We start from the raw sequence: 54,833 nt of genomic DNA, 5'->3' as shown, positions 1-54,833 counted from the left end.
AGGAGTGCCGTGACGACGTCTCGGTGGCGTACGCGACGGAGGTCACGCCGATCACCCGGACGCCGAGGGCACGGGCTTTGAGCGCCATCTCGACGGGGAGGGCGTTGCGGCCGGACAGGGAGATGATCACGAGGGCGTCGCCCGCGCGCATCGGTGAGCAGTCCAGGACGGCGGTGGCGAGGCCGTCGACCCGCTCCAGGGCGGAGCCGAGCGTGGCGGGCATGACGTCGACGCCGACGACGCCCGGCACGACCAGCAGGTTCATCAGCGCGAGCCCGCCCGCGCGGTAGACGACGTCCTGCGCGGCGAGCGAGGAGTGCCCGGCGCCGAAGGCGAAGAGTCGGCCCCCGGAGGCGACGGTGTCGGCGAGGAGCGTGCCGGCGGCGGCGACGGCCTCGGCCTCCTCCGCGCGGACACGCTGCAGCAGACCGATCGCGGCGTCGAGGTACTGGTCGGCCGGCGTGCTGTCGCCCATGTGAGCTCCTTCGCTCCGCTGTCACGCTCTCGCAGTGTGTCGCGGATCACGGTGCGGTCTGGACCAGTGGGATGTCAATACGGGCGTGGAGGCGGCGTTCGTGCCGCGCGCCCCACGGTCACGTATCAGCATGTAACCCCCGGTTTCGCCGCCGCGGCACGGTTGTCGGTGGTATCCGGCAGAATTGAGGCCAGGGCCAGCGCACGCGCCGGAGAGCGGTCGAGCCTCCGGCAGAGCTAATCAAGGGGCACGTATGTCCGGACTGATCGACACCACGGAGATGTATCTCCGCACCATCCTCGAGCTGGAAGAGGAAGGTGTGGTCCCCATGCGTGCCCGCATCGCCGAGCGGCTGGACCAGAGCGGGCCGACGGTGAGCCAGACGGTGGCGCGCATGGAGCGCGACGGTCTGGTGTCCGTGGCCAGCGACAGGCACCTGGAGCTCACGGACGAGGGCCGCAGGCTGGCGACGCGGGTGATGCGCAAGCACCGCCTCGCGGAGTGTCTGCTCGTCGACGTGATCGGCCTGGAGTGGGAGCAGGTGCACGCCGAGGCCTGCCGCTGGGAGCACGTGATGAGTGAGGCGGTGGAGCGCCGGGTGCTGGAGCTGCTGCGCCACCCCACCGAGTCGCCGTACGGCAACCCGATCCCGGGCCTGGAGGAGCTGGGCGAGAAGGACGGCGCCGATCCGTTCCTGGACGAGGGCATGGTCTCGCTGGCCGACCTCGACCCGGGCCTGGAGGGCAAGACCGTCGTCGTACGCCGTATCGGTGAGCCGATCCAGACGGACGCGCAGCTGATGTACACGCTGCGCCGGGCGGGTGTGCAGCCCGGTTCGGTGGTGAGCGTGACGGAGTCGGCGGGCGGTGTCCTGGTGGGCAGCGGCGGCGAGGCGGCCGAACTGGAGTCGGACGTGGCCTCCCACGTCTTCGTGGCCAAGCGCTGAGCCGGCGGCCTGCGGGGTGCGCGACGCGCCGAGCTCTCCGCTCGCCGGGTCGCACTGCTCGATTTCTCAACTCCTGGACGGCGGCGGGTAGTTGCGCGTCGTCGTCGGCCTCGGCGGGGACGGGCAGCCGCGTCTTGCCGATCTCGTCGAATCCTGGACTCGGTGTGCCGAATCGCAGCGCCGGGCCGTCGGGCGTGCCAGGCTGTCGCCTGAGCGGAGGGTCTGAGGGGCGGGGTGGGGATGTGGCGGAGTCGTGTGGAGGGCCCCGGCGCCGTGTGGCGCCGGGGCCTGTCCTCCCCTGTTCTGACCCGGAGCCCCGAGCTCCCAGGGTCATCCCCCTCGGACCGTTTTTCCCCGAGCGGTCCGCCTCCCGCTGAAGATCTCCCCTGGGGCGCCGGGATCATTCCTCGAGTGGCGTCACTCAAACGAGGGGTGTTGCCCGCAGAAAGCCCATTCTCGAATGCCCATTCGATAGTCTGCAGGGGCAGAACCGGTCCCGTGGGGCACACGGTACGACCAGTAGGACAAGTTGAGCCAGTAGAGCCGGCAGGGGTAGTAGAGCCGTAGGGCGAACAGCACGGCTAGCACAGGTACGAGCGGGTCCGAGCGGAGCTTGGGGGGTGCCGGCACCAATGGCGCGACGCATCGACGTGACGGGGGCGGGCGGCGTACGACTCGCGGCCTGGGAGTACGGAGACCCGCCCAAATCCGGCCCTGACCCGGCGACGCCCGGCCCTGGCATCCTGGCCGGCGGTTCCGACCCGTCGCCCGGCGTGCTGTTACTGCACGGCCTGATGGGCCGCGCCTCGCACTGGGCCTCCACGGCCCGCTGGCTGTCCGGACGCCACCGCGCCGTAGCGCTGGACCAGCGCGGCCACGGCCAGAGCGAGAAGCCCCCACAGGCCGCGTACACCCGTGAGGCGTACGTCGACGACGCCGAGGCCGCCCTCGAACAGCTCGGCCTCGCCCCCGCCGTCCTGATCGGCCACGCCATGGGCGCGCTCACCGCCTGGCAGCTCGCCGCCAAACGCCCCGACCTGGTCAGCGGCGTGATCATCTGCGACATGCGGGCCTCCGCCCTCGGCGCCGCCTCGCAGCGCGAGTGGGCCGGCTGGTTCGCGTCCTGGCCCGTCCCCTTCGCCACCCTGGCGGACGTGCGCAAGTGGTTCGGCGAGGACGACCCCTGGGTGGAGCGGCCGAATCCGGCCCGTGGCACCTTCTACGCCGAGGTGATGCACGAGTCGCCGGACGGCTGGCGGCCCGTCTTCGACATCGAGCAGATGCTGAAGTCCCGCGAGACCTGGGTGTACGACGCCCACTGGGACGAGCTGGCGCAGGTGCGCTGCCCCGCCCTGGTCGTCCGTGGCCTGGACGGCGAGCTCGGCCGGGCAGAGGCCCAGGAGATGGTGCGTGTCCTGCCGCGCGGGCAGTACGCCGAGGTGGCCGACGCCGGCCATCTCATCCACTACGACCAGCCGGAGGCGTGGCGGGCGGCGATCGAGCCGTTCCTGGAGTCGGCGTTCGGTGCGTGACGGGCGCCGAGGCCCCCGGCGATGCCGGGGTCACTTCCCCGTGACCGTCAGGAACCCCACCGCCCCGGTCGTCACCAGCAGCACCCGAAGCAGGCACCAGCGCCGGGCGGTGTGCGGGGCCGCGCGGATCTGCCAGACGTGGGCCATGGCGAGCAGCCGGCGCACGTACGGATCGGTGCGGGCGACGTCGGCGCGGGCGCGGGCCAGGTGGCGGCCGAGCAGCTCGCGTCGGTGCGGGTCGGGTTCGGCGGTGATCGCGCGCTGGATGTTCGCGGCGACGGTGCGGTGCCGCGGCAGGTCGTCCACGCCGGTGGCGGCGGAGCCGAAGAAGTCCGAGGGCGCGGCGTCGATCAGCTCTCGCAGGCCGCGCACGGCCGGGTCGGCGAGCGTGGCCGTCGTGGTCACCGGCGGCTCCAGCATGCCGGACCTGCCCGCCCCGCACGAGCCCGAGCAGCGCCCCGCCCAGGTTGACCAGCCGCAACCGGGTGCATCGGATCGTGGACCGGGGTGTGGTCGAGCGCGGCGCGGGCGTGCCCCACGGCCTCCTCCAGTAAGCCCGCACGGCAGGCGGGCAACAGGAGTCGACGTCGGCCGACGGCTCAGCCCTTGCTGACCGCCGCGAGGATCTCCGGCAGCCGCTGGGCGGTGCGCGGCGCGGCCAGCCGGAGGCCGAGGCAGGTGAGCATCGCCCCGTACGCCGTCCCGACGGGCAGCAGCAGCCAGGTCCACGCGTCGCCGTCCGCGCTGGCGTTGATCAGGATGGTCAGCACGATGACAGGCGCGCACAGCAGGGCCGCGGCCACCATCCCGCCGAAGATCGAGATCCAGGCCAGCCCGACCTGGCCGGGGGCCACGTTCTTGTAGCCCTCCTGCGGGATGGAGTACGGGAAGCGCGCCGAGGTCCACGCCCCGGTCGCCAGCATCGCGCCGAGCAGCGCGAACGACAGGCCCAGCACCTCGGGCAGCTTGGCCCAGTCACCGAGCAGCGCCGTGGTCAGGACGGTGACGAGAAGGGCGTACGGCAGGGTGATCAGCAGCAGGGCGTAGGCACGCGCGCGCAGTTCGACTGCGGCGTCGCGGGTGGACGAGATGGTCATGGCGACCATCCAGAACGCGGACGTGTCCTGCCCGAACTGGTTGTACATCTGGATGCCGAGCATGCCCGCGGCGAAGCACGCGAAGTAGATCGACCCGGTGCCCTGCAAGGCGTTGAACACGGGCACGATCAGCCCGATGGCCAGCGAGGTCACCCAGGCCGCCTTGGTCTTCGGGTCGCGCCACACGTAGCGCAGGCTGCGCTCCATGACCGTCCCGGTCCGCCCGCCCGGCAGCAGCCGCGCCGGCCCGCCCGAGGACCGGTCGCGTACGGCGGTGTCGGCCATGGCCTGGATCGTCGACCCGTCCGGCGAGGTCATCAGCCGGTCCAGATGCCGTGCCCACACCGCGATGAGCGCCACCAGGGCCAGCGCGGTCAGGGCGAGTTGGGCGGCGGCGACGCCGTACGAGCCGTGGCCGGCCGCGTCCACGGCGCCGAGCGCCGAGGCGGGCGGTATCCAGCGCAGCACGTCGGCGGCCGGTTCGAGCTGCCCCAGACCGGCCGAACCGATCCGCTGCGCACCGAAGTTGACGACCTGCGCGCCGACCGCGATCACGAGCCCGCTCAGCACGGCCAGATCGCGCCCCCTGCGGCTGGTCAGCAGCCGGATGTTGGCGGCGGCGACGGCCCCCGCGAGGGCCACGCAGACCAGCAGCGCCAGCACGGCGGCGACGACTCCTACGACGTACGCCGCCGTGCCGCGCGCCACCGCGATCACGGAGCCGACCAGCATGCACACGGTGAACAGGGGCCCGATGCCGACCAGGGAGGCCGCGAGCAGCGCCCGCACCAGCGGCCGGGCCCGCAGCGGCAGCATGACCAGGCGGGTGGGGTCGAGGGTCTCGTCGCCGCCGGGGAAGAACAGCGGCATCACCGCCCAGCCCAGCGCCAGTACGGCGACCAGCAGCACGATCACGGCGTCGGCGTGGTCGTTGCCGCGCAGCAGGACCAGGCCGAGCAGTTGCAGCGCGGCGAAGAGCAGTGCGAGGACCGCGGAGGCGATGTAGGCGGCGCGCCGACCGGCGGACTGCCGCAGGCCGTTGCGCAGCAGGGACAGCTTCAGCTGTACGAGGGTTGCCGTGGTGCCGGTCATCGGGCGCCGCCGCCGAGCCAGTCCAGGTCGGAGCCGGCGTCGCGGTCGTGGGCGCCGACGAGTTCGAGGAAGGCCTGCTGAAGCGTGGGGGCGTCACCGCGGACCTCGGCGAGCGGGCCGTGGGCGCGGATCCGGCCGGCGGCCATCACGGCCACCCAGTCGCACAGCGACTCGACCAGCTCCATCACGTGGGAGGAGAAGACGACGGTGGCGCCGGAGGCGGTGTACCGCTCCAGTACGCGCCGGATGGTCTGGGCGGACACCGGGTCGACGCCCTCGAACGGCTCGTCGAGGAACAGCACTTCGGGGTTGTGCAGCAGCGCGGCGGCGAGTCCGATCTTCTTGCGCATGCCGGTCGAGTAGTCGACGACCAGCTTGTGCTGTGCGCCGGCCAGGTCGAGGACGTCCAGCAGTTGGGTGGCCCGCTTGTCGACCTCGGCGCCGGGCAGACCGCGCAGCCTGCCCGTGTACGCCAGCAGCTCCCGGCCCGACAGCCGCTCGAACAGCCGCAGTCCCTCGGGGAGCACCCCGATGCGGGCCTTGACCTCCACCGGGTCCCGCCACACGTCGTGCCCGACCACCTCGACGGAGCCATGATCGGGGCGCAGCAGCCCGGTGACCATCGACAGCGTGGTGGTCTTTCCGGCCCCGTTGGGCCCGACCAGCCCGATGAACCGCCCGGCGGGCAGCTCCAGATCGATCCCGGAGACGGCGACGTGCTCCCCGAAACGCTTCCAGAGCCCTCGTACGCGTACGGCGGCTGTCCCCGCCTCTGCTCCCTGGTTCATGGGAGCACCCTAAGGGGAGCCCTGTCCCGTGGGACCTGGTCAGCGGTCCCGTCCGCAGGCGTACGCGAGCGGGGAGATCAACTCCTCGGCGTCCGGCAGCCAGCGGTTGGCGGGGGTGGGGCGGCAAACCCACTGGACGGCGCCGCGAGAGCCGAAGCGGGTGGGGGGCGCGGCGACATAGCCGCCCTCGCCCAGTGCGGCCAGGTCGAGCGACCCGATCGACCAGCCCAGCTTCCGGACCAGATCGGAAACCTTCACGGACGCGCCCGGCAGCACGAAGAACTGCATCCGCCGGTCCGGGGTCAGCGTCACCGGTCCCAGCGTCAGCTCCATCCGCTCCATGCGGGCCAGAGCCAGGAACCCGGCGGTCTCCGGCACGGAGATCGCGTCGAAGGTCCGGCCCGTCGGCAGCAGGATCGACGCGTTCGGCTGCTTCTGCCACATCCGGCGCGCCACCGTCGCGCTGCCGGTCGCCTGCGTCTCCCAGTCCGGCCGTGCCGGATGCGCCCCCGGCGCACCGCACGCGGCGTCGCCGCAGGAGCAACGCTGCACCCCGCCGACGGCTTCCAGCCAGGTGCCGGGGAACACGTCCCAGTGGCGCTCCTCGGCGTAGCGAACGGCGGTCTCCAGCAGCGATTCGCCGCGCTGCTTCGGAATCTGTGCGGCTTCGGTGGCCGGGATCGTCTTTTCCACGCTCAACACAACTCCCAGCCCCACCGCGGGTTACGGCCGGACCGCGCGCGGGGGAGGAGCATCGATTCGGCATCCGGGGCGCATGGGTGCATGTCCGGGGGCGCGCAGGAGGAACCGCGGCGGGAGCTGGGTAGCCAGGTGTGGGGTCGGCAACCGCCGGTACCCCGGCAATCCTCGCATGCCTCGCATTTTCGGTATGTCCGCGGGGCATTGATCTTCACGGCCGGAATTCCTCGCTCCCGCAGGGCGGGGGGCTCGGGTCCTGGAAGACACGACAACTCGGTGTGCGGGCAGGCACCGCAGCCTCAGGGGGTACGCCATGGCCGCAAGGCCTCTCGTCGCACGGCAGCCGAACGAACGGCTGCAAGCGCTCATCCAGGAAGCGGGTTGCTCGAACGCCGGGCTGGCCCGGCGGGTCAACATGTGCGGCGCCGAGCACGGTCTCGACCTGCGCTACGACAAGACGTCCGTGGCCCGCTGGCTGCGGGGACAGCAGCCGCGTGGCCGCGCGCCGGCGATCATCGCTGAGGCGCTCGGCCGCAAGCTCGGCCGTACGGTCACGATCGACGAGATCGGCATGGCCAACGGCAAGAACCTCGCCTCGGGCGTCGGCCTCCAGTTCTCGCCGACGGTACTGGGAGCCATCGAGCAGGTCTGCGAGCTGTGGCGCAGTGACGTGGGGCGCCGGGACTTCCTGTCCGGTTCGTCCGTCGCGGCCTCCGCACTGGTCGAGCCGAGCCGCGACTGGCTGATCTCCGCGCCCGACGCGCAGGTGGCGCGCTCGGCGGGCCCGCGCGTGGGCCAGTCGGACGTGGCGGCCGTGCGCGCGATGACGCAGGCCCTGGTCGACCTGGACCACCAGTACGGCAGCGGGCATGTGCGCCCGGTCGTCGTGCACTACCTCAACAGCGTCGTCTCGGGGCTGCTCGCCGGCTCGTACCGGGAGTCCGTCGGGCGGGAACTCTTCGCGTCCGTGGCGCGGTTGACCGAGCTCGCCGGGTACATGGCGGTCGACACCGGGCAGCCGGGCCTCGCCCAGCGCTACTACATCCAGGCGCTGCGGCTCGCGCAGGCCGCCGGTGACCGTGGTTACGGCGGCTATGTGCTCGCCGCGTCCATGAGCCACCTGGCCGCGCAGCTCGGAAACCCGCGGGAGATCGCCCAGTTGGCGCGGGCGGCACAGGAGGGGGCGCGGGGGCGCGTGACCCCGCGCGCGGAGGCGATGTTCCTCGCCGCCGAGGCGCGCGGGCACGCTCTGCTGGGCGACGCGCGCGCCGCCCAGGCGGCCGCCGGGCGAGCCGTGACCGCCATGGAGCAGGTGGACGGCGCCTCCGGCGACGACCCGGCGTGGATCGCGCACTTCGACGAGGCCTATCTCGCCGACGAACTGGCCCACTGCCATCGCGATCTCGGCCAGGCCGAGGCGGCGGCGCGGTGCGCGCAGGAGTCCCTCGACGGCCACCCCGAGTCCCGGGCGCGCAGGCGGGCGATCGGCTATGTGCTGCTCGCCACGGCACAGGTGCAGCAGCGCGAGATCGAGCAGGCCTGCCATACGGGGCTGAAAGCGGTCGAACTGCTGGAGACCCTCCGCTCGAACCGGGGCGCCGAGTACCTGGAGGACTTCCAGCAGCGGCTTGAGCCGTTCCAGGAGGAGTCCGTGGTAAGGGAGTTCGGGGCGCGGCTGGACCTCCAGGCTGCCGCGTGAAGTATGCCTCGCGCGGGCGTGAACGCGCGGAGAACGAGGGCGCCGGGAGCCGGAGGTGACATAAGCAGCGTGCCGCGGGCCGGTTTTGTTACGGCGGTCACAGGGCATGAGGTCAGGTCCTGTGCTGCGTGGCGACCGGCTCGGGGGACCCGGTAGCGTGAGCCGACGATTCCGATGGTCCCCCATTTGTAGGAGCCCCGGTGACGCAGAGTGGACAGGGCGAGCAGCCCTCGGCGCGGCCCGCGCGCGAAGGCATCGTGCTGCCCTCCGACGGTGGCGAACCGCTGCTGCCGGGTATGACGGGCGGAGCCGCCGACCAGCCCGCGGGGCCGCGGCACGGCGCCCCGCAGGGCGGCTCCGCCCCGGCCTCGGCGCCGCCCGGCGGCCAGGCCTGGGGGCAGCCGTGGGGCCCCGAACAGCACCTGGCCCCGGCCCCGCAGCCGGGCCAGGACTGGCAGACCCCGCCCGCCGACCCGTGGCAGGCGCAGCAGCCCGCCCCGTGGGCGGCGCAGGACCAGCCGGGCGCGCTCCCCCAGGAGGCGACGCCCGGCCAGCCGTACGGCAACGACCCGCAGGCGTCCTACGGGGCGTACGGAACGCCGGGCCAGGGCCCCGCCCTGCCCACGCCGGGCGCGGCGCCGCTGCCGCCCGCCGGTCACGGCGCACCGATGCCGCCGGCCGACGACGGGGCGACCCAGTACATACCGCCGGTCGCGGCCGCGCCCGGCGACGAGGGGGCCACGCAGTACATCCCGCCGGTCGGTGGCGGTCACTACCCCGCCCCGGGCGGCCCCGGGAACGAGGGTGCCACCCAGTACATCCCGCCCGTCACCGGTGCGCCCGGTGACGGAAGCGCCCACCGGTACGCGCCGCCCATGGCCTCCGGCGACGAGGGCGCCACGCAGTACATACCGCCGGTCGGGCCCGGGGCCCTGCCGCCCGAGATGCCGTCCGGTGGACCGGCGGACCGGCCCGCCGAGACGACGACCTACCTCGGGCGGGCCCAGGAGGACGGCGGAGGGGCCGGACCGATGCCGTCCGGATCCGACGCCGACGCGACGCAGTACATCCCGCCCGTGCCCGCGCAGGGGGCGTACGGGGACCGGCAGCCGCCCGCCGAGTTCGACAACCTCTTCCGCGGCGGACCCGGCGGCGACGGCGGCCAGGCCGGCGCCACCCAGCACATGCCCCGCTACCAGGGGCCGCCGCAGAGCACCGGACACGCCTCCCCGCAGCCGTCCTACGACGCTCCCGGCCCGGCGCAGGGGCGGCGGGCCTCCCGGGGCTCCCGGGACGGCGGTGGCCGCACCGGCTCGAAGGTGCCGCTCATCGCGGCCTGCGGCGTCGCCATCGCCGTGGTCGGCATCGGGGCCGGCGCGTTGCTCGCGGGGGGTGGCGACGGTGAGCAGGACAAGGACCCTCAACCCGTCTCCGCCTCGGCCCCGGCGAGCAGCGAGGCCTCCGGCTCACCGTCCGCCGACCCGGCGAAGGAGCAGGCCGTCGCCCTGGACAAGCTGCTCGCCGACAGCGGTGACAGCCGGGCCACGGTGATCAGTGCCGTCGGTCAGGTGAAGTCGTGCGGCAACCTCGCCCAGGCCGCCCAGGACCTGCGCGGCGCCGCCGAGCAGCGCAACAGCCTGGTCACCCAGCTGTCGGGGATCTCCGTCGACAAGCTGCCCGAGCACGCCGCGCTGACCGACGCGCTCAACAAGGCGTGGAAGGCGTCCGCCTCCGCGGACAACCACTACGCGGCCTGGGCCGACCAGGTCGCCGGGCAGAAGGGCAAGCTCTGCAAGAAGGGGCAGGCCCACAGCACCGGCCAGACCGCCGCCGGCAACCGGGAGAGCGGCATCGCCACCACGCAGAAGGCCGAGGCGGCCAAGTTGTGGAACGCGATCGCCAGGACCTACGGCCTGACCGAGCGCCAGCCGACCCAGTTGTGAGGTGACCCGGGCGCCGGGCGCCGGGAGGTCATTCCTGGTTCTCGGTGCCCTGGAGGGTCTTCGTCACGTCGATGGCGCCCTGGCGGTCCGCCACCAGCTGGCCCTCCTTGACCACCTGGGGGGTCACGTCGGTGTTGACCAGGCGCGGCAGGCCGACGGAGGCCAGCACGTCCTGGAACTGCCAGCGCAGGGTCGGCGTGAGCCCGCCCGTGGTGACCTTGAATCCGTCGTCCAGGGTGCGCCGTACCGTGTCCGCGGAGACCTCGCCGTCACCGAGCGCCTTCACGACGGCCTCCAGGACGGTGTACGCGATCCAGGTGGTCTGCACGCCCGCGTCCGCGGGGTCGATCCGGGTGTCGGTGAAGGCCTGCTCGCGGATGACCTTCTTCATCCCGTCCCAGCGCTTGTCGGTCTCCACCGGGTACCAGCCGGTGATGTACGCCCCCTCGTAGGGGCTCGACGCGCCACCGGTGGCGTCGATGACGGTCTGGTCGACGCTGCCGAGCACGGTGCCCGTGCGCACGTCGGGGTACTCCTCGCGGTCGCGCCGGAAGGAGTCCATGAAGGTGTTGGTGCGGTCGCCGAGGGCCGGCACCACACAGCCCCGCTTCCCCGGGTCCTCGGTGGCCCGGGTCAGGGCCTGCTCGGACTGCGCGGAGAACTCGGTGGCGTCCTCGGCCGCCCGAAGGTCGGTCACGTCCGTGTGACCGCCCGCCTCGAGGCCCGAGTTGAGCAGGTTGGGAAGTTCGTCACCCGCGATGGTGTCGGGCCGGACCAGCGTGACCGGGCCGCAGTCGCTCGCGAGTTGCCTGCCGAGGCCGGCCAGCAGCGCGGGCTGGCCACCGTTGACCGGGTAGGAGAGCGGGCTGGTGAACTCGGCGTTCGTGATGCCATAGCCACCTATGTACGGTATGCCCGCTCCCTCCAGGATCGGGAAGAACGTGTCGGCGAACTGGCTGTAGGAGCCGACGACCGCGGCGACCTTCTGCTTGACCGCGCGGCGCGCGCACTTCGCGGCGTGCACGCTGTCGTTGCGGTCGTTGCAGATCACGACCTTGAGCTTGCGGCCGTTGATGCCGCCGTCGGCGTTGACGTGGCGGGCGTAGGCGAGCGCCAGGGCCGGCATGCCGGGCTTGTTCGTGGTGTTCGTGTCCTGCGGTGCCCAGGTCATGACGGTGATCGGGTCGTCCCCGGTGCCCCCCGGCAAACCGGGGACGACCCCGCACCCGACGGCGAGCGAGGCACACGCCACCAGGGCGCCCGCCGCGCGCAGGGCTTTGACGGGCCTGGTGAGGGCGGGGAGGAACGTGCTGCGGGTGCGTCGCCTGCCGGTCATGGACCCGCACGATTCCGTCACATCGATAACCTCTGAGTGACCCTTGCTCAACAGGAGGTGACGTCCAGGTGAATTACGGGGTCCGGTGAACGGCGCGTGGCGAGGAACGTACGATCGATGACCGTGCAAGGTGTGCAAGGAGTACAAGGTTCGGTGAACCCTTCCCGTCGCGGGCATCGCTCATCCACGATGGGTGGCATGCCACTGAACGACATGCCGTGGTGGCGCTGGCGCAGCAATGTGCGCTCCGCGCTGCACATGCTTTCCGATCCGGTGTTCCAGCGGGACGTCTGGCTTGCGGGCGCCGAGGGGTACGGGGACGTCACCGACGCCGTGTACCGGCTGGTCGAGGACACCTGGCTCGATCACTGGTCCGCCGAGAAGTACGTCGGGACCATATTCCGGGACTCGCAGGAGGCCGCGCTGATCGACACCGCGGTGCTGCGGGTGCTGCGGATCATGCACCAGGTGGGGCCGGACGCGCCGGTGTCCTCCTACATGGAACATCCGGCCTGGCCGGAGGCGGTGCGGGCGGCTCGGGACGCGCATGTGCGGATGGCGGTGAGCGACGGGGAGGATCCTGACGGGGCGCCTCGGACGCTTGAGGTGCTGCGGATCCTGACGCGGTCGGCCTAGGGTTTCTGGCTGCTCAGGTCCGTGTGGGACCCTGTGGTGCATGAACGAGCAGCCCAACCGAGCCGCGGCCGAGACGGCCGCGCCGGCCGACCAGTACGTCCTCACTCTGTCGTGCCCGGACAAAAAGGGCATCGTGCATGCCGTGTCGAGCTACCTGTTCATGACCGGCTGCAACATCGAGGACAGTCAGCAGTTCGGTGACCATGACACGGGGCTGTTCTTCATGCGGGTCCACTTCTCGGCGGATGCGCCGGTGACGGTGGAGAAGCTGCGGGCCAGCTTCGCGGCGATCGGTGACTCGTTCCGCATGGAGTGGCAGATCAACCGGGCCGACGAGAAGATGCGCATTCTGCTGATGGTCAGCAAGTTCGGGCACTGCCTGAACGATCTGCTGTTCCGGGCGCGGATCGGTGCGCTGCCTGTGGAGATCGCCGGGGTGGTGTCCAACCACACCGAATTCGCGGAGCTGGTGGGTACTTACGGGATTCCGTACCACCACATTCCGGTGACGAAGGACACCAAGTCGCACGGGGAGGCGCGGCTGCTGGAGATCGTGCGGGAAGAGGGCGTGGAGTTGGTCGTTCTGGCCCGCTACATGCAGGTGCTCTCCGACGATCTGTGCAAGCAGCTGAGTGGGCGGATCATCAACATCCACCACTCGTTCCTGCCCAGCTTCAAGGGCGCCAAGCCGTACCACCAGGCGCATGCGCGGGGTGTGAAGCTGATCGGTGCGACGGCGCACTACGTCACGGCGGATCTGGACGAGGGGCCGATCATCGAGCAGGAGGTCGAGCGGGTGCGTCACGATGTCACCCCGGATCAGCTGGTCGGGATCGGGCGGGATGTGGAGTGCCAGGCGCTGGCGCGGGCCGTGAAGTGGCACGCGGAGCGGCGGATTCTGCTGAACGGGCGTCGGACGGTCGTGTTCGCGTAGGCCGTGGCGCGCCGCCATGCCTGCCATGCCTGCGGCGCCTGTGCGGGTCCGGTGGGGGTGCGGGTAGCGCCTTCTGTCCGGGGGGTGGGTCGGGGCCGTGCCGGGGGGTGTCCGTCCTCGGAACGGCGCGGAATCGGTCACTCACCGACGCACCCGTGTTGACGCGCCAACCGCTGCGGGCGGACACCCCCCGACACGACCCCTTCGCGCCGCGCGCGACTGCGGCTCCGTGGGCCGGCCCCTACTCACTGCGGGCGGGTGCGGCGCCGTGCGACCGGCTCCGGAGACGGCCCCTTCGCGCCGTTCACGGGTGTGGTTGTGTGGGCACGGCCCCTTCTCGCTGTGGGCGGGTGCGGCGCCGTGTGCGCTCGGCTTCGGTGAGTGCCCGACCTGCCGGCACTGTCCCTTCTCGCCGTGGGCCACTGTGCTACTGGTGGGTGGGGGCTACATGCGGCTCAGGGAGGCTGCTGCGAGGAGGACGTCTCTGATGGCCTCGCGGTCGCCCAGTTGGCCCGCTGCTGCCTCCTCGGGGGAGACGTGGCCCGCGGCCAAGCGGCAGAATTCGACGCCGTCCAGGGCGACATGGGCCACCTCGTGCTCGGCGGAGCCCACCTCCGCGGGGGAGTCCAGGGGGATCAGCCACTCGCCGCCCCCGGAGCCCTCGATCTCCAGGCGGAGGGTGCGGCCGGGGGTGCCGGCGGGGACCAGGTGGCGGTGGGTCCGGGCGGGGCTCGCCAGGCCCGCGCGGCGGCGTTCCGCGAGGGACGTGGGCAGCAGGCGGGCCGCGAGGTCGATCATGCGGTTGAGGTGGCGGGCCGACGGCGGGTCGTAGGGGTAGTCCACCGCGTCCGCGATGTCCTCCGCGTGCACCCAGCACTCGAAGGCCCGCTCGATCATCGCGTCGTGCAGCGGCAGCTCGCCCACGCCGTACGGCACGCCCAGCTTGCCCTCGGTGCCGCCGGTGAAGGACGCCGTGCGCACGATGCCGTGGCCCTGTTCGCGCCAGGGCGCCCGGACGGTGCGGGTCGGCGGGAAGTGCGAGGCCCGCCAGTACGCCTCCGTGCGGGCCGTCGGCGTCGGCGGGTCGGCGTCGGTGTCGCCCAGGGGGTCGTCCAGGCCGAGGGCGACGGCGATCAGGCCGTCGACCGCCAGGAGGTGGGCGATGACGCCCGCGACGGTCGTCCGGCGGCTGGCCGGTTCCGTGCCGTCGAACCAGCGCAGCCGTACCGGCGCGTGCCACTCGGCGTCGCCGAAGTCCTGGAGCAGGGCGTCGAGGCGTGCGGTCTCGGCGTCGTAGGGCCTGGCCCACTCGGGGACCGGGATGCGCGGTGGCCGCCGGTCCAGGCAGGTCGCCAGGACGCGGGTGCGCAGGCCCGGGTCGAGGTCGAGGCTGTCGGGGCGTTGCAGCAGGCCGACCGCCTCGCGCAGCCGCCGCGCCTCGTCGGCGCAGTTGCCGCACAGTCCCAGGTGGTCCTCGACGGCCAGCGTCTCCTCGGGGGAGCAGGCGGCCAGCGCCCACGCGCCCAGCAGGGACTTCAGGACGTGGTGTTCCAGGGGCGGGTAGGACGGCTGGAGGGTGTCCAGGGCGGGGAGGGGCAGGCCCGTGTCCTCCACCGAGGCCCTTGGCATCGGTATGCGGGGCTGGTGGGCGGGGGTGTGCGGCTCGTCCTCCTTCTTCTCCGCGCCGTGCTCGTGGTGCTCGTGCTCGTCGGGCGGCTCGTGGTGTTCCGGGTCCGTCACGCCGCACCTCCGTATCCGGGCGGTGCGTCGGCGTCGTGGGCCGTCGCGAGGAGTTGCAGGCCCAGACGGAGGCGGCGGCGTGCCTCGTCCTCGGTGATGCCGAGGTCGGTGGCGGTCTGGCGGTAGTCACGGCGCTGGAAGTAGGCGCGCTCCAGGGCGGCGCGCAGCGGGGCGGGCATGGACTGGACGATGTAGTCGGCGCGGGCGGCGACGGAGGCGTGGCGGACCTTGAGCTCCAGGTCCTCGCTGGAGCCGTGCCCGCCCTCCGCGAGGGCCGCGGTCTCGGTGGCGCGCAGGCGCTGCACGGCCAGGCGGTGGGTCAGGGTCGCCACCCAGGAGCGGAGGGGGCCCTGCTTGGGGTCGTACGCCTCGGGGTGTTCCCACAGGTGTATGAAGACCTCGCGGGTGATGCCGTCGGCGGCCCGCTCGTCGTCGAGCACGCGGTGGGCCAGACCGTGCACGAGGAAGGCGAAACGGTCGTAGAGCTCGCCGAGGGCGGCCGCCTCACCGCGTGCGAGTCGCTGCTGCATCTTGCGGTCCCAACGGGGCGGTGCGTCCTTCTTCGTCATGCGGCCCCCTCCCCGTGATTCGTCCCGGTGTCCAGCCTGCGTCCATCGCCACCTCGAATGTAGTCGGCACGTCGGACAACGCACGCCCCTTTGTGTCAATGCGCGCCCCTCGACCAGTCGCAGGTGATAGTGCGCTTTCGCGCCGCGCCTACCCACCGCGTACAAGACCAGACCTGATCGAACAGGATCGAATGCGACTGAATCAAGCCTTTTCCGTTTGGGTTTCGTTTCCGGCAAGGTGTTTCAGGGAACGGCCGCTGGGCAGCCGCGCCGCAAGGAAGCGTAGGGACTGGTTCCGTTTCCGGGCGGTTCCGGCTGTTTCCCGCACGTTCCGGCGACGAAGGGCATGGTGGTGGCGTTCAAGGTGACCGGCGGCGAGCAGGGCGACTGGGCCGTGCTCCATGTGTCGGGCGAGCTGGACCTGGTGACATCGCCGGTGCTACGTCAACGGGTGCACGACGCGGTGGCCGAGGGCCGCCACAGTCTCGTCCTCGACCTCTCCGAGGTCTGGTTCTGCGACTCCAGCGGTGTGGGTGTGCTGATCGCGGCCCGTCGGCTGCTGCGCTCCTGCCAGGGGCGGCTGCGGCTGATACTCCCGGCCCAGGGCGCGGCCGACGGCTCGCACGTCAACCGTGTGCTGGGCGCACTGGGGGTTCGGCGGCTGTTCGACGTCCACCCCGACCTGACCTCCGCGACCGCGGACGACGCCGGCCCCCTCTCCGCGTGAACTCTCTGCCACACCGTTGTTCCAAAATTCCCCCGGTCTTGGCACAACCGTCGTTTTCCCGCTCCCGAACCGCCTGCGGCGTCGTACGCTCCCTGGCGAGAAGCACCCCGACATGACGTGAGGCGGCCTGAATTACATGGTCAGCAGCGAGTACGAGCGCAGGATCGCGGCCCGGTTCGCCACCTTCGACCAGGACGGCAACGGCTACATCGACCGCGAGGACTTCAGTGGCGCGGCCAAGGCACTGCTCGTGGAGTTCGGCACGGCGTCCCGCTCCGACAAGGGCCAGGCGTTGTACGGCGGCGCCGAGGCCTTCTGGCAGGGCATGGCCGGGATAGCGGACCGGGACGGTGACCAGCGCATCACGCGCGAGGAGTTCGTCAACGGCGCGGTCAAGCGGCTGCGCGACAACCCCGACCGCTTCGCCGAGATCGCCCGCCCCTTCCTGCACGCGGCCCTCGCCGTCGCCGACCCGGACGGCGACGGCGCGGCCACCGTCGAGGACCTCGCACGCGTGCTGCGGGTGCTCGGCGCCCCCGGCGACATCGCGCGGGCCGCGGCCGGCTCGCTGGACGGCGACGGCGACGGCAAGGTGAGCGAGACGGAGATCATCTCCGCGTTCGCCCGCTACTTCACCGTCCCCGAGTAGCCGAGAAACGCTCCCTGAGCTTGTACTTGAGCACCTTCCGCAGGGTGTCGCTGCGCGGGAGGGCGTCGACCACCTCCAGCTGCTCCGGCAGCTTGTGCACCGACAGCCCTTCCGCGCGCAGGTAGGACGTCAGCGCCTCCAGGGTCAACGGGGTGACCTGCGGCGGCTGCTCGATCACCGCGCAGACCCGCTCCCCCCGCTCGGCGTCCGGCAGGCCGATCACCGCCACGTCCGCGACCGCCGGATGCCGGTGCAGCAGTTCCTCGATCTCCTTGGCGGAGATGTTCTCGCCCTTGCGGATGATCACGTCCTTGAGCCGGCCGGTGAGGACCAGGTGCCCGTCGGCGGTGAGCCGCCCGAGGTCGCCGGTGCGCAGGAAGCCGTTCTCGTCGAACGCCTCGGCCGTCTGCGCCGGATCGAGATAGCCCCGGCACACGGCCTCGCCGCGCAGCCGCACCTCCCCGTCGACGATCCGTATCTCCATGGCCCGCGGCGGGCGCCCCTCGGTCGTCGCCAGGTTCTCGGGGGTGTCGTCCGGCGCCCCCATGGTGATCATCGGAACCTCGGTCATGCCGTACCCGTGGGTGAGCTGGACGCCCATCTCGCGGACGACGGCGTGGTAGGCGTCGGGCGGCTTCGGCGCCCCGCCGCCCGCGAGCAGCCGCAGGGTCGGGACGACGGGGGTCCCGGGCCGCTTGCGCTGCTCGGCCAGGAACATCGAGTAGAACGCCGTGGAACCGCCGGCGATCGTCACCCCGTGTTCGCGGTACGCGGGCAGCGCGTCCGGCAGCGCGAACTGTTCCAGCAGCAGCGCCGGGAAGCCGTACAGCAGCAGCATCACCGTGTAGTCGGGGCCGCCTATGTGGGCGTACGGGAAGGCGATCGACCCCACGTCGTCGGCGGTGGGGCGCAGGGCGTGCGCCAGGCACGTGCCGCCCGCGATCAGGGAGCGGTCCGTGTGCAGGACGCCCTTGGGGTCGGAGGTGGTGCCGGAGGTCCAGTAGATCCAGCGGACGTCGGTGCCTCGTTCGGGCGGCGCGGGCAGCACCGACGGAACGCCGTCGGGCAGGTCCTCGTACGCCTCGAAGACTCCCTGCGCACCGAGCCGCCGGGCCATTGCCGTGTGGTCGAAGCCGCGCCAGGTGCCCGGTACGGCGAAGTACTCGGCGCCCGACTCGCGCAGCGCGAAGCCGACCTCGCGGTCGCGCAGGAACGGGATGAGCGGGGTCTGTACGGCGCCCAGGCGGGCCAGCGCGAAGGTCAGCACCGCCGTCTCGACGCGGGTGGGCAGCTGCCAGGCGACGACCGTGCCGGGGCGCACGCCCATGCCGTACAGCCCGGCCGCGGTCCGCTCGGCGCGGGCGCGCAGGGCGCCGAAGGTCAGGGTGCGGTCGTCCTGGAGCAGGACGGGGCGGTCGGGGGTGCGGTCGGCGCGGCGGGAGAGCAGGTCCCAGAGGGTGGGCGCGGTGCTGAGCTCGTGCGCGGTGGTGTGCAGGGTCACGGTCGCCCCCGGTGAGCTGACGGATAGTCAGATAGTGGTGGTGAGCGTAGGGCTCGGCGCCTTGTCGGTCCAGGGGTGCGGGACTAGCCTGCCGGTACGGCGTCATCTGACGGGTCATCAGATCCGTATCTCCGCGGAGGGGGACCCATGACCGAACTGCCCCGCATCATCAGCGTCGACGACCACGTGATCGAGCCCGCGCACCTCTTCGAGACCTGGCTGCCGGCCAGGTTCCGGGACCGCGGGCCCCAGCCGCTCACCGCGGGCATCGGCGAACTCGCCTACGTCGGCGGCAAGTACCAGATCACCATGGACCCGGAGGGCCAGCCCACGGACTGGTGGATCTACGAGGACCTGAAGTTCCCGTACAAGCGCAACATCGCCGCCGTGGGCTTCGACCGCGACGAGATGACCCTGGAGGGCATCACCCGGGAGCAGATGCGGCGCGGCTGCTGGGACCCCAAGGCGCGGCTCGCGGACATGGACCTCAACCACGTCGAGGGCAGCCTGTGCTTCCCGACCTTCCCGCGCTTCTGCGGGCAGACCTTCGCCGAGGCGCACGACAAGGAGGTCGCCCTGGCCTGCGTGCGCGCCTACAACGACTGGATGGTCGAGGAGTGGTGCGGCGACAGCGGCGGGCGCCTCATCCCGCTCTGCCTGATCCCGCTGTGGGACATCGACCTCGCCGTCGCGGAGATCCGGCGCAACGCCGCACGCGGCGTGAAGGCCGTGACGTTCTCCGAGATCCCCACCTACCTGGGGCTGCCGTCGATCCACTCCGGCTACTGGGACCCGTTCTTCGCGGTCTGCCAGGAGACCGGGACCGTGATCAACATGCATATCGGGTCGTCGTCCCAGATGCCGGCCGCGTCCCCGGACGCGCCCCCCGCCGTGCAGGCCTCGCTCTCGTTCAACAACGCGATGGCCTCGATGGCGGACTTCCTCTTCAGCGGGGTCCTGGTGCGCTTCCCGCAGCTCAAACTCGCCTACTCCGAGGGTCAGATGGGCTGGATCCCGTACGCCCTGGAGCGCGCCGACGACGTCTGGGAGGAGCACCGCGCGTGGGGCGGCGTCCGCGACCTCATCCCGGAGCCCCCGTCGACGTACTACTACCGGCAGATCTTCTGCTGCTTCTTCCGCGACAAGCACGGGGTCGCGTCCCTGGACGTCGTCGGGCGTGACAACGCCACCTTCGAGACCGACTACCCGCACGTCGACTCCACCTTCCCGCACACCAAGGAGGTGGCCCTCGACCACGTCAAGGGCCTCGACGACGAGACCGTGTACAAGCTCATGCGGGGCAACGCCATCCGCATGCTGGACCTCGACCTGGACCGGTAGTGGACCTGACGTACACGCCCGAGGAGGAGGAGTTCCGGGCCGGCCTGCGCAAGTGGCTGAAGGGCGTGCTGCCCTCCCTGCCGGCCAAGCCGTCCCCGGACGACTGGCCGGGGCGGCGCGCCTACGACCTCGGCTGGCAGCGGATGCTGTACGACGCCGGGTACGGCGACGTCCACTGGGACGCGTCCCCGACCGTGCGGCTGATCTTCCTGGAGGAGACCGAGCGGGCGGGCGCCCCCTATGTGGGCGCCAACTTCGTCGGCCTGCTGCACGCCGGACCCACCATCGCCGCGGAGGGGACCGAGGCGCAGCGCGCCCGCTGGCTGCCGCCCGTCCTGCGCGGCGAGCAGGTCTGGTGCCAGGGCTTCAGCGAACCGGACGCCGGGTCCGACCTCGCGGCACTGCGCACGCGCGCGTGGCGGGACGGCGACGACTACGTGGTCTCCGGCTCCAAGATCTGGACCTCGCACGCCGAAGTCGCCGACTGGTGCGAGCTGTTGGTGCGCACGGACACCGCCGCGCCCCGGCACCGGGGGATCAGCTGGCTGGCCATGCCCATGGACGCGCCGGGCATCACCGTACGGCCGCTGCGCACCCTCGCCGGGTCGGCCGAGTTCGCCGAGGTCTTCCTCGACGAGGTGCGGGTGCCCGTCGCCAACCGGGTCGGCGACGAGAACGACGGCTGGCGGGTCACCATGGTGACGCTGTCGTTCGAACGCGGCACGGCGTTCGTGGGCGAGGTGGTGGCCTGCCGCCGGGTGCTGGGCGACCTCGCGCGGGAGGCCCGGAAGAACGGCCGGTGGGACGATCCGGTCCTGCGCCGGCGCCTGGGGCGGCTGAACGCCGAGTTCCGGGCGCTGTGGCGGCTCACCCAGTGGAACGTGAGCGAGGCGGAGGCCTCGGGCGGGGTCCCCGGGGTCGGGGGTTCGGTTTTCAAACTGAGGTACTCACACACGCGCCAGGACCTCTACGACGCCGCCGCAGACGTCCTGGGCCCCGAGGCGCTCGACCTGGACCGGCCTTGGACGCTCGACCGGCTGTCCTCGCTGTCGTACACCATCGCGGCCGGCACCTCGCAGATCCAGCACACCATCGTGGCCGAACGGATCCTCGGCCTGCCGAAGGGGCGGTAGCCGTGCGCTTCCAACTGACCCAGGAGCAGCGCGCGTTGCGGGCCGCGCTGCGCCAGCTGCTCGACCGGCGCTTCGACGGCGGGGCGCGCCGGGCGGCCGTGGAGCGGGCGGCGCCCGCGCTGGACCGGGCGCTGTGGCGGGAGCTGGGCGCGGCGGGGTTCTTCGCGCTGCGGCTGCCGCAGGCGCGGGGCGGCGTGGGACTCGGGCTGCCGGAGGCCGTGTTGGCGTTCGAGGACGCCGGGCGGGCGCTGCTGCCCGGCCCGCTGCTCGCCACGCACCTCGCTGCGGGCGAGGTGGCCGGCGCGGCGGACGGGTCGGTCGTCGTGGCCGCCGTCGACGCGGGCGGGCTGGTGGAGTGGCTGACGCAGGCCGACGCCGTGCGCGGCGACGCCTCCGGGGCCGTGGGGCTGCGGTCGGTGGATCCGCTGACGCCGCTGCACCGGGTGCCGGGGGCGCGGGGGACGGCGGATCCGGTGGCCGTGCTGCTCACGGCGGCCGAGCAGCTCGGCACGGCCGTGCGTACGTGTGAGCTGGCGGTGCAACACGCCCGGACCCGTGAGCAGTTCGGACGCCCGATCGGAGCCTTCCAGGCCGTGCAGCAGCTGTGCGCGCGGTCCCTGGTCCGGGTGGAGGTGGCGCGCGCCGCCGTGTACGCGGCGGCCGTCACGGCGGACCCCGTGGACGTCGCCGCGGCCCGGCTGCTCGCCGACGAGGCGGCCGTGCGCGGCGCCCGTGACTGCCTCCAGGTGCACGGCGGCATGGGCTTCACCTGGGAGGCAGAGGTGCACCTGCATCTGAAGAGGGCCTGGGTGCGGACCCAGCGTGCGGGCGGTGTCACGGAGAGTGAGGAGGCGCTCGCGCGCGATCTGCTGGCCGAAGGGGTCTGACAGGGCCCCTGCCTGCGGTGTCGGCGAACCCTGGAAAACGGGATGTCGCGGATTGTGGCACGCCGGTATTACGGAGCGTTGATATCGGCTTGTGTCCTAGGTGTGACTTGTCACGTCCTGGAGTCGAAGGTCCGCTCCGGTACCTTGTGTGAGATGCGAGAGGTTCCGAGCTCGAGCAACGCCGGTGACGGGCCTTGTTCCGCCGCCTGTTCGACTCTCTGCGACGAGCGTCGCACAGTATGCCGCACGGGTACTCCTTCGCGCTGGAATATGCCCGAAGCGCTTGTTGGGGTGACTGTACGTCAACCATGCTGTTGCGTAAGGGATTCACGTTCCGTGATCTCTGCTCTGGCCGTTGTTCTGGTCATGCAGAAAATGGCTACGATCGTGGCCCTCCTGAGGCGCGAGCCTCTGTGTCCACCGGTTCGGATGGTGTGAGCGGTGCAGGTGCTTCAAGTGCAGCTGGAGATCCGGCCCGACCCCGCGGAAGTGGGGCGCGCCCGTCGATGGGCCCGCTCGCGACTTGCCGGGTGCGGAATAGCAGCCGATGAACCGCTCGCCGAGACGCTGGTCCTGCTCGTCTCCGAACTTGTCACCAACGCCGTCGTGCACACCGGCTGCCCCGCCGTGCTGCGCCTTTCCCTGCCCCAGCCGGCCACCGTCCGCGTGGAGGTCACCGACGGCAGCACCCGCGCCCCGGTTCCCCGGTGGGTGGACGGCGAGGAGACCGGCGGCCGTGGCCTCGCGCTCGTCGACGGTCTCGCCGACCGCTGGGGCTGGAGCCCCGACGGCGTCGGCAAGCAGATCTGGTGCGAACTGGACCGCTGCGCCGAACCGCGTACCGCGGCCATGGCGTACGGGGGCGGCGCGGTGGGCGTCTGCGAGGGCCTGGAAGGGCTCGACGGGTACGAGGGTAACGAAGGGCTGGCGTACGAGGCCGTCTGAGGCGCCCGGTGTCGTACCCGGGGGCATGAGGGCGAAGGTGTCGGACGCGCCAGGCCCGGTGGGGGGATGTGCGCCCGTGTGTGCTTCCGTGCGCGCCTCCGCTGCACGGGACGTAACCGGCAAATCCCCTGACCGCTGTTGACGCGGCGTGTCCGGCTGATCACGCTGGGAGCAGCGAATCGCCGCGAGGGGACGACGAGGTTTTCGGCGACGGAGGCCCTCGTCGAGTGCGACTCGTGTTTCGGCGTGGGTTCGCTCATCGGGCAGGGGAGGCCGAGGCGGCTGCGCCGGAGCCGGATGGCGGCGTGTGGCGCCGTGCTCGGGGCGGGCGCGTACGCGCCGCCGTCCGGATTCACCGCACGGCACGCCCGGTCGTCCGCCGCTACAGCACGGCGACCGGCGCCACCGGGGCGCCTGTGGCGCCGGTGAACGGCTCGGGTGTGGCCGACAGCAGGAACGCGTAGCGGCCTGATTGTCCACAGGCTGTGGACAACTCTTCGAGATTCCAGTTCTGGCCCTGCGGCATCCCCATCTCCACCAGATGCAGCGCGTGCACGGGCAGCCACAGACCCTCCGTCTCCGGTGGAAACATCTCGAACGTGAGGGTGTCGTTCGCGACGGCCGCGACATCGCGCGCGTGGAACCACGCGGGCGTACGCATCGACAGCCCCGGCGAGGGATAGGCGTACCCGTGCTTGTCCCCGGCGAGGTAGGCCCGGATCTGGCCCGTCCGTACGAGCACGACGTCGCCGGCGCGCACGCGCGTGCCCGCCAGGTCCTCCGCCGCGTCCAAGTCCTCCGGGCCGACCGCGTGTCCCCCGGCCAGGCGGTCCGTCCCCCGCGCGCGGGCGACGTCCAGCAGTACGCCGCGCGAGACGAGATGCCGCACCGTGCCGATGCCGCTGAACTCGGCGCCGCCGTGCGCGGTGACCGAGCCCGCCGGGCGGCCGTTGTAGAGCCGGCCCGAGTGCGAGACATGGGTGAGGGCGTCCCAGTGGGTGCCCGCCTGGAGTCCCATGGTCACCGCGTCGTCGCTGCACGCGACCGTGCCCGGCCCGAACAGCTCCTGGTTGATCTGCACCATGACGTGCAGCGGATTGACCCGCCCGGGGATCATCCCGGTCTGCACGCCGTCCTGGCGCAACGGCAGCGCGAGCGGCACCCGCCTTCCGGTGCGGACCTCGCCGGCGGCCCGCCGGACCACCTCGTCGGTGATCAGGTTGAGCGTCCCGATCTCGTCGTCCGCCCCCCAACGGCCCCAGTTGTTCACGCGCTTGGCGATCTCGTGGAACTCGGCCGGCAACGACATGGGCCCTCCCCGGGGCTTGTGTCCGGGCATCTGACGGGACATAAAATCTAACGGTCCGTCAGAAACATCGGGAAGGGGCCGGGCGTGGGGAACTTCTTGACCGGCGAGGTCGTCGTCGTGACAGGTGCGGGGCGCGGCATCGGCCGTGCGGTCGCGCTCGCGGCGGCCGCCGAGGGAGCACGGGTCGTCGTCAACGACTACGGGGTGGCCGTCGACGGGGCCTCACCCACCAGTGGGATCGCGGACGCCGTGGTCAAGGAGATCGAGGCCGCGGGCGGCGAGGCGGTCGCGGTGGCCGACGACATCTCCACCATGGCCGGCGGCCAACGCGTGGTCGACGTCGCGCTGGCGTCGTACGGGCGGCTCGACGGAGTCGTCTGTGTCGCCGGCATCCTGCGGGAGCGGATGCTGTTCAACATGACCGAGGAGGAGTGGGACCCGGTGGTCGCCACTCATCTCAAGGGCACGTTCACGGTGTTCCGGGCCGCGTCGGCGGTCATGCGACGGCAGCGGGGCGGCACCCTGATCGGCTTCACCAGCGGCAACCACCAGGGGTCCGCCTCGCAGGCCAACTACAGCGCGGCGAAGGGCGGGATCATCTCGCTGGTGCGCAGTGCCGCGCTGGGGCTGCACAAGTACGGGGTGACAGCGAACGCCGTGGCGCCGGTGGCGCGTACGCGGATGTCGGCGAACGTGCCGATGGAGCTGACGGAGATCGGCGACCCGCAGGACGTGGCCGCGCTGGTGGTCTATCTGCTGTCCACTCGGGCCCGGGAGGCCGGGATCACCGGACAGGTGTACACGATCGCCGGGCCGAAGATCGCGGTGTGGGCGCAGCCGCGGGAGCTGCGCTCGGCCTATGCCGAGGGCGCGTGGACGCCGGAGCGGATCGCCGCCTTCCTGCCGGGCTCCGTGGGGGTGGATCCGATGCCGATGCTGGAGCGGGTGGCGGGGATGGAGCGGGCGGCGAGATCCGGGGAGCGGCCGAACGCCTGAGAGCTCGGGGCGTTTGTGGTGTGGCGGGTGCGGCCTCGTCGTGGCTGGTCGCGCCCACGCGGCGGAGCCGCGCAGGGACGCAGTCCCGCGCCCCTGGGGGCGTTGATGTCGGCCGGGATCTCAGGAGGACGCCGTGGAGTTCGGGTTCACCGTCGAGGACGAGGCGTTTCGAGGCGAGGCGCGGGCCTGGCTGGACGCGCATGCCGGGGAGGCGCAGGACCGCCGTGACTGGGAGCGGACGCTCGGCCAGGCCGGGTGGATCGGCATCGGGTGGGCGGCGGACGGGTGGGGCAACCGGAGGGCCTCCCTGACGCAGCAGGTCGCCTGGGCCGAGGAGTACGCCCGCTCCGCGGCGCCGCCGCGCTCCGGGCACATCGGCGAGAACCTGCTCGCCCCCACCCTCATCGCGCACGGCAGCGAGGAGCAGAAGACCCGCTTCCTGCCGCCGGTCGCCGCCGGGGACGAGTTGTGGTGCCAGGGGTACAGCGAGCCGGGCGCGGGCTCGGACCTGGCGGGCGTGCGCACCGCGGCGGTGCGGGAGCCGGGCGGGGCGTACTACCGGATCACCGGGCAGAAGATCTGGACCTCGCTGGCGCACGAGGCGGACTGGTGTTTCGTGCTGGCGCGCACGGAGGCGGGGTCGCGGCGCCATCACGGGCTGAGCTTCCTGCTGGTTCCGATGGACCAGCCGGGGCGGATCGAGGTGCGGCCCATCCGGCAGCTGACCGGCACGAGCGACTTCAACGAGGTCTTCTTCGACGGGGCACGCGCGCGTGTGGAGCACGTCGCGGGCGGGGAGGGCGCGGGCTGGCGCGTCGCGATGAGCTTGCTCGGGTTCGAGCGGGGGGTGTCGACGCTGGCCCAGCAGGTGGGGTTCGCCGAGGAGCTGGGGCGCGTGGTGCGGGCGGCCCTCGACTCGGGGGCGGTGGACGATCCGGTCGTACGGGAACGGCTGGTGCGGCAGTGGGCCGAGCTGCGGGTGATGCGGTGGAACGCGCTGCGGACACTGGGCGGTTCGGGGGACGCGGGCGCGTCGAGCGTGGCCAAGCTGCTGTGGGGCGGCTGGCATCAGCGGCTGGGGGAGCTGGCGATGGAGGTCCGGGGGGCGGCGGCCGGGGTCGGGACGGTGCGGTGGTCGGCGCCGGTGCCGTACGAACTCGACGACTTCCAGCGGACGTTCCTGTTCAGCCGGGCCGACACCGTCTACGGCGGCTCGGACCAGATCCAGCGCACGATCATCGCCGAGCGGGTGCTCGGTCTGCCGAGGGAACCCAAGGGAGCGTCGTGATGAGAGGCGTGGTCTTCGACGGAAAGCAGGTCCAGGTCGTGGACGACCTGGAGGTACGGGAGCCCGGGGTCGGTGAGGTGCGGGTGGCGGTCGCCGCGGCCGGGCTGTGTCACAGCGATCTGTCCGTGGTGGACGGGACCATCCCCTTCCCCGTTCCCGTGGTGCTCGGCCATGAGGGTGCGGGCGTGGTGGAGGCGGTGGGGGAGGGCGTCCGGCATGTGGCGCCCGGCGACCATGTGTCGCTGACCACGCTCGCCAACTGCGGGACCTGTGCCGACTGCGACCGGGGGCGGCCGACGATGTGCCGGCGGGCGATCGGGCGGCCGGGGCGGCCCTTCACGCGGGACGGCCTGCCGTTGCACCAGTTCGCCTCCAACTCGGCGTTCGCGGAGCGGACGGTGGTGAAGGCCGTGCAGGCGGTGCGGATCCCCGAGGACATCCCGCTGACGTCCGCCGCGCTCATCGGCTGCGGGGTGCTGACCGGGGTCGGGGCCGTGCTGAACCGGGCCCGCGTGGACCGCGGTGACAGCGTCCTCGTGATCGGCACGGGCGGCGTCGGGCTGAACGTCCTCCAGGGCGCGCGACTCGCGGGCGCCCTGCGGATCGTGGCCGTGGACTCCAACCCGGCGAAGGAGGCGGTGGCTCGGCAGTTCGGGGCGACCCACTTCCTGACCTCGTCGGACGGCGTTCGGGAGATTCTGCCGACGGGCGCGGACCACGCCTTCGAGTGCGTCGGCCGGGTGGAGCTGATCCGGCAGGCGATCGACCTGCTCGACCGGCGCGGTCAGGCCGTCCTGCTGGGAGTGCCGCCGGCGGGGGCCGAGGTCTCGTTCGTGGTCTCCTCGATGTACCTGGACAAGTCCGTCCTCGGCTGCCGTTACGGCTCCTCGCGTCCCCAGCGGGACATCGCCCTGTACGCCGAGCTGTACCGGCAGGGCCGCCTCCTCCTCGACGAACTGGTCAGCGAGACGTACCCGGTCGAGGACTTCGGCAAGGCGCGGGCCGACGCGGAGGCGGGGCGGGTGGCACGGGCGGTGCTCACCTTCTGACGGCGCTGCTTGCCTCCGTGCGGAACGTCCGCCGGTACGCCGTCGGTGTCACGCCGAGCGCCGCCTGGAGGTGCTGCCGCATCGACTGGGCCGTGCCGAAGCCCGCGTCGTGGGCCACCTGGTCGACGGAGAGTCCGGTGGACTCCAGGAGGTGGCGGGCGCGTTCGACGCGCTGCTGGGTGAGCCACTGGCCGGGGCTGACGCCGACCTCCTCGCGGAACCGGCGCGTGAAGGTGCGTACCGACATGGCCACCTGCTCGGCCATGTCGCGCAGCTGGATCGGCTCGTGCAGCCGGCCGAGCGCCCACGCGCGGGCGGTGGTGGTGGAGGCCTGCTGCGGGTCGGGCAGCGGCCGCTCGATGTACAACGTCACCAGATCACCGGACAGAATCCAACTGAGTAACGGACGTCCGAGAAGAACCCTGCGATATCGAGCTCCGGCAGAAAAGCTAGAGGAAGCGCTAGGCGCCGCTTCATGCTCTCACCGCCGGAAGCGCCCCCGGCGACGCCGGTCAATGGGCCGCCCCAGGAAGCCGGAGCGTCCGTGCGAAGTCGTCCAGTGCCTCCATTGCCGCGGCGATCACTTCCGGATCGTCGTGGTGCCCGCGGAGTAGGACGTCGGGGAAGCCGGGCGGGGTGTGCCAGTGGTACGTCACCGAGGTCATCATGATGGTGCTGTCCACAGGGTAGGAGCGGGTGACCCGGACCCCGTCCGTGCCCAGGTGTGGAGAGGCGAACGGAATGCTGCCGGTTCGCTGCTGCCACTCGGGGATGTTCGGGTGCGGCACCGTGAACGCGGTGACTCCCTCGCAGGATGCCGCGTCACGGGCCTCGCAGTGGAGGCGAGTGGCGTGCATCACCAGAGGCATGTAGGTCAGCGGAACGGGGTGGTAGATGAACGCCTCATCGGCCTGGAGCTTATCCCGGAGCGTCACCAGCGTCTGCTCGTAGAAATCCTTCTGGAATCGGCGGAGTTTGCGGGTGAGCTCAATGCCGTGGATGGCGGCCAGGCCGGCCAGGTGCTGGTCCAGCCATTCCTTGAAGGACTTCTTGTCGATCCGGAGGTGGAGATAGCCCCAGAGGCCTGGGTTGGCATCCGTGTCGATGTGCAGTGGGGCACCGAGGTCGGCGCTCCACAGGGTGCCGTCGGACATGAGCGGTCTCTTTCGTCAGAGGCGCGGGCAGGGGGAGCGTTTAGGCATAGCTCCAGCGGAAGGTGCTCATCACGGCGTCGAACAGCTCCACAAGAGTGTCGTAGAAGGCGGGATCCGAGCCGGGCGCGATCAGGGCGCTGAAGGAGAAGGTGAAGTACTGGTCAGGAGCGCTGTCCGGGATCGGCACGATGTATTCGACCCGGCGGTGAGCGGCGTCGATGCCCTTTGCGGCGTCGGCGGGGACATCTCGTTCCGAGCGCAGGACTGCCGCGTGGTCGAGTTCCCGCATCTCGGCTCCGGGGGTCTCGGAGGCGAGCGCGAGCAGGACCGCTTCCGGCCCGCTGTCGGGCCTGATCCTCGGAATCTCGATCGGTTCGGAGGCGACGATCGAGAGGGGCAGTGCAACGCCGTGTAGGCGTTCGGTGGGAAGGTAGAGGGTCATACCCCCCTTGGCGCGGGCCCGGCGGACAACCTTCTTCATCTCTTTGGTCAGCTTCAGCCGGGCCTGCGGAACGTCGTCCTTGGGAAAGCCGGCGGGCAGCTGCGCGACGGCCTTGCGGACGATGCGGTCCATCGCTTCCTGGGTACCGGTGCGTAGCGGAATCACGTCCCAGCCGGGCGGCGGCACCAGGTTGAAGCCGGTCGGGGACCGATGGTGCTCAACGGTGGTCACGGCGCCCCCGCCTCTCTTCCATTGCATAGGCGACGCCGACGAAGACGGCCCACGCCGGGGCGGCGATTATGCCCGGCCAGAAACCCAGGAACATCGAGGGCAGGAAGAAGCCGCCGCCCATGACGAGATCCCGGGTGAGGTAGGGCGGACGGCCCGTGTGCCGGGGGTACTTCGCGAAGACCCAGACGTAGTGCAGAAGGCAGCCTATGATCCCGGCCTCATAGACGTAAAGGACGTCGTCCATCAGGGACTTCGGCACCAGGATCATGATCCCGAATACCGGAAAGACCAAGGGCATTCCGATGATCAGGGTGAGCCGGAGCCGCCGGTTGGGACCGGTGCCGAGTCCGGTGCGGCCCGCTTCCGCCTCGGTGATGCGTTGTGCCGAGTGCAGATCCATGGTCGTTCCTTCTCGCTACCAGTGGGTGTCGGGGGCGGGCTTGAGGGTGTTGTCCTTCCAGTCGGAGTACGGCGCGTTGTACGGCTTCTCGCCGGTGCCCAACTTTTCGTGTGTATAGCTTGTCAGGTCGCTCTTGCCCAGCGACTTGTCCATGACGTCCATCCCCATGCCGGTCCAGGCGACGCCGAGGCCCGCTCGATAAGACCTGTATGCCTTGTCCGCGGCGGCTCCTGCGGCCTCCGGGAAGACGGCCTTGTTCGCCTTCAACATCTTCGCCATGCCAGCCATCTCCTTGTCGCCGAGGTGCGCCCACGTCGACAGCGGGCTGACCCTCAGCGGCCCCTTGGCCACCAGGCCGGTGTTCTGGGAGATGGACTTCCGCATGGCGTTACGGGCCCCGCCGATGGCCTGCCGGCCCTGCCCTTCCGGCAGTTTGGCCATCACCCGCCCCATGTCGTCCATGACACCCTTGACGCCGCCGAGCCCTCTGCTCAGGCCGACGGTCCGGGCGGCCTGAGCAGCGCCCACGGTGGCCTTGGCGCCGCTGGCAAGCTTCGCGGCGGCCCCGAGGCCACCCACCACGAGCAGCGCACCCACGACGTCGAAGATGACATCCGTCCAGGTGGCATCGCCGGATGCCACCAGAAGGAGTCTGAGTCCGACTGCGAGTATCGCGATGCCCAGAACGAGCATGTTCAGGCCGGGTATGAGCAGCGCCAGGAAGGCTGCCGCCGTCGCCACCCAGCCGAGAACATCGATGAAGGCCTTAATCAGGTCCGCATTGTCATGGGCCCAGCCCTTAACGTTGTCCCACCACGAGTCCTCAATGATGTCATCGATCTCGTCCCTGATCTTGCCCTCGTGGTGGTTGGCGCGGGTGTCGCGCTCGCTGGTGATAGTGTTCAGCTGATTCCGGTATGTTTGCAGGGGATCATGGTCTGTTTCGCTGACGGACGGATTCGGAGTGTTCTTGTCGCCGGAGGCGGACTCCTTCGCTTTCTCGGCCTCAATCTCATCCTGCTTCTCCTTGGTCCGGCGCAGTACGTTGTCGGCGTCGGACTGGAAATCCTCCAACTCATTGGCCCAGGTGGTGAGATGGCCGTGAACGCGCTCGTAACGACTGGCCACCTCCCGCATATGTTTCTCTAGCGTGGAGGATTCCTCACGCAGGGTCTTGACGTATTTGCCCTTGAGTTGGTCCTCGTTGCTGATGGCCTGGAGGTTCTTGGCCTGGTCCCTGAGCTTCTTGGCAACCGACACCATGTGGCGGACCTCGGCGCGGATCTCCTCTGGATCACCGGGTACCGGGTCGGAATCGCATAGCGGCTGCCAATCGATCGGGCGGCGCTTGGACGGTGTCACTTCTTCTGCTTCTTTTCATCGCGCTTGCTCAGCTCATGGTCGAGTTCCTCGAACGCCTTCTTGGTGCCGGCTACTTGCTGGCCGACCGACTCGATTCCCTCAATGAGCTTGGTGCGGTAGTCATTCCAGTTATCGACGAAATCGCCCATGGCATCAGCTATCGCGCCGGAGCCCCAGTGCTGGCGCATGTCGTCGCGACGGTTCTCGATATCCCTGAAAGTTCTTTTGAGTTGGCTAAGTTGTCGCTCGGAGTCCGCGAGGAAGTCGTAGTCGACCGTCAGGTCCGGGTCTGCCACTGATGCCCCTCCCTGTGCGTGTGGTGTGGCGGCTCTATGATCACCGGTTGACGGTCTGGATTTCCTGGACGATCACGTTCTGTTCGGCGCCAAACTCGCCGTCCGGGAGGTCCTGTGCGTCGTTGACGCCGGTGCCGGTCCAGGAGAGCTTCCAGGTGACCGAGGCAATGAGTGGGTAGGGGCCGTTGCCGGAGGAACGCAGGTACCTCACGCCGCAGGGCGGAGTCTCTTCGGATTTGCCTTCGGCGTAGGGTTCACCGATCTTGCCGTTGTTGATCTCGCACACACCGGAGGCTGGGTAGGTCTCCGAATCCTCCGTGCCCGGCTCGATCTTCAGGGAGATCGGTTTCGCGGTCGTGGTCGCCTCGATGTTCAGTAGGGGCACGGAAGCGGTGACCGATACCGGCTTGAATTCGGCGCCGTCCAGCCAGGCCCAGGTCGGCAGGTTCACCTTGGTCGTGCCCTCGGGTGCCAGGGTCACCTTGGTGCCGGGGACGCGGATCTCGTTGTACGCGAGCTCTGCCAGGATCTGGGGCGTGACCGCTTGCGGGATATCGGCGGGCGGGTCGTCATTCGTGTCGACCCAGAAGATGTCCTTTGTGCAGTCGAGCGCGCCCGGATCGCCCGCGCGACCTGGCGTGACGTACGAGTCCCACCAGTAACCCTCGCCGGTCTTGTCCTTGTTGAAGTCCTTGTACGGCTTGCCGTTGACGTACCGGTCACGCTGCTCGGCGTCCCACCCATATCCCGTTGAGCCGGCATCCCAGATCGGCTCCAGATGCGCCTTGAGTTGGGTTGGGCTGTATTTCGGGGCGTAGTAGCAGGCAGGCGGTGTCCAGTTGTTGCCTGCGGAGGTCACTGGGCCCGCAGACTGCCCAGATCCGTTCTTTGAACGGTCGAAAACCACCGCACCGGCTGTGGCCGACAGAATGCCCTTGCCGTCGGCGTCGCCTGAGACATCGGACTCGACGGCCCCCTGCCCGTCTCCCGGGCCGTACGCAGAGGCAGTGTGGGGCAGAGCCAAGACAGCAAGCGCAGCGACCGCACCACAGGTCAATAATCTCCGCCGATGCGTCATCCAGCACATGTCTTGTCCCCCCGCTTCGAGATCAGGTTTGTGGTTTGCCACACACCCTGCTTGCTCTTCTCCAGGCGCGTGTTGTACATCACATAGGGGCTTTCATCCGACGGCGTCCGGTCGACCTTGCCGGTCTTACGGTTTTTGTTGAATCCCTTGCTCTCATCCGCGCAGTAGACGAGGGTCGCGGACTGCTCTCCAGAAACCGTCACCTGCGGGGCGTAGTAGCGCGTGGTGCCGGTGAAGGACAGGTTCGCGTCCAAATACGCCTGAACCCATTCCACGGCGTCTGCCAACGCCTTGTCCTTGTAGTAAAAGGTGAGCCCAAGCGCATCAGTGTCGCCGCGCAGGATGGCATCGTTGGTGACGTCGATACGTCGGGCAGCGTCAGCCAGGACCGCGTCCTTGGCCTGGTCGCCGGTCTCCCACTCCTCGTAGACGTCCTTCACGTCAGATGGGAGCTCAACCCTGGGCCGGTCCGCTGCCGTCGCAGCAGACGGGCTCGGTGAAGTGGACTGCGCAGGGTCACCTTGATCGGCACCCGCGATCTTGTCGTTGTCCCTGGACTTGTCGTCCCCGCTGCCGCAGGCGGTCAGTAGCAGGGCTGCTGTCGCGGCGAGCGCGGCGGCGACGGGCAAAGGGCGGCGCTTCACAGTGAGCTCCCCGTGAGACATGGGTTCCATCAAGAGCAAAGACGCTATCGGTGGGCCTTCTGGTTCGCCACCGTGAACTTCCGTCTACGGAGGGGAAGGTAGGGTGAATCAGGGGCAATCGGGTCGCGCTTGTGGATCGATCGTTCGTGTTGTGCGTGGTTGCTGGAGGTGCGTTGCCGATGTCTCAGCGCCCGACTCCGCGCCCGTGTACGGCACCGACGGCGGGTCCGCCATACGCAGTTCGATGACTCGAGTGGTCTCCGGGGACGCAGCCGGCGGGATCGCGCAGGCTGACGACGGCGCCTTCGGGCAGGGGCGAGCCGATGATGGTCAGTCCGTCCTCGGCTGCCGTTACGGCTCCTCGCGTCCCCAGCGGGACATCGCCCTGTACGCCGAGCTGTACCGGCAGGGCCGCCTCCTCCTCGACGAACTGGTCAGCGAGACGTACCCGGTCGAGGACTTCGGCAAGGCGCGGGCCGACGCGGAGGCGGGGCGGGTGGCACGGGCGGTGCTCACCTTCTGACGGCGCTGCTTGCCTCCGTGCGGAACGTCCGCCGGTACGCCGTCGGTGTCACGCCGAGCGCCGCCTGGAGGTGCTGCCGCATCGACTGGGCCGTGCCGAAGCCCGCGTCGTGGGCCACCTGGTCGACGGAGAGTCCGGTGGACTCCAGGAGGTGGCGGGCGCGTTCGACGCGCTGCTGGGTGAGCCACTGGCCGGGGCTGACGCCGACCTCCTCGCGGAACCGGCGCGTGAAGGTGCGTACCGACATGGCCACCTGCTCGGCCATGTCGCGCAGCTGGATCGGCTCGTGCAGCCGGCCGAGCGCCCACGCGCGGGCGGTGGTGGTGGAGGCCTGCTGCGGGTCGGGCAGCGGCCGCTCGATGTACTGCGCCTGGCCGCCGTCGCGATGCGGGGGTACGACGGTGTGCCGGGCGACCTCGTTGGCGACCGCCGTGCCGTGGTCGCGGCGCACCATGTGCAGGCACAGGTCGATGCCGGCGGCGACGCCCGCCGAGGTCAGGACGTCGCCGTCGTCGATGAACAGGACCCCCGGGTCGACCCTGACGCGCGGGAAGAGCCGCTGCAGGCGGTCGGCGTCGGCCCAGTGCGTGGTCGCCGGGCGGCCGTCGAGGTAGCCGGCGGCGGCGACGACGTACACGCCGGTGCAGATGGAGGCGAGGCGGGTGCCGGGGCAGATGTGGGCGAGGGCGGCGGCCAGCTCGTCGGTGAGGACGCCCTTCTCCTGGACCGGGCCGAGCTCGTACGACGCCGGGATGATCACCGTGTCCGCGGTGGCGAGGGTCGCGGGGCCGTGGCCGATGTGGAGGGCGAAGTCGGCGTCGGTGTCTACGGTGCCCGGTGGCCGGACCGAGCAGGTGACGACCTCGTACAGGTGCCGGCCCTGGGAATCCTTGGGGCGCCCGAAGATGCGGTGCGGGATGCCGAGCTCGAAGGGGAGCACGCCGTCGAGGACGAGGACGACGACACGGTGGGGACGGAAGGGGACAGCGGCCGTATCCATGGCCCGATCCTAACGAATGCTGTCCTTCGGGCCACTCGATCGTATGGATCCAGGGCCTGAAGCTCTATGTCGTGACCCAGACAAGTGAAGCCGCAGTCGTCGCGAGGAAGCCGGAGCCGATGCGTCCGCGCATCCACCGTGCGTGGTTCGTCGCCGCTGTCGCCTTTGTGACGATCATCGGCGCGGCCGCCTTCCGCTCCCTGCCGGGGCTGCTGATCGACCCACTGCACCAGGAGTTCGGCTGGTCGCGCGGCACGATCGGCGCGGCGGTCTCCGTCAACCTCGCCCTGTACGGCCTGACCGCGCCCTTCGCCGCCGCGCTGATGGACCGCTTCGGCATCCGGCGGGTCGTCGCGGGCGCGCTGACCGTGATCGCGATCGGCTCGGGCGCGACGGTGTGGATGACGGCGGCCTGGCAGCTGCTGCTGTGCTGGGGCCTGCTGGTCGGTCTCGGCAGCGGGTCGATGGCGCTGGCCTTCGCGGCGACCGTGACCAACCGCTGGTTCACCGAGCGGCGCGGCCTTGTCACCGGCATCCTCACCGCCGCCTCGGCCTCCGGGCAGCTGATCTTCCTGCCGGTGCTGTCCTGGATCGTGGAGACCCACGACTGGCGGCCGGCCGCCGTCACGGTGTCGCTCGCCGCCCTCGCGGTGGTCCCCTTCGTGTGGCTGCTGCTGCGGGACCACCCGGCGGACGTGGGCCTGAAGCCGTACGGCGCGAAGGAGTTCGTGCCGAAGCCGGCGCCCGTGCCGGGGGCGGCGCGGCGGGCGGTGGGAGTACTTTTCTCCGCCGTCCGGACGGGGCCCTTCTGGCTGCTGGCCGGGACGTTCGCGATCTGCGGCGCCTCCACGAACGGACTCATCCAGACCCACTTCGTGCCGGCCGCGCACGACCACGGCATGCCGATCACCGCGGCGGCCTCGCTGCTGGCGGTGATCGGGGTGTTCGACGTCGTCGGCACGGTGGCCTCCGGCTGGTTCACCGACCGGTTCGACGCGCGGCGGCTGCTGGCGGTGTACTACGCGCTGCGCGGCGTCTCCCTGCTGTTCCTGCCGATGCTGCTGGCGCCCAGCGTGCATCCGCCGATGATCTTCTTCATCGTCTTCTACGGACTCGACTGGGTCGCCACCGTGCCGCCCACGATGGCGCTGTGCCGGGAGCACTACGGCGAGGACAGCGCGATCGTGTTCGGCTGGGTACTGGCCTCGCACCAGGTCGGCGCGGCGGCGGTGGCCTTCGCGGGCGGAGTCGCGCGCGACGTGTTCGGCTCGTACGACGTGATGTGGTACGCCTCCGGGGCGCTGTGCGCGGCGGCGGCGCTGATGGCGCTGGTGATCCGCCGGGGCCGCGCTCTCTGAAGGCGACCGAGGCCGGCGACGTGATCGCCCGGCCGCGGTGCCGGGCCTTCCGTGAAACCGTCGGCGGCCGTCAGGTGTGGGCCGGTGACCGCCCGTGCGGTTGTCGTCCGTCCCGCGGCACGGGATGCTGAGGGTGCACGGAGGGAAGCGGTGTGATGGATCGTTTTCCGAATGCGGCCAACGTCGATTTCCACAGCCCTCTGGACCTCTCCAAGGCCGCCGTCGCCGTGCTCGACGCCGACGGCCTGGTTTCCGGCTGGGCGTCCTCGGCCCAGCGCCTTCTGGGGCACCGCCCCGAGGATGTCCTCGGCCTGCCGGCCGCCCGGCTGCTGGCGGCGACCCCCGGGCAGCGGCTGTCCGCGCTCTGCGGGGCGCACAAGCCCCGCAGCGCCGTCCTGGACCTTCGTTGCCTTGACGGACGTGCGCTGCGCGCGGCCGTGACCTTCAGCCCGCTCGCGAACCGGGGCGTCGCCGCGACGGTGGTGGTCGCGGCCGATCTGGAGGCGCTGCGCGGCTGGGAGGCGCAGCTGGCCATGCTGCAGGGACTGGCCACCGAGTCCTCCGTCGGCCTGACGATCTTCGACACCGACAAGCGCGTCGTGTGGGGGAACGCCTCCACCGACATGGAGCTCGCGGGGATCGCCCAGTACATCGGCAGGCCGGCGGAGGACCTCTTTCCCGAAGGCGAGTTCATCTCCCGCCATCACTCCCCGGACGAGGACCAGGTGATGGAGCACGTGATGGCCACGGGGGAGCCGATCATGGGCATGCACTATCGCGGTCGTGCCCCCGCCGACCCGGTGCGCGAGCACGTCTGGTCCTGCTCGTACCACCGGCTGGTGGACGCCCGGGGCGAACCGCTCGGGCTGTTCGAGGAGTCGCTGGACATCACCGACCGCTACCGGGCCCAGGAACGGCTGTCGCTGCTGGTGCGGGCGGGAAAGCGCATCGGCGCCTCGCTGGACGTGCGTCGCACGGCCGCGGAACTCGCCGACGTGGCGGTGCCGCAGCTGGCCGACGAGGTGCTGGTGGACCTGCCGCCGGCGGTCATCGAGGGGCGGCAGCCGCCGACGGGGTCGGCGCCGGGGCACAATCTGCTGCGGATGCACGGCCGGACCCCGGAGGACTTCCGGACCAGCGCCGTCTCCTACCCACCGTCGTCACCGCAGGCACTGAGTCTGGCGACCAGCCGCCCCGTCGTCGACGACTTCCCGTCCGACCCGTCCGACCCGTCCGACCCGCCCGAGGCTCCGGACGGGAGGGGACGGGCAGCCGCGCACTCGTGCCTCTTCGTCCCGTTGCTCACCCGCGACGCGGTCCTGGGCCTTGCCACCTTCCGGCGCAGCAGCAACCCCGACCCCTTCGGGCCGGAGGAACAGACCCTCGCCGTGGAGCTGGCCGAGCGAGCGGCGGTCGGCATCGACAACGCCCGCCGTTACACCAGCCAGCATGCGGCGGCCCTGGTTCTGCAGCGCAGCCTGCTGCCACAGCACCTGCCCGAGCAGAGCGCGGTAGAGGTGGCGTACCGCTATCTGCCCGCCGACAGCCGCGTGGGTGTGGGCGGCGACTGGTTCGACCTGATCCCGTTGTCCGGCGCCAGAGTGGGCCTGACGGTCGGCGACGTGGTCGGCCACGGCGTGCACGCGGCCGCGACCATGGGCCGGTTGCGCGCCACCGTACGGACCCTGGCCCTGCTGGACCTGGACCCGGCCGAGCTGCTCACCCGGCTGGACGGCCTGGTGGCACAGGAATCGGAACACCGCGCGGACGACGGGGCGAGCGCCGAGGGGCTCGGGGTGACGTGCCTGTACGCGATCTACGACCCGGTCGGGGGCCGCTGCGTCTGGGCGAGCGCGGGCCATCCCCCGCCGATCGTTTCCGACGCGGGCGGCTCGGTCGCCCTGTCGGCGCTGGCGCCGGGACCGCCCCTGGGACTGGGCAGCCTGCCCTACGAGAACGTGGAGCTGAGCCTGGCCGGCGGCAGCGTCGTGGCGTTCTTCACCGACGGTGTCGTGGAGGACCGGCACACCGACATCGACACCGGGATCGACCGCCTTGCCCATGTGCTCACCTGGCAGCGGTGCCCGCTGGAGGAGCTGTGCGACCGGGCGCTGTCGGCCCTGCCGCCCGGGCCGCAGGCGGACGACGCCACACTGCTGCTCGTGCGCACCCGGCGGCTCGAGTCCGACCGTGTGGCGGACCTGGAGCTGCCGTCCGACCCGGCCTTGGTGGCACACGCCCGCACGGTCACCGAGCGCCAGCTGGAGACCTGGGGCCTGTCCGACCTGTCGTTCAACGCCGCGCTCGTGGTGAGCGAACTGGTCACCAACAGCATCCGGTACGCCACCGGGCCGGTCCTGCTGAGGCTGATCAGGGACCGCTGCCTGCTGTGCGAGGTCTCCGACAAGGTGCACACCGCACCTCACCTGCGGCGAGCGCGCCGGGACGAGGAGGGGGGCCGGGGCCTGTTCCTTGTCGCGCAGGTGTCCCAGCGCTGGGGCACGCGGTACACCTCGTCCGGGAAGACCATCTGGGCCGAGCTGGCCATCCCCTAGGCCTCGGAGACTTCGCCCGCTCAGGCCTCGGGCCTCAGAGAAATCGCCCGTTGTGGAACAGCAGCGGAGCCCCGCCCTCGCCGCTTCCCGCCCCCAGCGCGTCCACCCGTCCCACCACGATGAGGTGGTCCCCGCCCGTGTGCACCGCGTGGATCGTGCAGTCGATCCAGGCGAGGGTGCCGGCGAGGCGGGGGGAGCCCGAGAGGGGCGCGGGGTCGTGGGCGACCCCGGCGAACTTGTCGGCGCCGCTCACCGCGAACCCCCGGCACAGCTCGCCCTGCCCGGCGCTCAGCACGTTCACGCAGAAGACCCCGGCGCGGGCGACGCGCGGCCAGGTCGTCGACGTACGGCCGACCATGAAGGCGACGAGGGGCGGGTCGAGGGAGAGGGAGGAGAAGGACTGGCAGGCGAAACCGGCGGGGCCGTCGGCCGCGGGCGCGGTGACGACGGTGACGCCGGTCGCGAAGCTCCCGAGGACGCGACGGAACTCCCGCTGGTCGACGGGCGCCCGCTCACCGTCCCGCACACACCGCAACTCCGGCCGCGGCAGCGCCTCCACGGGACCGCGGGCCCCGGCCGCCCTGAGATACCTGACGGCGGCTTCGGCCGTCCCTGCTTGTCCCATCACACCCCCATTGAAACTGACGTACCGTCAGATAGGAAGCCCCGCGACGGCGGTACGGAGCGGGAGCCGGGGCCGGGACTGAGGGGTGCCCGGTCAGCGTCCCCGGTAGGTCGGCTTTCTGCGTTCCGTGAAGCTCGTCAGGCCCTCCCTGGCGTCCTCCGTCGTCATGTTGATCTCCTGGGCGGATGCCTCGGCGGCGAAGGCGGTGGGGCGGTCGGTGTCCAGGGAGGCGTTGATCAGCTGCTTGGTGAGGGCGAGGGCGCGGGTGGGCGCGACGGCGAGGCGGGCCGCCCACTCCGCGGCCGTCCTGCCCAACTCACCGTCCGGTACGACGCGGTTGACCAGGCCGAGGCGTTCGGCGTCGGCGGCCGTCAGCGCGTCGCCGAAGAACATCAGCTCCTTCGCCCGCTGCGGCCCGATCAGCCGCGGCAGCAGATACGCGCCGCCGCCGTCCGGCACCAGGCCGCGGCGGACGAACACCTCGATGAACCTGGCGGACTCCGCGGCAAGTACGAGGTCGCAGGCGAACGCCAGATGGGCGCCGAGGCCCGCCGCCGTCCCGTTCACGGCGGCGATCACGGGTTTCTCGCAGTCGAGCACGGCACCGATCAGCCGCTGTGCGCCCAGGCGAAGCGTCCGGGCCACATCCCCGGCGACCCGCTCCCCACCCACCGCCCCACCCCGCAGATCGGCCCCCGCACAGAAGCCGCGCCCGGTCCCCCCGAGGACGACGACCCGCACCCCGGGGTCGGCGGAGGCCTCGGTGAGCAGCGCGATCAACTGGTCGCGCATGTCCGGGGTGAGGGCCCCCAGGGCCTCGGGGCGGTCGAGGGTGAGGTGGGTGACGCCGTTCTCGGTCGTGACGCGGATCCTGGGTCCGGGCATGCTCGGGCTCCGTTTCGTCGGGTGACCGGCGCGCCCGCCCGCCGCGGTCGGTCGGGTGCCGGACCACGCGTACGGCGGTGCCGCGCGGGTCGTGGTCGACGGGGAGGCGGGCCGGTGGGCGGCGGCCTCACCGGCACACCGCCAGTGCGTCCAGTGCCACCGCCCCCTGGCCCCGGGGCAGCACCACCAAGGGGTTGACGTCGAGTTCCGCGAGGTCGTGGCCCAGTTCGAGGGCCATGCGTTGGACCCGGAGGACGACTTCGACCAGTGCGTCCAGGTCGGCCGGGGGGCGGCCGCGTACGCCGTCGAGGAGGGGGCGGCCGCGGAGTTCGGCGAGGGCGGTCCGGGCCTGGTCCTCGCCGAAGGGAGGCACGCAGACGACGGTGTCGCGCAGGACCTCCACGAGGACGCCGCCCAGCCCCACCGTCACGGTCGGGCCGAAGAGGTCGTCGTGGGTGACGCCGACGACCATCTCGACGCCCTGCTCGACCATCTGGCAGACCAGGACGCCGTCGAGGGAGACCCCCTCGTGGCGGGCGATGTCGGTCAACTCGCGGTAGGCGTCGCGGACCTGGGCGGCGGAGGTCAGCCCGATCTTCACCAGGCCCAGCTCGGTCTTGTGCGCGAGCTGGGCGCCGGACGCCTTCATCACCACCGGATAGCCGACCAGCCCCGCCGCCCGTACGGCCGCCGCCGCGCTGGTCACCAGCTGCTCGCGCGGCACCCGGATCCCGTACGCCCGCAGCAACTGCTTGGCCGCGTGCTCGCTCAGCCGCTGTCCCGGCCGCATCAGCTCGCGCGCCTTGCGGAAGGACGGCGAGGGGGTGCGCGGGGCGTCGTCGAAGGGGGAGCGGTAGCCGCTGACGAAGCGGTGGTGGGAGAGGTACGCGCGCACCGCGGTGAGGCAGTTGGCGACCGTGCGGAAGGTGGCCACGCGCGAGGACCCGAGCAGCACCTCCCGGTACGCCGGCTCGGTGCCGACCGGCGACCCCCACACCACGCACACCAGCTTGTCCGTCTGCTCGGCCGCGTCCACCAGGTCCCGCACGAGCCGGTCGCTCAGCGGCGGGAACGGACCGGTGACCGGGCAGATCAGCACCCCGACCTCCGGGTCGGCGAGGAGCGCGTCGATGATCTTCCGGCCACGGCGGTCCCCCACCGGGTGACCGCCGTTGTCCACGGGGTTGGCCACGCTCAGATACGGCGGTATCCACTGGTGCAGCTCGGCCTGCCGGGCCTCGGACAGCTCCGGCAGCCGCAGTCCCGCCGCGGTCGCCAGGTCGGCGACGTGCGCGCCGGTGCCGCCCGAGATGGAGTAGACGACCACCCCGTCGGCGCGCGGCGGCCGGGCGCGGGCCAGCAGGGCGGCGGTGTCCTGGAGTTCGTCGAGGCCGTCGACGCGGATCACTCCGTACTGCCGCATCGCCGCGTCCACCACCGCGTCCGCGCCGGTCAGCTTGCCTGTGTGGGAGGCGGCCGTGCGGGCGCCGGTCTCCGTGCGGCCCACCTTGACGGCGACGACGGGCACCTTGCGCCGGGCGGCCCGGTCGGCGGCGAGGAGGAAGGAACGGCCGTCCTTCAGGCCCTCGACATACGCGGCGATGGCACCGACCTCGGGGCGTTCGGCGAAGTAGGAGAGGAAGTCGGCGGTCTCCAGGTCGGCCTCGTTGCCGGTGGGGGCCCAGTGGGAGAGCCGGATGCCGAGTTCCTGGAGGGCGAAGACGGGGCGGCCCTGGTGGCCGGACTGGGTGATGAGCGCGATCGCCGGACCGTCGAGGTCCTCGCGGAAGTCCTCGAAGGCGTTCAGATTGGTGTTCGGCCCGAGGAGGCGCAGCCCGGAGCGGCGGGCGGCGGCGCCGAGCCGGGCCTGCACGGCGGCGCCCTCCTCGCCGGTCTCCGCGAAACCGGACGCGAAGGCCACCGCGAACCTGACCTTGGCCTCGGCGAGTTCCTCGACGACCGGGAGGGGGTCGGCGACCAGCAGTACGGCGAGGTCGACCTGTTCGGGCAGGCCGGCGACGCAGGGGACGCAGGGCAGGCCGAAGACGGACGGGCGGGTGGGGTGCACCGGGTGCAGCCGCGCGCCGACCCGCTCGGCCCAGCGGATCAGCTGCCGTGTGACGCCGGTGTTCGGGCGCCCCTCGGTGTCCGAGGCGCCGATCACGGCGACGGATCCGGGGCGGAAGAAGCGGTCCAGATCGGGGACGTCGGCGTACAGCGGGCGGCCGCTGACGTCGAGGTCGTCCACGTCGGCCGCCCGCCCGTGGACGGCGGGGCCGGTCCGCCCGTCGCCGCAGGCGATGACCCGGGCCCGGCGGGCGTCGGTGGTGAGGGTGCCGTGGGTTGATCCAAGCATCGGTCCGCCCGCTTCTGTGTGACGGCATTATTAACTGACGCTCTGTCAGATTACTGAACTGACGCAGGGTCAGGAAATGGTCGTGCGGGCGGAATCGAGGCGAGGGGCGGGATCGCCGGTCAGCCGGGGATGCGCGAGACCCGGTCGGCGCTGCGCCGGGCGACGGCTCGCGCGATCTTCTCCGCGTCGCGGGCGAGTTCGCGGAGCATGCCGCTGATGGGGTTGGTGAAGCCCGTGAAGTACAGGCCGGGGGCGTCCTTAGGGGTGCGGGCGCCGTGCGTGACGGGTCTGCCGCGGGCGTCCAGGACGTCGAGGTGGCCGACGAGGGGTTCGAGGGCGCGGACGTAGCCCGTGGCGGCGACGACCGCCTCGGGGCCGATGCGGTGGCCGTCGGCGAGGACGACCTTCTCGCCGTCGAACGAGTCCACCGCGGCGACGATCTCGACCTCGCCCTTGCGGATCGCGTCGACGAGGCCGACGTCCTGGACCGGGATCGCGCCCTCGGTGACCCTGCTGTAAAGGCCGGTGCCGGGGCGGGGCAGGCCGTGCTCGGCGAGGTCGGGCACGCTGACCTTGGCCAGCGGCCGGGCGAGCCGGTCGACGAGGCCGACCGGGAGGCGGCGCACCAGGATGCCGGTGTACTGGGCGGCCCAGCCGGCGGTGGAACGGCGGACGATGTGCGGCGCGGTGCGCACCGAGAGCCGTACGCGTGCGGCCCCGCCCTCGACGAGGTCCACGGCGATCTCGGCGCCGGTGTTGCCCACGCCGACGACGAGGACGTCCCGGCCGGCGTAGGGCGCGGCGTTGCGGTAGGCGGAGGCGTGCAGGAACTCGCCGGTCCAGGTGTCGCGTCCGGGCCACCGCGGGACGCGGGGCGTGTGGTTGTAGCCGGTGGCGACGACGACCGCGCCGCCGGTCAGCCGTCGGCCGCCGGTGGCGTGCAGCAGCCAGCCGGTGCCGTCGGGTGCGGGCTCGACGCGGGTCACCTCGACACCGGTGACGATCTCCAGTTCGTGGTGCTCGGCGTACTTCTCGAGATACCGCACGACGTCGTCCCGCGACGCCCAGCGCCCGAAGCGACGCGGCATCGGCAGCCCGGGCAGGGCGGACAGGCGCCGGGTGGTGTGCAGATGCAGGCGGTCGTAGTGCCGCCGCCAGGAGGCGCCGACGCCGTCGGACTTCTCCAGGACGACGGCCCGGATTCCCCGTGCCCGCAGGGCGTGTGCCGCGGCGAGTCCGCCCGGCCCACCGCCGATGACGTAGACGGGCCGATCGGAGGGCACCTGCCGCACGGCCCGACCGCCCTTCTGCCGCGGCACTTTCCGGGCCTCCGGGCGCGCGGCCTCGGCTTGCTCGGCCTCGGGGGCGACGGCCACCGAACGGGCCTCCGGGCGCGTCGCTCTCGGATGGGCGACCGCCCGGTCGTCGGCCTCGAGGCTCGTGGTCTCCGGGCGCTCGGCCTCGGGGCCCGCGACTGCCGACGCCTTGGTCTCCGGGCGCTCGGCCCCCGGGCTCACGACCGCCGAATCGGCCGCCGGGCTCGCGGTCTCCGGGTCCGCGGCCGTCGAGTCCTCGGGCTGCGGGTTCGGCGCCGTCGGCCGGGTGGCCTTCGGGTCCTCTTCGTGGGTGGGCGCTGTGGAGTCGGGCATGGTACGGAGCGTAATCACATGCCGGGTTGATGGGTCTCGGTCAAGACCGGAATTGGTTGCGGATCGATCACGGGTGGGGGAGGAGTGGGCGGGGCCTGTGGCGCAGGGGGACCGGTTGTGTCCGATCGGGGGAGGGCGCGCACACCTTGCACGGGGCTGGACACCTGGCCGCCGTCCGCCTTAACTGACGTACCATCAGACAGGTGAGGTCGTCGGCGGGAGCGCCCATGGACACGATCTGGCTCACCGGTGCGCAGTGGCTGGCCGTGCTGCGGATCGGGCTCGGGCTGTGGTGGCTGGAGAGCTGGCGGCACAAGGACAAGAAGGCGTGGTTCGACGGTTCGGGCATCGCGTGGGCCGCCGACGTGGCCGCCAAGCACCGCTGGCACGGCGTGCGTTCGGGCTTCCGTACAGTGGTCGAGCCCCGCCCCCGCGTGATGGCATACGTGATCGCGTACGCCGAACTCGCCCTGGGACTCGGCCTGATCGCCGGATTCCTGACCCCGGTCGCCCTCGTCGGCGGGCTGCTCCTGAACGCCGTCTACTTCGTCCTCATGATCCACGACTGGGCCGAGCAGGGGCAGAACCTGATGATGGCGCTGATCTCGGTCGTCGCGCTCCTCGGGATGTCCTGGCAGACCTGGTCCCTGGACGGCGCGCTGGGATGGTTCGGGTGAGCGCGCGCCACGACGTACCGGAGCCGGACGCCTTCACGCGGACGTACTGGGAGGCGGCCGCGCGCGGCCGGCTGCTGGTGCGGCGCTGCGGGGCGTGCGGCCGGGCGCACCACTACCCCCGGGAGTTCTGCCCGCACTGCTGGAGCGAGGACGTCGACTGGGAGGAGGCGAGCGGCCGCGCCACCCTCTACACCTGGTCCGTGGTGCACCGCAACGACCTCCCGCCCTTCGACGCGCGCACCCCCTACGTCGCCGCGGTCGTCGACCTCGCGGAGGGCCCGCGGATGATGACGGAGATCGTCGGCCACGGCGGCGCGAGCGCGCTGCGGGCCGGCGCCGCGCTGGAGGCCGCCTTCCGGGACGGCGTCCCGGTGTTCCGGATCAGGCCGAATTCGGGGTGAAACCCGGCGGCCGACGGGCTTGAATGGGGCGATGGCCCTCATGAACTCGCCGTCCTTCGCCCACCCCCATCCCGAGCTGTACGGCCACGGCCTGTGCCTGCGCAGCTGGGACCCCGCCTCCGACGCGCACGCCGAGGCCTGGCTGCGCGGCATGTCGGACCCGGAGTTCCGGCGCTGGAACACCCCGCTGATCCCGGTCACCGACCTCGACGCCGCCCGAGCCTCCCTCCGGGCGAAGGACGACAACGCCGCGACCGGCGCCGGCGCGTCCTTCCGCATCACCGACGCGGAGACGGGGACGACCCTCGGCCACGTCGGCGTCAACGAGATCGACCACACCTTCCGCGTCGCCCGCGTCGGTTACTGGATCCTCCCCGAGGCCCGAGGCCGCCGCGCCGCCACCCGCGCCCTCGCCGTCGCCGCCGACTGGGCCTTCACCGACCTGGGCCTGCACCGGTTGGAACTCGGCCACGCCGTGGGCCACGACGCCTCCTGCCGGATAGCGGAGCACTGCGGCTTCCCCTACGAGGGCACCCTGCGCGGTGCGATGTGGGAGTCCGACAGCCAGGACGCCTTCCGCGACGTCCACCTCCACGCCCGCCTGGCGACCGACCCGGAGCCCGACCCGCGGGCCACCGCCGTGGTGACGGGGCCGTGAGGCACACCACCGGCGACGGGGCCGCTCCCGGCGCCCCCGCCTGGACCCTCACCGAGGACCTGGACGCCTTCCTCGCCCACGCCGGAACCTTCCTGCGCTCGCGTCCCGCCCAGCACACCGTCCCCCTCACCGTGACCGACGACCTGCGCCGGCGCGGACGCCACGTGTACGGGGACGAGCCAGCGGTCTTCGGGTTCCTGGAGCGTGCCGGAGCCGTCCGGGCGGTGTGCTTCCGTACCCCGCCGCGTGGCGTGTACCTCACCGCCCTCGCCCCCGACGAGGCGGACGCCCTCGCCGCCCGGCTGGCGGACCGGTCGGAGCGGCTTCCCGGCGTCACCGGGGACCCCGAGAGCGCCGCCGCCCTCGCCGCGGCCTGGCAACGGCACACGGGCGCGACCCCCGCGCTCCACGGGCGCCGGCTGCTCCACCGCCTCGGCACGCTGACGGCCCCGGACCCGGCCCCGCCCGGCCGGGCGAGGGTGGCGCAGGAGCCGGACCGGGAGCAACTCGCCCGGTGGTACACCGAGTTCTCCGAGGCCGTGGGCGACGGCCCGGCGCAGGACGCCGACGCCTGGGCCGACGCCCGCCTCGCCCGTGGCGGCGCCACCTTCTGGGAGACGCCCGACGGCACCCCGGTCGCCATGGCGGGGGTGACCCCCGAGATCGCCGGTCAGGTACGGGTCGCGCCCGTCTACACCCCGGCCGGCCGCCGGCGCCGGGGCTATGCGGGAGCCGTGACGGCCGCGGTGAGCCGCGCCGCGCTGACGGCGGGCGCCGAGGAGGTGCTGCTCTTCACGGACGCCGCCAACGCCACCAGCAACGGGGTCTACCGGAGGATCGGTTACCGACCGGTGGCGGAATCGGTGGAGTACGTCTTCGAGGGCGGTAGGGCGGTAGGGCGGTAGGGCGGTAGCGGGAAGGTCGGAAGGTCGGGCGGCCTCAGGGCCAGAGCAGCTGCTTGACCCACTCCCCGCCGCTCCGCACGTAGCGGAGCCGCACGTGCCGGCGTCGCTCGTCGCCCTGGAAGAACTCGATCTCGTCCGGGCGGAGGCGGTACAGCGTCCAGGTCGGGGACGTGGCGCTGGGATTCTGCTGGGCCTGGGACCAGGCCGCCTCGGACGCCTCGGCGAGGTCCTCCAGGGAGGTCAGCGGCTCGCTCTGGCGGCCGGTCAGCGCGGCGGCCAGCGCGCCGGTCGAGCGGGCGTGCAGATCGGCCAGGCTCTCCGTCGGCGGGGCGGTGGCGACGGGGCCGCGGACGCGGATCTGGCGGCCCTGGAGGTGCCAGTAGAAGCTCAGCGCGGCGTACGGCCGGGAGGCCAGCTCGCGGCCCTTGCGGCTGGTGGCGTGGGTCGCGAACGTCCAGGCCTCGGTGTCCGCGCCGTGCAGCATCACGATCCGCACGTCCGGCCGGCCCTCCTCGTCGGAGGTGGCCAGCGACATGGTGTGCGGCTCCGGCTGGCCCGCCGCCACCGCCTCGGCGAACCAGGTGGTGAAGAGGGGGAGCGGGGCGGCGGGCGCGGCGGCGGGGTCGAACGGCGGCAGGGACGTGACCTCGGGGTCCCACACCCGCAGGGACCTCAGGAGCGCGTGCAGATCAGCTTCCATGCCGTCGAGTATCGCGGGAGGGAGGGAGCCCCTCCCTATACCGCGCCGAGGTCGGACGACACCCAGCGCTCCGGTCGCATGGTGATGACCACCATCTCGCCGTGGTTCTTCCAGGAGAAGTCGACGTACCCCTCGACCTTCTCGGCCGGCAGATAGCGCGCCGAGATCTCGCGCAGCTTCTCGACGGTGGCCGGGACCGTCTCGACGACCGGCCCCTCGACCGACACGTACCGGATGGTGGGCTCGACCCGGTCGACCATCAGCGTGAAGCGCCCGGCCGCGCCGATCAGCCGGTTCTTACGGGAGTCCAGCCCCGTCAGGACCCACACGTCACCGCCGGGCTCGTACTGGTACCAGATCGGCACGCTCAGGGGTGCCCGGCCCTCCTCCCCGGCCACCGCCAGCGCGGCGATGTGCGGCTCGGCCAGGAACTCCTCGCGCTCTTCCCGGGTCAGTGCCATGACGGGTCTCCTTCAGCGGCGTCGTCGTCGAACAGCCTCTCCGTCCCACAACACCACGCCGGGAGCCGATGTTCCGTCAGCGACCCAGCACCATCGTCGCCGAGGAGCAGAACCATCCCCCCGTCCCCGCCGCCACTCCCAGCCGCGGCAGCCCCCCGTCCGCCCCGCGCACCTGCCGCGCGCCCGCCTCCCCGCGCAACTGCCGGACCGCCTCCACCAGCAGGAACAGTCCCCGCATCCCGGGGTGCTGGGCCGAAAGACCGCCCCCGTCGGTGTTCACCGGAAGTTGCCCGCCCTCGACCCTGAGCCGCCCCTTCCCGACGAAGTCCCCGCCCTCGCCCTTCGCGCAGAAGCCCAGGTCCTCCAGGGTCACCAGGGTCATGTACGTGAAGGCGTCGTAGATCTGCGCGAAGTCGATCTCCGACGGCCGCACCCCGGCCCGTTCGAACGCCAGCCGTCCGCTCACCGCCGCCGGGGACCGGGTGAAGTCGGGCCACTCGGACATGGCGGCGTGCGAGACGTGCTCGCCGGTGCCGAGGATCCACACCGGAGCGGTTCGGCAGTCCCGTACGACGTCCTCCGCGGCCAGCAGGACCGCCGCGCCGCCGTCGGAGCGGATGCAGCAGTGCAGCTTGGTGAAGGGGTCCGCGATCACCGGTCCGTCCAGGACGTCGTCGACGGTGATCGGTGCCCGGAACATGGCGTCGGGGTTGAGCGCCGCGTTCGCCCGCGCCTGCACCGCCACGTCCGCCAACTGCTCGATGGTCGTGCCGTGTTCGATCATGTGGCGCCGGGCCGCCATCGCGTACTTGGCGATCAGGGTGTGGCCGTAGGGCACCTCGAACTGGAGCGGCCCGCGCGCGCCGAAGGAGAGGTTCCCCGTGCGCCGCCCGGCCCTGACGTCCGCGCGGGCGGTCGAGCCGTACACCAGCAGGACCGCCCGCGCGTGCCCTGCCGCGATCGCGTCCGCCGCGTGCGCCGCCATCACCTCCCAGGTGGCACCGCCGACCGACGTGGAGTCGACCCAGGTGGGGCGCAGGCCCAGGTACTCGGCCACCTCCACCGGCGCCAGCACGCCGGTGCCGGCCGACGCGAAGCCGTCGACGACCGCCCGCTCCAGACCGGCGTCCGTGAGGGCCCGGCGGGCCGCCTGGGCGTGCAGGGTGTAGGGGGTGGCCTCGTCCACACGGCCGCAGTCGGACAGGGACACGCCCACCACGGCGACTTTCCGGGTAGCAGCAGTCATGTTTCTGACGGTACATCAGCACTGGCTCTGGGCGGCCGGCCGTCGACGGCCTAATATGACTGACCGTCAGATTCAGGGAGGCCGTCATGGACGCCAGCTTCACCCCGGAGCAGGACGAGATCCGCCGCACCCTGCGTGAACTGCTCCGCCGCCGCTGCACCCCCGAGCAGCTGCGCGCCGCCATCGACACCCCCGCCGGCCACGACCCCGCCCTCTGGTCGGCCCTGTCCGAGCGGCTCGGCCTGCCCGGACTCGCGCTCCCCGAGGCCTACGGCGGTGTCGGCTGCTCGGTGACCGAGCTCGCCCTCGCCGCCGAGGAGACCGGCCGCGCGCTGGCACCCTCGCCGCTGCTCGCCACCACCGTCCTCGTCGCCCCCCTCCTGCTCGCCCTCGGGACCGACGCCCAGCGCACCGAGCTGCTCCCGCGCCTCGCCGCCGGCCGGCTCACCGCGACCCTCGCCGTCGCCGGGCCCCACCTCACCACCGCTCTCGCGCTGACCGGCGGCAACGCGGGCGACTGGGCGGGCGGCGGCCGTGCGGGCGGTGTCCAGGCCCGCCCGGCGGACGGCGGCTGGCGGCTCTATGGGGAGGTCGACCAGGTGCTGGACGGCCACAGCGCGGGACTGCTGGTCGTCGCCGCGCACACCGGGGGGTTCGCCCGGTCCCGGACGCTGCTGTTCCTCGTGCCGGGGGACGCGCCCGGAACGACCCGCGTGCGCCAGACCGCCCTGGACGCGACCCGGCCGAGGGCGAGCATCCAACTGAGGGAGGTGCCGGCCGAGTTGCTCGGCGAAGAGCAGGGGGCACCCGCCCGTGCCGCCGGCGCCACCGCCCTGACCGCTCTCGCCGCCCTCGGCGACACCGCCGCCGCCGTGCTCGCCGCCGAGGCCGTCGGTGCCGCCGACCGTGTGCTGGAACGGACCGTCGAACACGTGGGCCGGCGCGAGCAGTTCGGGCGGCCCATCGGCTCCTTCCAGGCGGTCAAGCACCGACTGGCCGACGTGTACGTACAGGTGCAGGCGGCGCGCTCGGCGGCCTACTACGCCGCCTGGGCCACCGCCCGCGGTGAGCGGGTCGGCGGGCTCGCCCTCGCCCAGGCGCTGGAGGCGCTGCGCACCGCCGCCGCCGAGGGCATCCAGTTCCACGGCGGTCTCGGGTTCACCTGGGAGCACGACGCCCACCTCTCCTTCAAGCGGGCGGCAGGCGACGAGCTGCTGTTCGGCCCGGTGCACCGGCTGCGCGCCCATGCCGCCGGGACGGCCCGGCTGTTCGAGCGCGCGGAGGTGACCGTCTGATGGGTGTCGCCGGGATCGTCCAGAAGGTCTCCTCGACCAGGGGTTTCGCGAAGGCCGCCCCGTATGTCGTGCCCGCCCTCGACCGTGCCGTCCACCGCCTTACCCGCGGCAGGGTGCTGCTCAGCGCGCTGCTGCTGCCCGGCGTGATCCTGACCTCCACGGGCGCCCGGAGCGGCCTGCCCCGCCGTACGCCGCTCGCCTGCATGCCGGAGGAGGGTGGGCGGAGCTGGCTGCTGGTCGGTTCCAACTTCGGCCGGACCGGTCACCCCGCCTGGACCCACAACCTGCTCGCCCGCCCCGACGCCGAGATCAACTGGAAGGGCCGGGACATCCCCGTGACCGCGCTGCCGCTGGCGGGTGAGGAGCGGGCGGCCGCCTGGCGGGCGGTGCTGGTGTTCTGGCCGCCGTACGCGACGTATCAGGCGCGGGTGACGCGCGAGATCCGCGTCTTCAGACTCCTGCGGAAGTGACGGCCGCGCGCGCAGGCGACGGCTGCCCCGCGGCGGCGTACGACGATGACCGCTACAGCGTCGCCAGCCGTTGTACGAGCAGGAACGCCCCGATCCCCAGCATCGCGGCGCCCGAGGTCCGCGCCACCGCCCGTGCCGCCGCCGGGCGGGCGCCCAGCACCGCGCGCGCCGCGATGCCGACCCCGAGGTACACCACGGCGCAGCACGCCATGTGCAGCAGCCCGAGGACGGCGGTCTGCGCCGGGACCTGCAGGTGACCGTGCCCCGTGACGAGGAACTGCGGGAGCACGGAGAGGTAGAGCAGGAGCCCCTTGGGGTTCAGTCCGCTGATCATCGCGCCGCGCAGGAAGACCCGCCCGCCGGCCACCGGGGCGTCGTCCCCGGCCTGCGGCGTGCCCGGGCGGCGCAGCACGCTCCACCCCAGCCACACCAGGTACGCCGCTCCCACCACCGTCAGCACCGTGAGCAGGACCGGTGATCCCGCCACCAGGACCGCCAGGCCCGCCGCCGCGAGCACGGTGTGCAGCGCGTAGCCGCTGACCAGGCCCGCTACCGCCGTGACCGGTGAGCGGTCACGCAGACCGGCCGAGATCACATACGCCCAGTCCGCACCCGGTACGCACACCAGCAGCAGGTCGAGGGCGAGGAAGGAGATCAGGGTCGCGGAGTCCATGCCGGTCAGATTAGGCGGAATGTGCCCGAAGGTGTTTCCGAAGTTTCCCCGTGATCGCGGGTTCTGAGGGAGAATCTTCCCCATGGACGACATGGACCGGAAGATTCTTGCCGAGCTTCAGCAGGACGGGCGGCTCACCGTGACCGAGCTGGCCGCGCGGGTGCGGCTGAGCGTCTCGCCGTGTCACCGACGGCTGCGGGAGCTGGAGCGGTCGGGGGCGATCAGCAGATACCGGGCCGTGGTCGAGCCGGGGGCCATGGGGCTGACCTTCGAGGCGTTGGTCTTCGTGTCCATGCGGCAGGAGGACCGGGACACGGTCGCCGAGTTCGAGAAGGCGGTCAGCGAGGTGGAGCACGTACTGGACGCGCAGCGGCTGTTCGGGGAGCCGGACTACCTGCTGCGGGTGGCCACCGCGGACCTCGCCGCGTTCCAGCGGCTGTACGACGAGCGGCTCGCGACGCTGCCGGGGGTGCAGCGCCTGACGTCCACGCTGGTGATGAAGCACGTGGTCAAGGACCGGCCGCTCCCGGCGTGACGGATGACAGGCGGCGGTCCACCCGGGTGAACCACCGGCTGTCTGACAGGACTTGGAAACCGAGGGCCAACGGAAAAGAAAAAAGGCGGGCGACGGGAAAGGCCGGCCGCTGCTATTTGGTCGGCTTCTTGCCCGTGATGCCAAGGTGTACCAACAACGCCAGATTCGGCTTCAGTTCGGCCTGCTTGACACCCCAGGTCTGGAAGCCCTTCTGGTGCGAGGCGACCGCCGCGAGCATCGCGACCAGCGAACCGGCGATCGCAGCCGGGTTCACGTCCTTGTCGACGCGGCCCTTGGACTGGAGTTCGGTGACGGCATCGACGAGGGAGTTGTTCACCGAGTTCAGGATCTTCATCCGGAGCTTGTAGAACCGCTTGTCCCCTTCGGCGGCGCCGAGGTCGACCACGCGCAGAATGGCGTCGTTCTTGCGCCAGAACTCAAGGAAACCGTCGACCAGTTCCTGGGCGGTCTGCCAGCCGGCCTTGCCGACCCAGGTGCGGCCTTCGAGCAGCTCCGTCAAACCGGCGCCCTCGGCGGCCATTTGCTCGGCGATCTCCAGGACGGCGCCCTCGACGTCCGGGAAGTACTGATAGAAGGTCGCGGGCGAAGTGCCCGCCTTCCGGGCGACATCGATGACCTTGACGTCCCGGTAGGGAGAGGAGCTGAGCATCTCGCTGAGGCAGTCCAGCAGCTTCTGCCGCGTCGCCTGCCCACGCCGACCGGCCACGCGGCCGTCGACGGTACGCACTTGTCCTGTCATGCCGTCAGCTTACCGAGGGGTGATGGGAGCGCGATTCGGCCGACTGCAAATGGGGTGCACGGGTGATCGGCGCGTGGTGTGGCCGGTGAGCGGGGTGCCGACGACGACGTTACTTTGGCGGCATGGCCGAAAACAGCACATCTGCTAGCGAAGCGGCGTACCCGGAGGGCGTCCCGTGCTGGGTGGACGCGCAGCTCGCCGACGTCGCGGCGGGCAAGCGGTTCTACGGTGAACTTTTCGGGTGGTCCTTCCAGTCCTCGTACGGCGGCTCCGTGTGGGCCTACCGCGAGGGCGAGCCCGTCGCCGCGCTGGGGCAGAAGGCGGACGGCCGGCTGCCCACCGTCTGGACGGTCTACTTCGCGACGCCGGACGCCGAGGTGCTCACCCGGCGGATCCGGGCGTCGGGCGGCCAGGTGGTCACCGCGCCGTTGCCGGTCGGCGAGCTGGGCGTGGCCGCGCTGGCCACCGACCCCGAGGGCGCGGTGTTCGGCCTGTGGCAGCCGGGGACCCACCCGGGCTTCGGGCTGCGGCACGCGCCCGGCGCCTTCGTCTGGGCCGAGCTGTACGCCCGTGACACCGCCGCCGCCAACGACTTCTACGGCGATCTCTTCCATGAGGCCCTGTTCGGGCCGGACGCCACGCCCGACTTCGGCCGCGCCCCGCTGGCCGGGGCCTTTCCGGCCGAGATGCCGCCGCATTTCGTCGTCCACTTCGGCGTGGAGGACTGCGAGGCCGCGCTCGCCGAGGTGAGCCGGCTGGGCGGCCGGGTCCAGGCGGGGCCCTTCGACACCTCGTACGGCACGGTGGGGGTGGCGTCGGACGGTCAGGGGGCGTCGTTCGCGGTACTTCAACGCTGAACGGACGCCGGTCCATCGCCGTCGGGTCGCTGATCGGCCGCCGATCCGTCGTCGTTCCGCCGTCGCCGCGGCGGGCTTGCGCCACCGCTTGTCCTGGAATGCCCCACCCCTTGCCCCGGTATGAGGGACACACCCGATATGTCACCGGGTTCGCAACCTGTGGCCGGGACAGGAAGAATCGGGGTGCGTGCCGCCGCGGCGGGGCGGTGGTGAGACGCTGCACGGGGTCGCGTACATATGTGGGTGACGCGGCTCGTACGGGGAGGTGGCAGGCAAGTGGTGGATCAGCTGACGCAGCACGATCCGCGGCGTATCGGGCCGTTCGAGGTGCTGGGACGGCTGGGAGCCGGCGGCATGGGGCTGGTCTATCTCGCGCGCTCGGCGTCCGGCCGGCGTGTGGCGATCAAGACCGTGCGGACGGAGCTCGCCGAGGACCAGCTGTTCCGTGTCCGCTTCACGCGCGAGGTCGAGGCGGCCCGCGCGGTGTCCGGCTTCTACACGGCGGCCGTGGTCGACGCCGACCCGCGCGCCGCCGTGCCGTGGCTGGCGACCGCGTACGTCCCCGCGCCCTCCCTCGAGGAGATAGTGAACGACTGCGGGCCGCTCCCGGCCCAGGCCGTGCGCTGGCTGGCCGCGGGCGTCGCGGAGGCGCTCCAGTCGATCCACGGGGCCGGGCTGGTCCACCGTGACCTCAAACCCTCGAACGTCCTCGTCGTCGAGGACGGCCCCCGGGTGATCGACTTCGGTATCGCCTCCGGCGTCTCGAACACCCGTCTGACCATGACCAACGTCGCCGTGGGCACCCCCGCCTACATGTCGCCCGAGCAGGCGAAGGACTCGCGCTCCGTCACCGGCGCCAGCGACGTCTTCTCGCTCGGCTCCACGCTGGTCTTCGCCGCCACCGGTCACCCGCCCTTCCACGGCGCCAACCCGGTCGAGACCGTCTTCATGCTGCTCCGCGAGGGCCCCGACCTCGACGGCCTGCCCGACGAGCTGCGCCCGCTGATCGAGTCCTGCATGCAGATGGACCCCTCGGCCCGCCCCAGCCCCGCCGACCTCCAGGCCCAGCTCGCCCCGCACCTGTTCGGCTCCGGCTCCGACGACAGCGGTACGGCGTCGGCCTGGCTGCCGGAGAAGGCCGTGGGCCTGATCGAGTCCCGTCGTGGCGGCCGCCCCGCCGCCAAGCCCGCCTCGGGCGCCGGCCGCAGCTCCGGCCGCCCGCCCGCGGTACCGCCGCCGCCCTCGCACGACCCCGTCGTGCCGGCGCCGCCCGTCTCCGCCCCGCCGGTGCCCGCCCCGGTCGGCGCCCCCGACGGC

At 71.9% G+C, this 54,833-nt stretch carries 53 protein-coding genes and 2 pseudogenes (1 of these 55 running past the window's edge); 27 read left to right on the top strand and 28 right to left on the bottom strand.

Features of this window, described 5'->3' with window-relative positions; translation table 11 throughout:
- Positions 1-475, bottom strand: the 5' portion of a protein-coding gene (locus ACFV6X_RS08360; RefSeq protein WP_385379448.1) for an SIS domain-containing protein. 281 nt of this gene lie to the left of the window's left edge; the window shows 475 of its 756 coding nt (coding positions 1-475); the start codon lies at positions 473-475; the stop codon falls past the left edge of the window.
- Positions 476-728: 253 nt separating this feature from the next.
- Between ACFV6X_RS08360 and ACFV6X_RS08355 the strand changes: the two genes are divergently transcribed.
- Both ACFV6X_RS08355 and ACFV6X_RS08350 read left to right on the top strand, forming a co-directional pair.
- Entirely contained in the window at positions 729-1,421 is a 693-nt protein-coding gene (locus ACFV6X_RS08355; RefSeq protein ID WP_020130217.1) for a metal-dependent transcriptional regulator, read from the top strand.
- Between the two features lie 632 nt (positions 1,422-2,053).
- Positions 2,054-2,953 (top strand): alpha/beta fold hydrolase, encoded by a 900-nt coding sequence (locus ACFV6X_RS08350; protein ID WP_385379445.1) that lies wholly within the window; start codon positions 2,054-2,056, stop codon positions 2,951-2,953.
- 30 nt (positions 2,954-2,983) lie between these two features.
- On the opposite strand, the gene ACFV6X_RS08345 is transcribed toward ACFV6X_RS08350, so the two are convergent.
- The 4 genes from ACFV6X_RS08345 to ACFV6X_RS08330 all read right to left on the bottom strand — a co-directional run bounded on the left by ACFV6X_RS08345 (position 2,984) and on the right by ACFV6X_RS08330 (position 6,632).
- Positions 2,984-3,358: a hypothetical protein gene (locus tag ACFV6X_RS08345; protein WP_385379443.1), complete on the bottom strand. Its 375-nt coding sequence runs from the start codon at positions 3,356-3,358 to the stop codon at positions 2,984-2,986.
- A 194-nt stretch (positions 3,359-3,552) separates the two neighbouring features.
- On the bottom strand, positions 3,553-5,142 hold the full coding sequence (locus tag ACFV6X_RS08340) for a transporter (protein ID WP_385379440.1): 1,590 nt from the start codon (positions 5,140-5,142) through the stop codon (positions 3,553-3,555).
- Positions 5,139-5,930 carry an ABC transporter ATP-binding protein gene (locus tag ACFV6X_RS08335; protein WP_385379437.1) on the bottom strand — a complete coding sequence of 264 codons (792 nt, stop codon included), beginning with the start codon at positions 5,928-5,930 and terminating at the stop codon, positions 5,139-5,141. Before ACFV6X_RS08335 ends, ACFV6X_RS08340 begins: the two co-directional genes overlap by 4 nt.
- A 39-nt stretch (positions 5,931-5,969) precedes the next feature.
- Positions 5,970-6,632 (bottom strand): bifunctional DNA primase/polymerase, encoded by a 663-nt coding sequence (locus tag ACFV6X_RS08330; RefSeq protein WP_385379434.1) that lies wholly within the window; start codon positions 6,630-6,632, stop codon positions 5,970-5,972.
- Positions 6,633-6,942: 310 nt separating this feature from the next.
- On the opposite strand from ACFV6X_RS08330, the gene ACFV6X_RS08325 reads away from it, so the two are divergent.
- Entirely contained in the window at positions 6,943-8,328 is a 1,386-nt protein-coding gene (locus ACFV6X_RS08325) for a transcriptional regulator (protein ID WP_385379431.1), read from the top strand.
- A 200-nt stretch (positions 8,329-8,528) separates the two neighbouring features.
- On the top strand, positions 8,529-10,271 hold the full coding sequence (locus ACFV6X_RS08320; protein WP_385379428.1) for a hypothetical protein: 1,743 nt from the start codon (positions 8,529-8,531) through the stop codon (positions 10,269-10,271).
- Between the two features lie 28 nt (positions 10,272-10,299).
- Here the strand turns inward: ACFV6X_RS08320 and ACFV6X_RS08315 are convergent, their stop codons facing one another.
- A complete protein-coding gene (locus tag ACFV6X_RS08315) occupies positions 10,300-11,607 on the bottom strand; it encodes an ABC transporter substrate-binding protein (protein WP_385379425.1) in 1,308 nt (435 codons plus the stop codon).
- 117 nt (positions 11,608-11,724) lie between these two features.
- Between ACFV6X_RS08315 and ACFV6X_RS08310 the strand changes: the two genes are divergently transcribed.
- Positions 11,725-12,243: a hypothetical protein gene (locus ACFV6X_RS08310; protein ID WP_385379422.1), complete on the top strand. Its 519-nt coding sequence runs from the start codon at positions 11,725-11,727 to the stop codon at positions 12,241-12,243.
- A 40-nt stretch (positions 12,244-12,283) separates the two neighbouring features.
- Positions 12,284-13,177: a formyltetrahydrofolate deformylase gene (gene purU, locus ACFV6X_RS08305; protein ID WP_385379419.1), complete on the top strand. Its 894-nt coding sequence runs from the start codon at positions 12,284-12,286 to the stop codon at positions 13,175-13,177.
- Positions 13,178-13,621: 444 nt separating this feature from the next.
- Here purU and ACFV6X_RS08300 read toward each other — a convergent pair whose 3' ends face one another.
- Together ACFV6X_RS08300 and ACFV6X_RS08295 are read right to left on the bottom strand one after the other, a co-directional pair.
- Positions 13,622-14,812: a maleylpyruvate isomerase N-terminal domain-containing protein gene (locus ACFV6X_RS08300; protein ID WP_385379933.1), complete on the bottom strand. Its 1,191-nt coding sequence runs from the start codon at positions 14,810-14,812 to the stop codon at positions 13,622-13,624.
- A 101-nt stretch (positions 14,813-14,913) separates the two neighbouring features.
- The gene (locus tag ACFV6X_RS08295; protein ID WP_385379417.1) at positions 14,914-15,486 is read right to left on the bottom strand and encodes a sigma-70 family RNA polymerase sigma factor; all 573 of its coding nucleotides are present in this window, start codon (positions 15,484-15,486) and stop codon (positions 14,914-14,916) included.
- Between the two features lie 346 nt (positions 15,487-15,832).
- Here ACFV6X_RS08295 and ACFV6X_RS08290 point away from each other — a divergent pair, with 346 nt between their 5' ends.
- Together ACFV6X_RS08290 and ACFV6X_RS08285 are read left to right on the top strand one after the other, a co-directional pair.
- Positions 15,833-16,213 carry an STAS domain-containing protein gene (locus ACFV6X_RS08290; protein WP_385379414.1) on the top strand — a complete coding sequence of 127 codons (381 nt, stop codon included), beginning with the start codon at positions 15,833-15,835 and terminating at the stop codon, positions 16,211-16,213.
- Between the two features lie 136 nt (positions 16,214-16,349).
- A complete protein-coding gene (locus tag ACFV6X_RS08285) occupies positions 16,350-16,862 on the top strand; it encodes an EF-hand domain-containing protein (protein WP_385379411.1) in 513 nt (170 codons plus the stop codon).
- Here ACFV6X_RS08285 and ACFV6X_RS08280 read toward each other — a convergent pair.
- On the bottom strand, positions 16,846-18,357 hold the full coding sequence (locus ACFV6X_RS08280; RefSeq protein WP_385379930.1) for a class I adenylate-forming enzyme family protein: 1,512 nt from the start codon (positions 18,355-18,357) through the stop codon (positions 16,846-16,848). The two genes, ACFV6X_RS08285 and ACFV6X_RS08280, sit on opposite strands and share 17 nt — an antisense overlap.
- Positions 18,358-18,510: 153 nt before the next feature.
- Here ACFV6X_RS08280 and ACFV6X_RS08275 point away from each other — a divergent pair, with 153 nt between their 5' ends.
- From ACFV6X_RS08275 to ACFV6X_RS08260, 4 genes are all read left to right on the top strand, one after another.
- Positions 18,511-19,704: an amidohydrolase family protein gene (locus tag ACFV6X_RS08275; RefSeq protein WP_385379408.1), complete on the top strand. Its 1,194-nt coding sequence runs from the start codon at positions 18,511-18,513 to the stop codon at positions 19,702-19,704.
- Complete coding sequence (locus ACFV6X_RS08270) at positions 19,704-20,837, top strand: acyl-CoA dehydrogenase family protein (protein ID WP_385379405.1); 1,134 nt, start codon at positions 19,704-19,706, stop codon at positions 20,835-20,837. Before ACFV6X_RS08275 ends, ACFV6X_RS08270 begins: the two co-directional genes overlap by 1 nt.
- A 2-nt stretch (positions 20,838-20,839) precedes the next feature.
- The gene (locus tag ACFV6X_RS08265; protein ID WP_385379402.1) at positions 20,840-21,724 is read left to right on the top strand and encodes an acyl-CoA dehydrogenase family protein; all 885 of its coding nucleotides are present in this window, start codon (positions 20,840-20,842) and stop codon (positions 21,722-21,724) included.
- A 456-nt stretch (positions 21,725-22,180) separates the two neighbouring features.
- A complete protein-coding gene (locus tag ACFV6X_RS08260) occupies positions 22,181-22,669 on the top strand; it encodes an ATP-binding protein (protein ID WP_385379927.1) in 489 nt (162 codons plus the stop codon).
- A 382-nt stretch (positions 22,670-23,051) separates the two neighbouring features.
- Here ACFV6X_RS08260 and ACFV6X_RS08255 read toward each other — a convergent pair whose 3' ends face one another.
- On the bottom strand, positions 23,052-23,978 hold the full coding sequence (locus ACFV6X_RS08255; RefSeq protein WP_385379399.1) for a cyclase family protein: 927 nt from the start codon (positions 23,976-23,978) through the stop codon (positions 23,052-23,054).
- 84 nt (positions 23,979-24,062) lie between these two features.
- Between ACFV6X_RS08255 and ACFV6X_RS08250 the strand changes: the two genes are divergently transcribed.
- From ACFV6X_RS08250 to ACFV6X_RS08240, 3 genes are all read left to right on the top strand, one after another.
- Positions 24,063-24,974, top strand: coding sequence for an SDR family NAD(P)-dependent oxidoreductase (locus tag ACFV6X_RS08250; protein WP_385379396.1), 912 nt, complete (start codon positions 24,063-24,065; stop codon positions 24,972-24,974).
- 133 nt (positions 24,975-25,107) lie between these two features.
- Positions 25,108-26,262, top strand: a complete 1,155-nt coding sequence (locus tag ACFV6X_RS08245; protein WP_385379393.1) for an acyl-CoA dehydrogenase family protein — start codon at positions 25,108-25,110, stop codon at positions 26,260-26,262.
- Positions 26,262-27,311: a Zn-dependent alcohol dehydrogenase gene (locus tag ACFV6X_RS08240; protein WP_385379390.1), complete on the top strand. Its 1,050-nt coding sequence runs from the start codon at positions 26,262-26,264 to the stop codon at positions 27,309-27,311. The genes ACFV6X_RS08245 and ACFV6X_RS08240 overlap by 1 nt, the downstream gene beginning before the upstream one ends.
- On the opposite strand, the pseudogene ACFV6X_RS08235 reads toward ACFV6X_RS08240, so the two are convergent.
- The 8 genes and pseudogenes from ACFV6X_RS08235 to ACFV6X_RS08200 form a co-directional block, all read right to left on the bottom strand.
- Positions 27,301-27,675, bottom strand: a pseudogene (locus ACFV6X_RS08235) (helix-turn-helix domain-containing protein); the annotation flags it as partial. The gene ACFV6X_RS08240 and the pseudogene ACFV6X_RS08235 sit on opposite strands and share 11 nt — an antisense overlap.
- A 148-nt stretch (positions 27,676-27,823) precedes the next feature.
- Positions 27,824-28,465, bottom strand: coding sequence for a hypothetical protein (locus ACFV6X_RS08230; RefSeq protein ID WP_385379388.1), 642 nt, complete (start codon positions 28,463-28,465; stop codon positions 27,824-27,826).
- 40 nt (positions 28,466-28,505) lie between these two features.
- Positions 28,506-29,138: a hypothetical protein gene (locus ACFV6X_RS08225; protein WP_385379385.1), complete on the bottom strand. Its 633-nt coding sequence runs from the start codon at positions 29,136-29,138 to the stop codon at positions 28,506-28,508.
- Positions 29,125-29,538: a hypothetical protein gene (locus tag ACFV6X_RS08220; RefSeq protein WP_385379382.1), complete on the bottom strand. Its 414-nt coding sequence runs from the start codon at positions 29,536-29,538 to the stop codon at positions 29,125-29,127. The genes ACFV6X_RS08225 and ACFV6X_RS08220 overlap by 14 nt, the downstream gene beginning before the upstream one ends.
- Before the next feature lie 15 nt (positions 29,539-29,553).
- Positions 29,554-30,900 (bottom strand): hypothetical protein, encoded by a 1,347-nt coding sequence (locus ACFV6X_RS08215; RefSeq protein ID WP_385379379.1) that lies wholly within the window; start codon positions 30,898-30,900, stop codon positions 29,554-29,556.
- Positions 30,897-31,196: a hypothetical protein gene (locus ACFV6X_RS08210; protein WP_385379376.1), complete on the bottom strand. Its 300-nt coding sequence runs from the start codon at positions 31,194-31,196 to the stop codon at positions 30,897-30,899. Before ACFV6X_RS08210 ends, ACFV6X_RS08215 begins: the two co-directional genes overlap by 4 nt.
- Positions 31,197-31,236: 40 nt before the next feature.
- The gene (locus tag ACFV6X_RS08205; RefSeq protein ID WP_385379924.1) at positions 31,237-32,274 is read right to left on the bottom strand and encodes a hypothetical protein; all 1,038 of its coding nucleotides are present in this window, start codon (positions 32,272-32,274) and stop codon (positions 31,237-31,239) included.
- Positions 32,271-32,927, bottom strand: a complete 657-nt coding sequence (locus ACFV6X_RS08200; protein ID WP_385379373.1) for a hypothetical protein — start codon at positions 32,925-32,927, stop codon at positions 32,271-32,273. The genes ACFV6X_RS08205 and ACFV6X_RS08200 overlap by 4 nt, the downstream gene beginning before the upstream one ends.
- A gap of 331 nt (positions 32,928-33,258) precedes the next feature.
- Between ACFV6X_RS08200 and ACFV6X_RS08195 the strand changes: the two are divergent.
- Positions 33,259-33,450, top strand: a pseudogene (locus tag ACFV6X_RS08195) (Zn-dependent alcohol dehydrogenase); the annotation flags it as partial.
- Here ACFV6X_RS08195 and ACFV6X_RS08190 read toward each other — a convergent pair.
- On the bottom strand, positions 33,440-34,450 hold the full coding sequence (locus tag ACFV6X_RS08190) for a GlxA family transcriptional regulator (protein WP_385379370.1): 1,011 nt from the start codon (positions 34,448-34,450) through the stop codon (positions 33,440-33,442). The pseudogene ACFV6X_RS08195 and the gene ACFV6X_RS08190 sit on opposite strands and share 11 nt — an antisense overlap.
- Positions 34,451-34,521: 71 nt before the next feature.
- Here ACFV6X_RS08190 and ACFV6X_RS08185 point away from each other — a divergent pair, with 71 nt between their 5' ends.
- Both ACFV6X_RS08185 and ACFV6X_RS08180 read left to right on the top strand, forming a co-directional pair.
- The gene (locus ACFV6X_RS08185; protein ID WP_385379367.1) at positions 34,522-35,808 is read left to right on the top strand and encodes an MFS transporter; all 1,287 of its coding nucleotides are present in this window, start codon (positions 34,522-34,524) and stop codon (positions 35,806-35,808) included.
- A gap of 155 nt (positions 35,809-35,963) precedes the next feature.
- A complete protein-coding gene (locus ACFV6X_RS08180) occupies positions 35,964-38,363 on the top strand; it encodes a SpoIIE family protein phosphatase (protein WP_385379364.1) in 2,400 nt (799 codons plus the stop codon).
- 34 nt (positions 38,364-38,397) lie between these two features.
- Here the strand turns inward: ACFV6X_RS08180 and ACFV6X_RS08175 are convergent, their stop codons facing one another.
- The 4 genes from ACFV6X_RS08175 to ACFV6X_RS08160 form a co-directional block, all read right to left on the bottom strand.
- A complete protein-coding gene (locus ACFV6X_RS08175; RefSeq protein ID WP_385379361.1) occupies positions 38,398-38,988 on the bottom strand; it encodes a flavin reductase family protein in 591 nt (196 codons plus the stop codon).
- Positions 38,989-39,081: 93 nt separating this feature from the next.
- Positions 39,082-39,873, bottom strand: a complete 792-nt coding sequence (locus tag ACFV6X_RS08170) for an enoyl-CoA hydratase/isomerase family protein (RefSeq protein WP_385379358.1) — start codon at positions 39,871-39,873, stop codon at positions 39,082-39,084.
- A 127-nt stretch (positions 39,874-40,000) separates the two neighbouring features.
- The gene (locus tag ACFV6X_RS08165) at positions 40,001-42,229 is read right to left on the bottom strand and encodes an acetate--CoA ligase family protein (protein WP_385379355.1); all 2,229 of its coding nucleotides are present in this window, start codon (positions 42,227-42,229) and stop codon (positions 40,001-40,003) included.
- Between the two features lie 119 nt (positions 42,230-42,348).
- Positions 42,349-43,548, bottom strand: coding sequence for a flavin-containing monooxygenase (locus ACFV6X_RS08160; RefSeq protein ID WP_385379921.1), 1,200 nt, complete (start codon positions 43,546-43,548; stop codon positions 42,349-42,351).
- 557 nt (positions 43,549-44,105) lie between these two features.
- On the opposite strand from ACFV6X_RS08160, the gene ACFV6X_RS08155 reads away from it, so the two are divergent.
- Genes ACFV6X_RS08155 through ACFV6X_RS08140 form a run of 4 tightly spaced genes read left to right on the top strand, consistent with a single transcriptional unit; the run spans position 44,106 to position 46,519 of the window.
- Positions 44,106-44,555: a DoxX family protein gene (locus tag ACFV6X_RS08155; protein ID WP_385379352.1), complete on the top strand. Its 450-nt coding sequence runs from the start codon at positions 44,106-44,108 to the stop codon at positions 44,553-44,555.
- Positions 44,543-44,956 carry a Zn-ribbon domain-containing OB-fold protein gene (locus tag ACFV6X_RS08150; protein WP_385379350.1) on the top strand — a complete coding sequence of 138 codons (414 nt, stop codon included), beginning with the start codon at positions 44,543-44,545 and terminating at the stop codon, positions 44,954-44,956. The genes ACFV6X_RS08155 and ACFV6X_RS08150 overlap by 13 nt, the downstream gene beginning before the upstream one ends.
- A 31-nt stretch (positions 44,957-44,987) precedes the next feature.
- Positions 44,988-45,614, top strand: a complete 627-nt coding sequence (locus ACFV6X_RS08145) for a GNAT family N-acetyltransferase (RefSeq protein WP_385379347.1) — start codon at positions 44,988-44,990, stop codon at positions 45,612-45,614.
- The gene (locus tag ACFV6X_RS08140) at positions 45,611-46,519 is read left to right on the top strand and encodes a GNAT family N-acetyltransferase (RefSeq protein WP_385379344.1); all 909 of its coding nucleotides are present in this window, start codon (positions 45,611-45,613) and stop codon (positions 46,517-46,519) included. Before ACFV6X_RS08145 ends, ACFV6X_RS08140 begins: the two co-directional genes overlap by 4 nt.
- A gap of 34 nt (positions 46,520-46,553) precedes the next feature.
- On the opposite strand, the gene ACFV6X_RS08135 is transcribed toward ACFV6X_RS08140, so the two are convergent.
- From ACFV6X_RS08135 to ACFV6X_RS08125, 3 genes are all read right to left on the bottom strand, one after another.
- Positions 46,554-47,219, bottom strand: a complete 666-nt coding sequence (locus ACFV6X_RS08135; RefSeq protein WP_385379341.1) for a pyridoxal 5'-phosphate synthase — start codon at positions 47,217-47,219, stop codon at positions 46,554-46,556.
- Between the two features lie 35 nt (positions 47,220-47,254).
- Positions 47,255-47,680: a pyridoxamine 5'-phosphate oxidase family protein gene (locus ACFV6X_RS08130; protein ID WP_385379338.1), complete on the bottom strand. Its 426-nt coding sequence runs from the start codon at positions 47,678-47,680 to the stop codon at positions 47,255-47,257.
- Positions 47,681-47,756: 76 nt separating this feature from the next.
- Entirely contained in the window at positions 47,757-48,926 is a 1,170-nt protein-coding gene (locus tag ACFV6X_RS08125) for an acetyl-CoA acetyltransferase (protein WP_385379335.1), read from the bottom strand.
- Positions 48,927-49,012: 86 nt separating this feature from the next.
- Between ACFV6X_RS08125 and ACFV6X_RS08120 the strand changes: the two genes are divergently transcribed.
- Together ACFV6X_RS08120 and ACFV6X_RS08115 are read left to right on the top strand one after the other, a co-directional pair.
- Positions 49,013-50,221: an acyl-CoA dehydrogenase family protein gene (locus ACFV6X_RS08120; protein WP_385379332.1), complete on the top strand. Its 1,209-nt coding sequence runs from the start codon at positions 49,013-49,015 to the stop codon at positions 50,219-50,221.
- Positions 50,221-50,691: a nitroreductase family deazaflavin-dependent oxidoreductase gene (locus ACFV6X_RS08115; protein WP_385379329.1), complete on the top strand. Its 471-nt coding sequence runs from the start codon at positions 50,221-50,223 to the stop codon at positions 50,689-50,691. The genes ACFV6X_RS08120 and ACFV6X_RS08115 overlap by 1 nt, the downstream gene beginning before the upstream one ends.
- A 52-nt stretch (positions 50,692-50,743) precedes the next feature.
- Here ACFV6X_RS08115 and ACFV6X_RS08110 read toward each other — a convergent pair whose 3' ends face one another.
- Positions 50,744-51,364: a LysE family translocator gene (locus tag ACFV6X_RS08110; RefSeq protein WP_385379327.1), complete on the bottom strand. Its 621-nt coding sequence runs from the start codon at positions 51,362-51,364 to the stop codon at positions 50,744-50,746.
- Positions 51,365-51,446: 82 nt separating this feature from the next.
- Between ACFV6X_RS08110 and ACFV6X_RS08105 the strand changes: the two genes are divergently transcribed.
- On the top strand, positions 51,447-51,899 hold the full coding sequence (locus ACFV6X_RS08105; protein WP_385379324.1) for an Lrp/AsnC family transcriptional regulator: 453 nt from the start codon (positions 51,447-51,449) through the stop codon (positions 51,897-51,899).
- A gap of 112 nt (positions 51,900-52,011) precedes the next feature.
- On the opposite strand, the gene ACFV6X_RS08100 is transcribed toward ACFV6X_RS08105, so the two are convergent.
- Complete coding sequence (locus ACFV6X_RS08100) at positions 52,012-52,647, bottom strand: TetR family transcriptional regulator (RefSeq protein ID WP_385379918.1); 636 nt, start codon at positions 52,645-52,647, stop codon at positions 52,012-52,014.
- Positions 52,648-52,781: 134 nt separating this feature from the next.
- Here ACFV6X_RS08100 and ACFV6X_RS08095 point away from each other — a divergent pair, with 134 nt between their 5' ends.
- Both ACFV6X_RS08095 and ACFV6X_RS08090 read left to right on the top strand, forming a co-directional pair.
- Entirely contained in the window at positions 52,782-53,516 is a 735-nt protein-coding gene (locus ACFV6X_RS08095; protein ID WP_385379321.1) for a VOC family protein, read from the top strand.
- Positions 53,517-53,792: 276 nt separating this feature from the next.
- Positions 53,793-54,833: serine/threonine-protein kinase (locus ACFV6X_RS08090; protein ID WP_385379318.1), on the top strand; the 1,041-nt coding region annotated here is incomplete at its 3' end.

Source organism: Streptomyces sp. NPDC059861 (genome assembly GCF_042731435.1).
Lineage (GTDB): Bacteria > Actinomycetota > Actinomycetes > Streptomycetales > Streptomycetaceae > Streptomyces.
This window is presented reverse-complemented; position numbering and strand designations above follow the sequence as displayed.

Excerpts from the sequence above, each read along its gene's own strand:
- ACFV6X_RS08355 (WP_020130217.1), top strand. The coding sequence starts at position 729 with ATGTCCGGACTGATCGACACCACGGAGATGTATCTCCGCACCATCCTC.
- ACFV6X_RS08350 (WP_385379445.1), top strand. The coding sequence starts at position 2,054 with ATGGCGCGACGCATCGACGTGACGGGGGCGGGCGGCGTACGACTCGCG.
- ACFV6X_RS08340 (WP_385379440.1), bottom strand. The coding sequence starts at position 5,142 with ATGACCGGCACCACGGCAACCCTCGTACAGCTGAAGCTGTCCCTGCTG.
- ACFV6X_RS08335 (WP_385379437.1), bottom strand. The coding sequence starts at position 5,930 with ATGAACCAGGGAGCAGAGGCGGGGACAGCCGCCGTACGCGTACGAGGG.
- ACFV6X_RS08325 (WP_385379431.1), top strand. The coding sequence starts at position 6,943 with ATGGCCGCAAGGCCTCTCGTCGCACGGCAGCCGAACGAACGGCTGCAA.
- ACFV6X_RS08315 (WP_385379425.1), bottom strand. The coding sequence starts at position 11,607 with ATGACCGGCAGGCGACGCACCCGCAGCACGTTCCTCCCCGCCCTCACC.
- ACFV6X_RS08310 (WP_385379422.1), top strand. The coding sequence starts at position 11,725 with ATGACCGTGCAAGGTGTGCAAGGAGTACAAGGTTCGGTGAACCCTTCC.
- purU (WP_385379419.1), top strand. The coding sequence starts at position 12,284 with ATGAACGAGCAGCCCAACCGAGCCGCGGCCGAGACGGCCGCGCCGGCC.
- ACFV6X_RS08295 (WP_385379417.1), bottom strand. The coding sequence starts at position 15,486 with ATGACGAAGAAGGACGCACCGCCCCGTTGGGACCGCAAGATGCAGCAG.
- ACFV6X_RS08290 (WP_385379414.1), top strand. The coding sequence starts at position 15,833 with ATGGTGGTGGCGTTCAAGGTGACCGGCGGCGAGCAGGGCGACTGGGCC.
- ACFV6X_RS08285 (WP_385379411.1), top strand. The coding sequence starts at position 16,350 with ATGGTCAGCAGCGAGTACGAGCGCAGGATCGCGGCCCGGTTCGCCACC.
- ACFV6X_RS08275 (WP_385379408.1), top strand. The coding sequence starts at position 18,511 with ATGACCGAACTGCCCCGCATCATCAGCGTCGACGACCACGTGATCGAG.
- ACFV6X_RS08255 (WP_385379399.1), bottom strand. The coding sequence starts at position 23,978 with ATGTCGTTGCCGGCCGAGTTCCACGAGATCGCCAAGCGCGTGAACAAC.
- ACFV6X_RS08240 (WP_385379390.1), top strand. The coding sequence starts at position 26,262 with ATGAGAGGCGTGGTCTTCGACGGAAAGCAGGTCCAGGTCGTGGACGAC.
- ACFV6X_RS08230 (WP_385379388.1), bottom strand. The coding sequence starts at position 28,465 with ATGTCCGACGGCACCCTGTGGAGCGCCGACCTCGGTGCCCCACTGCAC.
- ACFV6X_RS08220 (WP_385379382.1), bottom strand. The coding sequence starts at position 29,538 with ATGGATCTGCACTCGGCACAACGCATCACCGAGGCGGAAGCGGGCCGC.
- ACFV6X_RS08205 (WP_385379924.1), bottom strand. The coding sequence starts at position 32,274 with ATGACGCATCGGCGGAGATTATTGACCTGTGGTGCGGTCGCTGCGCTT.
- ACFV6X_RS08190 (WP_385379370.1), bottom strand. The coding sequence starts at position 34,450 with ATGGATACGGCCGCTGTCCCCTTCCGTCCCCACCGTGTCGTCGTCCTC.
- ACFV6X_RS08180 (WP_385379364.1), top strand. The coding sequence starts at position 35,964 with ATGGATCGTTTTCCGAATGCGGCCAACGTCGATTTCCACAGCCCTCTG.
- ACFV6X_RS08175 (WP_385379361.1), bottom strand. The coding sequence starts at position 38,988 with ATGGGACAAGCAGGGACGGCCGAAGCCGCCGTCAGGTATCTCAGGGCG.
- ACFV6X_RS08170 (WP_385379358.1), bottom strand. The coding sequence starts at position 39,873 with ATGCCCGGACCCAGGATCCGCGTCACGACCGAGAACGGCGTCACCCAC.
- ACFV6X_RS08165 (WP_385379355.1), bottom strand. The coding sequence starts at position 42,229 with ATGCTTGGATCAACCCACGGCACCCTCACCACCGACGCCCGCCGGGCC.
- ACFV6X_RS08155 (WP_385379352.1), top strand. The coding sequence starts at position 44,106 with ATGGACACGATCTGGCTCACCGGTGCGCAGTGGCTGGCCGTGCTGCGG.
- ACFV6X_RS08150 (WP_385379350.1), top strand. The coding sequence starts at position 44,543 with ATGGTTCGGGTGAGCGCGCGCCACGACGTACCGGAGCCGGACGCCTTC.
- ACFV6X_RS08145 (WP_385379347.1), top strand. The coding sequence starts at position 44,988 with ATGGCCCTCATGAACTCGCCGTCCTTCGCCCACCCCCATCCCGAGCTG.
- ACFV6X_RS08135 (WP_385379341.1), bottom strand. The coding sequence starts at position 47,219 with ATGGAAGCTGATCTGCACGCGCTCCTGAGGTCCCTGCGGGTGTGGGAC.
- ACFV6X_RS08130 (WP_385379338.1), bottom strand. The coding sequence starts at position 47,680 with ATGGCACTGACCCGGGAAGAGCGCGAGGAGTTCCTGGCCGAGCCGCAC.
- ACFV6X_RS08125 (WP_385379335.1), bottom strand. The coding sequence starts at position 48,926 with ATGACTGCTGCTACCCGGAAAGTCGCCGTGGTGGGCGTGTCCCTGTCC.
- ACFV6X_RS08120 (WP_385379332.1), top strand. The coding sequence starts at position 49,013 with ATGGACGCCAGCTTCACCCCGGAGCAGGACGAGATCCGCCGCACCCTG.
- ACFV6X_RS08115 (WP_385379329.1), top strand. The coding sequence starts at position 50,221 with ATGGGTGTCGCCGGGATCGTCCAGAAGGTCTCCTCGACCAGGGGTTTC.
- ACFV6X_RS08110 (WP_385379327.1), bottom strand. The coding sequence starts at position 51,364 with ATGGACTCCGCGACCCTGATCTCCTTCCTCGCCCTCGACCTGCTGCTG.
- ACFV6X_RS08105 (WP_385379324.1), top strand. The coding sequence starts at position 51,447 with ATGGACGACATGGACCGGAAGATTCTTGCCGAGCTTCAGCAGGACGGG.
- ACFV6X_RS08095 (WP_385379321.1), top strand. The coding sequence starts at position 52,782 with ATGGCCGAAAACAGCACATCTGCTAGCGAAGCGGCGTACCCGGAGGGC.